Source organism: Cylindrospermopsis raciborskii Cr2010, assembly GCF_003367075.2.
Taxonomy (GTDB): domain Bacteria; phylum Cyanobacteriota; class Cyanobacteriia; order Cyanobacteriales; family Nostocaceae; genus Raphidiopsis; species Raphidiopsis raciborskii.
In genome coordinates this window covers 634,386-690,655 of record NZ_CP065936.1, presented here as the reverse complement: position 1 = coordinate 690,655, position 56,270 = coordinate 634,386, and the positions used below count along the sequence as shown (strand labels likewise).

The window sequence follows — 56,270 nt, the reverse complement described above, 5'->3', positions numbered from 1 at the left end:
AACAAAAAGAAAAAAATAAAGAGTTAGCTTCCGAACGAATTTTTGTTGAACATTTAATTCGTGTAGTGAAAATATTCAGAGTGGCACAAGAAAGATTTCGATTAAATTCAAGTAAGTATGAACAGGTAATCATGACTATTTGTGGACTTGTTCGTTTCCGAATGGGAACCTACTTATTTTAGTTATCAAGATTTGGACTTGGCTAAAAATAAATTATCTCAGATAGGTGTTATCTTTTGGTTAATTCCCAACAAGAGGCATCTCTAACGCTTATTTTAACATACCAGCTAGCTACTTTTGTATTGGGGTGTCTCACCTTAAAAAGTAGTATTGGTAACGCTTTGGCTATTTCCGGAGATGTCTAATTCATCATTTACCTGTTTCATTACATGAAATCTATCTGCTGTTATATTAGCATTGGGCATTAATTCTTCTACCAAACTTTTGTAAGGAGACCACATATCAATACTCACTTCTTGTATTTGCTCCAGTGCCTCTAATCCCCACCCTGTAAGGACTTCACGTATATCTTCTATCCTTCTTGTTTTCACTATTTCGATAGGTTTTCGAGTATCTAAATCTACCAATACTGCTAAATAGTTTCCTTGTCCTTTGACCAAGGCTATTTCATCTATCCCTAACCTTTTCACTCCTCTTAAATTTATCTTCTGTATTTGTGCTACTTGCCTTTTTAAGATTGATTCTACTTCTTCATCACTGAGGTCGTTTCTTTTGGCGACACTATAAATGTTACTATTCAATACTTGTTCCACTATGTTAGTAGCTAATCTTTTTGTATATCCTTTACTTTTGTCCACAAAGTCTAGTTTTTCACTAAACACTTTTTTACACTTATGACACTTAAATTGACGACGATTTATTTTTAAAAACACTGGCTTTTCACTCCACGGTAAATCATGTATCATTCGCCAGTGGTTTTGGTGTATACTATGGGTAATATGTCCACAATTAGGGCAGGTACAGTGGTTGACTGCTTTCTCAATTGTAATGATTATTCCTGCGCCTTCTATTTCTTGGCAATCTAATATTTTCATTTCTGGTAGATTGAGGATTTGCTCTATAGGAAATTTCATAACTACCTCCGTCAATTCTTGATTTGTACATCTCTAATTATATAATTATATCACTTCCGGTATTTAGACATACATAAAAATCTGTAAACTTTTGTGTCTATTGTATTTCAGCCCTCGATTCTAAAAATTGTCAACTATTAATTTCTGTTAATTTACTTTCTATCCATAAAATCTACGCAAGAGCCGACTAATTTTACCCAACTGATTCGTCCTAGGTCAGGTTGAGGAAGGGTACATTTACTACCTAACCCCGATCACAATTCTCTACACTACTGATGATAGTATTTCTTCCTCAATTTCTAATAAATCACTGAAAAATCGATTGGTTTCTGCTAAACAACTATTCAAATAATTTTCATCGGAAGGTAGTCCTTCATAGGTAGAAAGTTTTCTAATTTCTCCACTATCTGTTAGCTCATATACAATTGAATCTTCTGGAAATATGGAAGAATTCAAAGGAACAATATTTTTGAGTTTAGTTTTTAAAAACTCTCCCTTCGGTAAATTATCAAAAGTTTGTAAAATTTGCTGTGCTTTAATTGCTAAGGTAAGATAGTCAATAATGTAAGGACTATGAGTGGTCATAATTAGTGTGTTACCAGCTGTAATATTGACGAATTCCAATAACTTATACAATATATCTCTTTGTGATGTAGGAAATAAATTTTGTTCAAGTTCTTCCACAATATTAAGAAAACATTCATTTCTATACTTGGAAGATAATAACTCTAAAGCAGCTTTTTTAACTTCTTTAGACAAATTTTCATCATTGATAATTGCTTGTATTTCAGTAGTGAGTCTTTTTTGTTCTTCTGCACTTAGTTCGCTTTGAGAAGAACCTTGATTTTGATTAATAGACAAGGCGATATTCCTAGAGACTAAAAACGCTGGAACCAAGGATTGAAAACCACTAGAAGCCTCAGAAATATTCAATTTATAGTTATCGCCTCTAAGAATTAAATTTTGACTAGTTTGATCAAACTCCAGCTTCACATTTCCTACTGGCAAGTCTAAAGTTTCTGATAACTCCTGTTGAGACCTTTCCAATTCTTTGAAAAAGTCAAGCAGCATGAGAGGTAAACCTTTTACTTTTTCCGCTTTCTTGATTACACTGAAAAAATTCCTCTCCGCTGGAATATACATAATTTTAGGTAACACATATTTCCTAGGAGTATTATCACTGCGATTAATAGTTAATTTACTATCAGCATAAGTCATTGTATAAGCACTACCGCGATATTCTATTTCAGTTCCAGATCTAAAGTATTTCTTTAAGTTGTTATAGTTACAATATATATTCACAAGTCGGTTGCGAGATATTACATCTTTCTCGTCTAAACTACCTCGGTATAATTGTTTTTCCAGCCAACTAAACATGGAAATCAATTTTGCAATACTACTTTTTCCTGTCCCTTGATTACCAATAAAAACAGTAATTTTACGAATATCCACCAAGCCATCATTTTCCACAAGTCCTGATTTAATAGGTCCGAAGTTTTGAACTTTTATTTGAGCCATAGATTACTCCTTTTGGCGTTGCATATTTGCGGGATGAACTAGCATTCGAAATCATTGAAAAATCCCTCTTGGGTTGAGGAACTAAACCCAACCCATGGCTAAACTAGTTGTTTTAAAACCAACTTAAACTTTCCGCTAGGGAATTCATTCCCTGGACTCCTGGGAAAGCGTTTTAATAATTGGAGTCAGTAACCAACTAAAACCCACCTTTAACTGATGTTCTAAAGTCGGTAATCTATACAAATAGACTAAGCGCCGCACAAGATAACCTAAATAACCATCTAATGTAATCCCTAAAGCTGTAAGAGTAGCATTGTCTACCCCCAAAGCCATAACTTCCCCTAGTGCTTGATAGCGGAAAGGAAGTAGGGGGCGATCGGTTAAAGATGCCCAAATATTCCATGCTGCATAATCTGCTTGCTGAAAAGCTACCTGAGCAGTACCGGGTAGTTGTTGTTCTTCTATGTCCTTACAGTCTGCCAAGTCTCCCAGGGCAAAAATTTCTGGATGCTCTATAACTTGTAGGGTGGGAGTGCAGGTTATTTGTCCCCTTTGGTTATGTGCTAGGGGAAGATTTTGCACCAAAGACGAAATTCTCGTTCCTACGGTCCAAATGACTAAATCCACGGGAATTTCATCTATTTGATTTTTATACTCTAAGGATATCGTATTTTCCCCTATAGATACCACTTTGGTCTCTAAGTCTATAAACACACTTTTCTGTTCTAATGCTTTTTTAGCCTGTTGGCGATTAAACTCTGAAGAAGTGCGCAGAATTTCATCTCCGGTTTCTATTAACCGCAATCTACCTTTCTCTCCCAGTCTATCTGCTAGTTTACAAGCCAATTCTACTCCGCTGTAACCTGCACCCACTATGGCTATACGAATTTTTTCCGGGTCGGTAGCTGTCAAAATTCTCAGTCTTTCTTCCAACCGATGCACATCATAAATAGTACGAAATGGGTAGGCATGCTTAACAGCACCAGGAACCAGATCCAAATTGGTTTCACTCCCCAATGCCAAAACTAACCTGTGGTATGGGAATATTTTTCCATCACATAATTTTACCTGTTGATTATCTGTGTCAATTTCACTAACCTTGGCTTGATGGAAATGTACTCCGGTATTTTCTAATATCTCCTGATATGAGGGTGCTATCTCCCAAGTTTGCAGTTCATTGGTCAGTAGTTCATACAATAGGGGTGAAAAAATAAAGCGATCGCCTTGATCTACTAAAACAATTTCTGGCTTTTCTGTATTTCCCCAATCTAGCTGGCTTAAACGTAAAGCGGTGTAAAGTCCGCCAAAACCGCCACCTAGGATGCAGATTGTTTTAGGTGTTTGTATATGTACTTGTGTAGATATTTCTGTAAGTGTTTGATTCATAGTCTTAAAAGTAAGCCAAAAGATATTAATATGATAACGAGTTGAAAGAAAAATCTTCAATTTTGGGAATGGGTGGCAAGTAAATTCGAGGTAAAAGCTATGGTAGGTGATCTAGAGTCTAAGCCAAATCCACAAGTGCTAAGATCATTAGTTATCCTAGGAACTGCCATAATTATGGGAGTTGGTGGGTTGCAGCTGTACAAGATTTTGCTAACCCAACATTCTAAAGCTAATCAAACACCAACGAGTGAAAGTACCATACCACCAATTCATACTGTCACTGCTTTAGGAAGACTTGAACCGAGAGGAAAAGTGATTAAACTTTCTGCATCCACCTTAACTCAGGGAAGTAGGGTTGAGAGACTGTTGGTAAAAGAGGGAGATATGGTAAAGGTTGGACAAATAATAGCAATTTTAGACAACAAACCTCGATTACAAGCAGCATACGAAGAAGCAGAAGCAATAGATAATACTAGCAGAAAGCAAATTGAAGAGGCAAAAACTGCTCTAAATCGAATCCGTTCTACAGGTGGGGAGCAAATTATCTCAGCCAAAGCTATTTTGAATAAAATTGCGGAAGTACGTCCTATAGATATAGCAGCAGCGAGGGCGGAACTAAATCGTGCCAAAGCAGCAGCACAGCAAGCAAAGGTCAATTTGGATCAAGCCTATATTAAATCTCCTCAAAAGGGAGTAGTATTTGAGATCCATACCCGCGCTGGAGAGCTAGTGGGGAATGAGGGGATAGTAGAAATTGGCGAAACTAGTCAGATGTACGCAGTAGCGGAAGTCTACCAGAGTGACATTAGTAAAATCCTTCCTCAGCAGCAGGTGAAAATATCTAGTAGTTCTCTTGAGGGAGAATTGCAGGGATCAGTAGAGAGAATTGGCTGGGAAGTGAAAAGACAAAACGTGATTAATTCTGATCCTAGTGAAAATATTGATGCAAGAGTTGTGGAAGTTTACATTAGACCTGTTGGGAAATAGTGATTAAAATACCAGAAATCCTTATGGAGTCCATCTTTGAGGGATTTCACGGTATAATTCCCGAAATCCTTGTCGGAAAAGCCTTTCAGGAATATTCTGGATTATTACCCAACAAATCTATTTATGCTTGACAAGTCTAAAAGATTTACAAGCTTTATTAATTTATTTTCAATAAACTTCTTGCATATTTAGTCAAGTAGTTTTATATTTAAAGGTAAGGTGATCGAGGCCTTCCTCCAAGAAATCCGGATCACCTTACACCCCTTTTAGAGGTAATCAAATTATGGCACAGACTAGGAATTTTACTGGCAATGTTAATGACACTACTGTAGTTGGCATCGTGGTAGTTCCAGAATGCGATCGCAGGGAACCATTAAAGCGATTAGACATCTCCGGAAATAGCCAAAGCGTTACCAATACTACTTTTTAAGGTGAGACACCCCAATACAAAAGTAGCTGACTGGTATGCTAAAATAAGCGTTAGAGATGCCTCTTGTTGGGAATTAACCAAAAGATAACACCTATGTGTACACTGCAGAAGCTATCGACAAAAACAAAAAGTGGTGATCGTCAGCAATTCTAAATTTAACTTGACTTTTGATGCACCTATTGTTATGATTACCCTATGTTAAGTGTGGGGAATTCTTGGTTCTTGTCCTGGTTTAAAGGGGGAAAAACATGCTTACTAGTTTTGATGTAGCACGTTATTTCATTCACCTGGCAAACGAAACTGGTTCATATATTAGCAACCTCAAATTACAAAAGCTGGTTTACTATGCTCAGGCCTGGCATTTAGCGCTCTACGATACTGCTCTGTTTGAAGAAGAATTTGAGGCCTGGGTTCATGGGCCGGTCATTCCTGTGCTGTATCAGCAATATAAGGGTTTTGGATGGCGTCCCATCCAACAAGAAGTAGAGGAGCCTAACTTGCCTGAAAATATCAGAAGTTTTTTGGATGAGGTTGTGGAAGTGTACTTCCAGTGCGATGCTTACGAATTAGAACGCATGACCCACCAAGAAACCCCTTGGATTGAAGCAAGAGCAAGGGGTTCCCTACCTATGGATGCTCCCTGTAATGAAATTATTACCAAGGAATCTATCAGGGAGTATTACAAAGTACGTGCCGAAGAAGAATAAGATTAAGAAGACTGAACTTCAAAATCAGTCTCCTTCTAAAATAAAGCCCACTGTCACAGAGAATTGGTCAAAAGGAATAAGCTTCTCATACAAGTACTTTCAGAGTGACCACAGGGATTTTTCAGTTGTGGGTAGGAACTCCGATTACTTGCTTGGTCTTCTTGAAAGACTTAGAGATATTTCTAGTTGGACGGCTCAGGAACTTATCAGCAACCGTAGTAAAGCGTTACGCTGCCATCCAATTACTTGGGAGGATACAACTGAATCGGGCTTTGGTATCCCTGGAGAAGAACAGATAGTGGATACACCTTATCAATTTTCTATTTGTTCCAATGAACATGGCAGGGTGCACGGCTTCTTTATTGAAGAAATCTTTTACATTGTGTGGCTAGATCCAGACCATCTACTTTACCGACGGTAGATTACACTGGGCGATCGCATCAACAGTTGGCTAGACGAAGACAGCAGTAAGACGTTTGCCACGGTGAACAATTTTCCGTGTATCGTAGGCCTTGTTTTTATTAAAATTGAATACAATTATATGTCCCTCGTTCAACCTGTACGAATCTAGGTAGCTACAAAGCTGATCAAGTCCATCCTGGAGCCGCTTTTCACCGTACCAGATTTTCAGTTCGATCACATAACGCTGGTTGTTGTAGGTAACCACCAAATCCATCCTACGGTCTTCCGCAGTCACATTCTCCTTAAATAGGTATCCCTTACCATTGATGATCGGGCGAAAGAAAGACATGAGCAACATACGCCCGTTGGACTCCAGAAAATCGTTGTCTTTAGATGAATGATGCTCCTGCATGAACCACTGGAATCTCTCCAAGATTAGCTCAATATTGAGTCTTCCACCAGATATGAATCCGCTGTCTCGGTATCGGTCAAGGAGGCCATGGTCAGTTTCCTGCTTAGAAAGTAGGTAGTCAAGAATTCGGTATTCATAGATTTTATTGCTGATATCGCAGAGACCCTGCTCGTTTCCCCTTAGTATTCCATAGACTTTGCCCTTGGCAATAACTGGATTGCTGACATTGAACTTCAATGCCATACCATTGATCACAATATCTTTGACCAGGTGGAAAAGATCTTCGTTGTTTTCCAGGTTTTTGTCAATATCATCAAAGTGGGTCGTGGTATAAGCTCCATCCACTAGGTATGTGTAGGCTGCGTCGATGTCCTCAGATGCCCAAGGTCGCTTATTTTCACGCATATAAACTTCATCAATGACCTGGCACATCTTGCTAATAAGGAAAGGATTACCATTGGTATAGTAAAACAGAAGCTGAGCCAATAAATGAGAGTCTATGGTGAGTATATGCTCACGGGCATATTCCACGAGCATGGGTTCAATTTCCTGCTGGGTGAAGGTGAATTCGATATCCAAGTCTACAGCAATGTTCCAAGGACTGTTCAGCTTGCGCTCCTCACCCGTGGTAAGCTTTAACTTCAAGGTCTTCACATCATGGATACCAATCAGTACTACGGAATGAAAGGTGGCATCTCGACCTTGTGCTGCTGCTAGGTATTTGTCCCGTAACAAGGACAAGAAATTGATGAACACCTGGTTGTTGCTGGCTTTGTCAATTTCGTCCAGCAGCAAAACAATTTTTAGCCCAGACTTACTAACCCAATCGCTGATAAATCTTGAAAGTTGTTGGAAGTTTTCTATTTTCCTGGCTTCACCTTCAAGCCAGTCCGCTAGTTCCGGGTGGTTGAAGAACAATCCTTTGGCAAAAACCACAGGTATCATGCCCGCCAGATTTTTCTCACTTTCAAATGGTAGGTCGCCAATCCCCTCGAAACTGGTGCTGATTACCAGATATGTTTCCACCTTCTCAAAGCTTTTTGCCAGCAGATTCTGCATGGTGGTCTTCCCATGTTGGCGGGGGAAATTGATGGCAAAATATTTGCCACTTTCTATCAGTTGACTACATCTATTGAATTTTGCTGTCACATCGCACATGTAGTGCTTTTCTATCTGACAAATGCCGACTGTGTTGAACTCTTTCATATAAAATCTAAGGCCATATAGAAAATTAAGTAGATAAGTGTATCCTATATGGCAAGGTTAAAATGGCATAACTATTACAGCAGTTTTCTTTATTGACCACAATTTACAGTGTAAACCATCCTTGTGGTTCCGAGGGGATTGCGTGAGTCCAAATTTCTTATATTTTTCACTTATGCTTGACAAGTCTAAAAGATTTACAAATTTTATTAATTTTTTTCAATAAACCTATTGCATATTTATTCAAGTAGTTTTATACTTAAAGGTAAGGTGATCGAGGCTTTCCTCCAAGAAATCCGGATCACCTTACACCCCTTTTAGAGGTAATCAAATTATGGCACAGACTAGGAATTTTATCGGCAATGTTAATGACACCACAGTAGTTGGCAGTGTAGTGGTTCCAGAATGCGATCGCCTTGTGTTTCAATATCTATAACTTAGTCATATTCTTTTTTATGAATTATAATATGGGGGCGCCCAACAATAAATTTGAGTGCTTTTTGTGAGCGCAAAGCCCTTTTTTGATAAAAAATTCTTGAGGTATGGAGAATCTTAACCTGGTAATTGATCTTCACAAGGATCAACAAAGACAAGGACCTGGGGGAAACAGAGAAACTAAACTTGCTATAGAACTCTCAGGAATCAAGAACCATTCCGGACTTAAAATTGCTGATATTGGTTGTGGCACAGGCGCATCAGCACTTATTTTAGCAAAAGAGTTGCAAGCATCTATAATAGCAGTAGACATAGCTACTGAGTTCCTAGATAAACTTCACAAGAAAGCAATTGAACATGGAGTCAGTGACAGAATAATTACAATGACCTCACCAATGGAGGAATTACCTTTTGTGGAAAACCAGTTGGATGTCATCTGGGGAGAAGGTTCAATTTACAATATGGGGTTTGAGAATGGTATCAAGTATTGGAAGAACTTTCTCAAGGAAGATGGCATTTTGGCAATATCTGAAATCACTTGGTTGACTGATGAACGTCCACAAGAAATTGAGGACTACTGGAACACTCAATACGGCGAAATCAATACGGCCTCACGGAAGATGATGGTTCTTGAAAAAAACGGTTTCTCACCAATAGGATACTTTCCGCTTCCAGATTACTGCTGGAAGGAAAATTACTACAATCCATTGGTGTCAAGTTTTGATGACTTCATTCGGCGACATACTGATATTGTAGCAGCAGCAGAAATCGTGAAACAAGAAAGAAGTGAAATTGAACTCTACCACAAGTTCAACAAGTACTTTGGGTATGGTTTTTACATTGCCAGAAAGTAGTGTTATAATCCCAATAGTCAAAACGGGATAAAATTATGACTACCATGACCGAAAAAATCCTACAAGAAGAACCCACGCAATCGCTTCAAGAAGGCCAAGACCCTAACCCATTACCAAACCTTTAGTCGCTAACCACTCAGGATTAAATATACGCGACTGATAACGAGACCCACTATCACATAAAATAGTCACAATAGTGTGTCCTGGACCCAACTCCCTAGCTAAAGCTACAGCTGCACCAACATTAATCCCCGTTGAACCACCCATCAATAAACCGTCTCTTCTTAACAACTGATACACTACTCTCAAAGCTTCCTGATCATTAATTTGAATCGCATCATCAATGGGAACATCCTCCATATTCGCTGTAATCCTACTATTACCAATTCCCTCGGTGATGGAATTACCCTCTATACTTATCTTACCAGTTTTAATATAACTATATAAACCACTACCCAAGGGATCAGCAACCACACATTTAATATTAGAATTCTTTTCTTTTAAGCACATTGCCACCCCAGCATAAGTTCCCCCTGTTCCAGTTGCTGCTACCCACCCATCTATTTTACCACCTGTCTGTTGCCAAATTTCCTCCCCCGTGGTCTCGTAATGAGCACAACGATTGGCTAAATTATCAAATTGATTCGCCCAAATGGCATTAGACATTTCCTGAGCTATTCTACCAGACAGTCGGACGTAGTTGTTAGGATCTTTATAGGGCACTGCTGGTACTGGACGAACTTCCGCCCCTAATGTTGTCAGCGCATCTATTTTTTCCTGGGACTGGGTGTTCGGAATAATAATTAAACATTTATAACCTTTAGCATTACATATATGAGCTAAGCCAATCCCTGTATTACCCGCAGTTCCCTCCACTACAGTACCACCAGGTCTTAATAAACCCTTTTTTTCCGCATCTTCAATTATGTAAAGTGCAGCACGATCCTTCACGGATCCTCCAGGATTGAGGAATTCCGCTTTACCTAAAATTTCACAACCAGTTTCTTCACTAAAGCTGTTCAGTCTGATTAGTGGAGTGTTGCCAATTGTGCCAATAAATCCTCTTTTAATATCCATACTAATTAGATTAAGTCACTGCTTATAGGTTTGAGTAATTATATTTTTATTCATTATATGCTGGGCGCGCTAGCAAGAGCTTGGCACGCCATGTGTTTGGATCTAACCTCTACTTATTGGGTTGGGGGGTGAACCGTAAATAGGGTTTGATTTCTTGATAACCCTTGGGAAATTTCTCTTTCAGAACTTCTGGGTCTTTTAGGGATGGTACAATTACGCAATCTTCACCGTCTTTCCAGTCTGCTGGAGTCGCTACACTGTAGTTATCAGTTAATTGCAGGGAATCAATAACCCGCAATAACTCATCAAAGTTACGTCCGGTGCTGGGAGGATAGGTGAAGGAAAGACGAAGTTTTTTGTTGGGATCAATGACAAATACGGAGCGCACTGTAATATTGGCTGCCGCATTTGGGTGAATCATATCATATAGCTCGGAAACCTTTTTGTCTGGATCTGCTATAATTGGGTAGTTTAGTGTGGTGCTTTGGGTTTCTTCAATATCCCCTACCCATCCTTGGTGGGATTCTACATCGTCCACACTCAATGCGATCGCCTTGACGTTACGTTTGTCAAATTCGGGTTTTAATTTAGCAACTGTGCCTAATTCTGTGGTACAAACAGGTGTGTAATCAGCAGGGTGGGAAAACAGCACTACCCAGCTGTCACTCGCCCACTCATAGAAGTTGATTTCACCGTGTGTTGATGCTTGTGTAAAGTTTGGTACTGTATCACCAAGATGGAGAGCCATACTAGATTCCCTGTAATTAGAAAAGATAATTATTTACCGCCCCACTATAACATAGATGGATCTTTATCCTAAACTGACTTTGCTAGTTGCAACAAATTTTTACAAACTCCTTACATACCCTATCTCTTTGTGTGGGATTTAGTGCTTGCAAGCTACCTATAGAGGAGAAAATGGGTACAAACAAAGACACACCTATTATAATCCTAGTCTAATTCCTCTTGCCATCATTGAAGCAAAAAGGGGAATTAGGCTAAATCCCACAAGCTCTAGACGAATAATAGTTTTGAGCAGATTGATTTTTTCGGGACTGACTTCTGGGGAATTCTGATTACGGAGATTTTTAATCCACATCAAAAATGAAAAGGTGGGATACAAGGACAATAACCCAACCAGGATAAATATGGATATTTTCAACCAGAAAACCGGTTGATGAGTATAGTATGCAGCTCCTTTCTCTAAGTACAAAACTCGGAGAACACCTGTGATTAGGACGGTAACCCCTGCAATTCCGTAGGCGCTATCAGCTATAAGAACTCGCCATCCTTCTTTATTGGTTAGGTCTGGTTTAAGGGTAAATAGTTCTGTACATAAGGAACCAAAGATAATTGCTAAGCTCAAATAGTGTAAATAGGCGACTATCGCATTAACTAACATAAATTCATCCTAAATTAAAAAGCTCATAAATTGCTATACCTCAATTATTGAGGATACTCCCAGGAAACAAAAGGGACTGGCACAATTTCTCCTTGAGTTTCTCCCACTTCTACAGTTAAACCCACGCCTCCTGCTTTCGCACGAATATAACCTAACCCAAAGTGTCCTTCAGGAGTTTCTATGTAGCTGGTAAGTTTACCAACTTTTTCTTCTGATATGGTAATTATAGTTCCCGGTTGTGCACAATTTTTTAGCTTAATTCCCCATAAATGTTGTTTTACCCCTTTGTAAGTATTTAGTCTGGCAATGGTCTCTTGACCAATGTAACAACCCTTATTAAACGAAACTGTCTGCCAAAGACCAACTTCTAAGGGATTATAATCATCCGTTAGCTCTGCATCGGGAGCGGGACGACCTTGGGAAATCCGCAGCATTTCCCAATGGCGATCGCTCAATTTGACTGCTCCCCAATCTAGGAGTTGCTGCCAAATTTGCTGTTTTTCTGCTCTGGGGAGAATTAGGGTATAGCCAGGTATAGTTAATCCTGTACCAACAGCAAAAATGATGCCATTGATTGAAATGTGATGACCATCAGGTTGACTCAGAAGTGATGCTGCACCTAGTTTACTGATTATGGTATCACTTTCTGGACCCAGGAGTGTGAATGTTGCTGTTTGCTCGGTTATATCTGTCAGGGTCACCTGGTCTGCGAAAAATATATAACGGTCTAACCAGGAGAGTAAAAATTCCCGCCGATTGGGTGAGACTAGTAATAATACTCTGTCTTCTAAGACATATCCAGTCACTAAATCTATGGTTCTAGCTGTGGAAGTGACCATCACAGTGTCACATCCACTACCTGGTTGTAAAGATTGAAGGTTATTAGTGCTTTGATTGTGTAAAAAACGCAATCTATCTTCACCAGTAACTTCAATTCTTCCCCAATGGGAGCGATCGCAAACAGCAGTTTTTGTTTTAGCTGCATAAACAGCTGCTCTGTCTTCGCTATCAATTAAAGATGTTAACATAATCATCCACCTATTTAGTTTTATCCGCAACTACTTTCTTTCTGTATTACTACCATCAGTATTGCCACCAGGTCTATTTTCTTCTACTTTTATCTTTGATGGCTGCTGATTTTGCAATATCTGATTTTGACGGGCTTTAAAGGCTGCTGCTGCATCCTCTAACTGCTGATTTTGCTGATTAGGGTCCCAGTTCAATGGGCCAAAGTTCAACCGATGAATTATATTGAACATATCAAGTCCCGAATCATTTACCAAAGGATTTGTGTTGTCCGGACTATTCAAAGGTTGACTTGTAATAGCGGTATTAGCAAAGCTTGGTTGTGGTGCAAATAAACCAATAAGACCTATTCCTGCACCACAAACCAGCAAAAGTTTACCCTTCAAAAAATATTTGTTCATGATTTCCCCTCCGTTTTGTCTGTTTTAACAAGGTTAGGCTAAGGTTTTGCGTAATTGGGATTGAATGCTTAATAAAGCCACTATTGCAAATCCCAATAATACTAACAAGGATCCTCCAAAGCTAACATTACCCCAAAACACCTCCATCACCACATCATTTAGTTCCCAATCACTATTGAGATATAAATGCCTAATTGGTTCTATGGCATAGCTCAAAGGGTTGAGAGCAACTACGATTTTTAACCACTCTGGCATGAAAGATAATGGAGCTAAGGCTGTACTAGCAAATAATAGAGGTAAATTACTTACAAAAATTACTGCTATTAGTTCTATGTGTCCAGGCAAAGCAAAGGCCAAACCCAGGGAAATAGCTGTAACTCCCAATGCCAGTAAAAATACGATCAAGGCGATCGCCACTAGTCCATTAATATCTGGTAGTCCTGCTCCTAGCATTGCTGCTGCACCGACTATCACTGCTGCTTGAAGTAAACTTTGGCTAATGATGAAAATAGCAGAAGCAAACACAATAGAAAACCGAGAAGCTAAAGGTGCTACCAGTAACCGGTTTAAAAAGCCAAATTCCCGATCAAACATAACCGGTAAACCGGCATTTAAAGCCCCAGCAAAAGCGGTAAATACTATCACACCAGCAGCTAAAAATTGTCCGTAATTGGCAGTGGAACCAAATAAACCCTGGGGGGCATTTTGGAACAATGCGCCGAATAACACTAACCACATTACTGGTTGAATAATACCAGCTATGAGGGTAGAAGGACGACGCTGTAGTTGAATAAATAGACGACGGGTTAGAGCTAAGGTTTCTTGAGTGATTTCTCCTATAAAACTAGATCCAGTTTCAGAGACCATAAGGGAGGGAGAAGTAACTGATGGTAAATTGATATCTGTCTTCATAATGATTTAGATTGGGCGAAGTTATTGATGAATATATGAGGATTCTTAGGTCCCTTGACCAACTGGTTAGGATTGTATATTGCCAACCTATCTCATATTTTGCTTTTTCTCAGCTTTAGGATCACGATTAGCTACCGCTGCTAACTCCGCATCCATTAATGTCTTACCAGTAGCAGCCAAGTAAACATCATCTAAACTGGGACGGGATTGGGCAATACCAAAAATTGGTAGACCTACATTACTTAAAGTCTGCTGAATAGTAATTAGGGCATCATTTTGCGGGGTAACAACTAAATTCAAAGAATTTCCCTGGGCGGAATTAATGATTATTTCCTGCACAAAAGGTAGAGTCGCCAATAAGTTCTTGGCCTTTTCTGCTTCCTCCTGATGTGAAAACTCCCGGATGCGCAAAGTAATGCGATCGCCTCCCACTTGATCTTTTAATTGAGCAGGTGTACCAGCAGCAATTACCAGACCCTTATCTATGATTGCCACTTTATCTGCCAAAGCATCAATCTCTTCTAAATAGTGACTAGTGATGACTACAGTAGTACCAGCTGCTCGTAATTTGCGCAAGAAATCCCAGACTACAATTCGACTTTCTATGTCCAATCCTACCGTTGGTTCATCCAAAACTAACACATCTGGGGAATGTAACAACCCAGCTGCTAGATCTAGACGTTTACGTAAACCACCAGAATAGGTTCCAGTTTTTTGATCTGCATATTCCTGTAAACCAAGCAACTCCAAAACCTTAGCAATTCGCTCCTTGATTGCTGCACCGGGTAGATGGTAAAGAGCTGCTTGCAGTTGTAATAGTTCTCTACCTGTTAATATCTTATCTATGGCTACCTCCTGAGCGACATAACCCAACCTTTGTCGTGCCAATTTGGGATGGTCCACAACAGATATACCCGAAACTTGAACTTTTCCAGCATCTGGGGTAGTCAGAGTACAAAGAGCGCGGAGAGTAGTAGTTTTACCTGCACCATTGGGACCAAGTAAACCAAAGATTTCTCCCGATTGTACCTCAAAAGACACATCTTTGACTGCGACGACCTTACCGTAGCTTTTCCTTAGATGTTCGATTAAAACGGCTGAAGCCATAGTGCTATACGTTTCCCAACAATTTATCTCCCATTTTACCCAAAAAATCAGTTTTGCGCTTTGCCATTTAACGTAGGTTGGTTTGACTGAGGTGGTGATTGCTAATCTTCATCCAATCTTAGGAAACCCGATATTACATCTTACATCTAAAATTATCCTTTACTTAACTATTACTTAACCAACCGCTGTTAATCTAGGGTCAAACTAGACCATGAATCAACAACAACCACAGTGAGTATTACGATTAACAATGTTTCCAAGAGTTTTAAAGGCAAAGTGGCACTAAAACAAGTGTCATGTAGCATATATGAGGGGGACATGGTAGCCCTAATTGGTGCATCCGGTTCAGGAAAGTCCACACTCTTGCGGCACATTAATGGCTTACAAACTGCTGATGCTGGTGAGGTCACCGTATATGGTACCACCTTGCAAAGTCAGGGAAAACTACATTCGAAAGTCAGACTGTTACGCAGTCGCATTGGTTGTATTTTCCAGCAGTTTAATCTAGTAAATCGGTTGACAGTAATTGAGAATGTTTTGGTTGGTAACCTGGCCAGAGTCTCTCCCTTTCGTTCAACATTACATTTGTTTACTAAAGAAGAAAAGATTCAAGCCCTAGCTGCGCTGGAACAGGTCGGAATTCTTGAGCATGCTTACAAGCGAGCCTCTACAATTTCGGGAGGACAACAGCAAAGGGTAGCCATTGCTCGTTGTTTAGTTCAGAGGGCAAAGATTATATTAGCGGATGAACCCATTGCTTCATTAGACCCAGAGTCAGCACGTAAAGTAATGGAGTTGCTGGTGCAACTTAACCGAGATAATGGAATTAGTGTAGTAGCCTCTTTACATCAAATTCAAATGGTAAGAAACTACTTTAGTAGGGTAATTGCCTTGAAGGATGGAGAAGTAAAATTCGATGGCGCAACCGTAGAATTGGATGATAGGAAACTAAACCAAATTTATGGTGCAGCTGTGGAAGAATTGGTAATGCGAGGACATGGTGAAGTGCTGCTATGATTTCTAAACTCGAGTTTTTTCCGCACTTAAATCTTGCGCACCAGAAGAAAATATCACTTATAAAACATCATTGAGGAATAGCCATGAAACGCAGATCATTCATTGAAAGCTCCGCTTTATTTGGTGCGTCTTTACTAGGTACTCAAGTCATTGCCACCATTGGTAACAAGGGTATTGAGCCAGTACAAGCCCAACAAATAAAAGAACTGAACTTCGGTATCATTTCCACGGAATCCCAAGCCAATCAAAGACCCCTTTGGGAACCATTTATTGCGGCGTTATCAACTTCCATAGGCATTCCTGTGCGAGCTTTTTATGCTACCCAATATGCGGGGGTAATTGAAGCCATGCGTTTTGGTCAGGTGCAAATAGCTTGGTATGGAGGTAAATCCTATATTGAAGCTGCTAAAATTGCCAATGCAGAAGCCTTTGCCCAAACTGTTTCTAGCGATGGAAAAAAAGGTTACTATGCCCATCTAATTGCCAATAAGAGTAGTCCAATTACAGCAGCAGCAAAGAAACAGGGTGGGGATAAATATGTGATCCGAAATGCGAGTAAATTAACTTTTGCGTTTAACGACCCTAACTCTACCTCTGGGTTTTTAGTACCTAGTTACTATGTATTTGGTAAAAATAAAGTTGACCCCAAGAAAGTTTTTAAACGCTTAATTTTCTCAGGTAGTCATGAAGCTACAGCTTTAGCAGTCGCCAATAACCAGGTGGATGTAGCCACTAATAATAATGAGTCTCTAGAAAGACTGGAAAAAACTAGGCCCTCAGCCAGACAGAACATTGAGATCATCTGGACATCACCAATTATCCCTAGTGATCCCATAGCTTATCGTAAAGATTTACCAGCTGATGTGAAGAAAAAACTGCAGAATTTCTTCTACAATTTCAAAGACAAAAAAATCTTAGAACCTTTGCAGTGGTCAGCGTTAATACCGGCTAATGATAAAACCTGGAACCCTATTCGAGAATTGGATCTTGCTAAACAGGTTTTGGACTTGGAGGCTAAAACTGATCTAACCCCTGCGGATAAACAAAAATTAAACAACTTGAATAGCCAACTACGAAAACTGCAAGGACGTTAATACCACTTAATTGCCAGTAATTATCAGCTGTTGATTTTTAAAAACTAAGTTAGAGATCAACAGCTACCTGAAAACAGAGAAGGTCTACTCTCAATAGATAACTCCACCAAGTATAATAGTATTAAATCTAGGCGTATACGAGCATGTCCCCGAAATTAGAAACCCCAGTTTCTTCTCCTAATGTCTTGGCAATGTTAGAGAAAGAAGCCAAACTTGTCACTACCAAAAAAGTTCTGTTAGTTTTAGCAATTGCTGTGGCCCTTATTGCCTCCTATCTACAAAGTGAATTAAATTTCTTAGTGCTTTTGCAACGTGGAGACAATATGGTGGAGTATGTTAAATCATATTTTCTACCAGACTTTTCCGACTGGGGATATTACTTTTCTGAAACTGTAATTACAATTTCTATGGGACTCTGGGGAACCCTAATGGCGGCGATCGTTTCTGTTCCCTTATCCATCCTAGCATCCAATAATATGTGCCCAATATGGATTGTGCAACCAACAAGGCGAGTATTAGATGCTATGCGTGCTATTAATGAAATAGTGTTTGCATTGATATTTGTAGTGGCAGTGGGGTTAGGTCCCTTTGCAGGGGTATTGGCCTTATTTGTACACACCACTGGAGTATTGGGTAAATTGTTCTCTGAAGCAGTAGAATCTATTGAACCGGGTCCAGTGGATGGGATTAGAGCTACTGGTGCTAGTCATATTCAAGAGGTCATTTATGGTGTGATTCCCCAGGTTATGCCTTTGTGGACTTCTTTTACGCTTTATAGATTTGAATCTAATGTCCGCTCCGCTTCTGTTCTGGGCATAGTGGGAGCTGGTGGCATAGGTGTTTCACTTTATCAAAGCTTTGGCGCTTTCCAATATCAAAAAGTCTGTGCGATTTTAATTGTTCTAGTAGCAGCTACTGCTATAATTGATTTGTTATCTGCTAAGATAAGAAGTTGGTTGGTTTAGTGTGACGAGGGCGATCGCACTGCAATCCAAGCAATTCAATATCCCTGTCTAATTGTTGAGGTTTTATCTCCCAGTACGGCCAGTTATGACCGAGGGGATAAATTTAGATTGTATCGTCGCAATCCTAGTTTGCAAGATTATCTTTTAGTTGATGCTGAGAAAATAGCGATTGATTTATACCGCAAAAATGATCGGGGTAATTGGGAGATTTTTAATTATCAGTCGGGGGATAATATCGAGCTACAAAGTATTGATTTAAGTTTTCCCATTCAGTCGGTTTATGAGGATATTGTTTTTGAGGAATTAGCTTGATAACAGTTACAAATTAAAATCATCGACTCAGTTTTAGCACTTTGGTTTTGGTTTTTAAAAATATCTGTGGTCTTATTTAGGAGTATATAGAAATCACAGGCGATCGCGAAGCACTCCCTATGGGAGCTCGCGTGGCAAACATATTATCACAAGTCCACACAAGAGTTTAAAATTAAAATGGAGTGGATTATCCAAGCTATTCGCCGCTCCCTAGTTCTTTATAAACACTATAACTTGGAGGTCTATATTGTCAGCTATAGACAATTTAATCATCAGGTTAAAAGCCTCATTTACCAGTTTTAAACCGCAGTGGGGGAGATTTGGCAATTAATTCCCCTTTGCTTAACCTTTAGGGGCTTTGCCGTGTGTTTGCGGGAAAGTTGACCGCCTTCAGCTGGGCCCTAAAGAAGGGAAAATAGGTATCAGTACCGAACTGGTTACCAGCTGCAAATTCTAGTCCCGAATTGCGCAAATATTCCTTGACTAAAATAGTCGTGCGATCGCCTCTCTAAACACTTCACCAATCTTGTAGCTTGAGTTTAATAAGAAACTCAACTATCCGGGATGATTATAATTAAATGTATAAAAAAAATCTGATCTACATACATATAAAATACCTACAGTAGTCGAAAATCCTTACTACATATAGCAAAATCCCTAATTGGCAAAATTATTAAAAATTTTTGTAAAAACCCCTTTACAAAACTAAACATCTGTCTTAATATAAGTTCATAAGGTAGAAACACCTACCTGAACATACATAAACCTTCGGTTAAACCGCATTTATAAAAACATGACCACCACCATTCAACAGCGCCAAAGCGCCAACGTATGGGATCGCTTCTGTGAATTTATCACCAGCACCAACAACCGCCTTTATATTGGCTGGTTCGGCGTGTTAATGATCCCCACCCTACTTGCAGCTACCACTTGCTTCATCATTGCTTTCATTGCTGCTCCCCCCGTTGACATCGACGGTATCCGCGAACCCGTAGCTGGTTCCTTAATGTACGGTAACAACATCATCTCTGGTGCTGTTGTTCCCTCCTCCAACGCTATTGGTTTGCACTTCTACCCAATTTGGGAAGCTGCATCCTTAGATGAATGGTTATACAACGGTGGTCCTTACCAACTAGTAATTTTCCACTTCTTGATTGGTGTAGCCTGCTACCTAGGTCGTGAATGGGAACTATCCTTCCGTTTAGGCATGCGCCCTTGGATTTGCGTAGCATTCTCCGCTCCTTTGGCAGCAGCTACCGCAGTATTCTTAATCTACCCCATCGGACAAGGTTCCTTCTCTGATGGTATGCCTTTAGGCATCTCTGGAACCTTCAACTTCATGATTGTGTTCCAAGCAGAGCATAACATCCTCATGCACCCCTTCCACATGCTAGGAGTAGCAGGTGTATTCGGTGGTAGCTTGTTCAGCGCTATGCACGGTTCCTTGGTAACATCTTCCTTAGTAAGAGAAACAACCGAAACCGAGTCTCAGAACTATGGTTACAAGTTCGGACAAGAGGAAGAAACCTACAACATCGTAGCAGCACACGGTTACTTCGGACGATTGATATTCCAATATGCTTCATTCAACAACAGCCGTTCACTACACTTCTTCTTGGCAGCATGGCCAGTAGTAGGAATCTGGTTTACAGCACTGGGTGTAAGCACCATGGCATTCAACCTGAATGGATTCAACTTCAACCAATCCATCATTGATTCTCAAGGACGGGTAATCGGTACATGGGCTGACGTAATCAACCGCGCTAACCTAGGTATGGAAGTAATGCACGAGCGTAATGCGCACAACTTCCCCTTAGACCTAGCTGCTGGTGAAGTAGCACCTGTAGCATTAACCGCTCCCGCAATCAACGGTTAATAATTTAATAACCAATACTGGTAAATGAAAAGCTCCTCACCTGGTGGGGGGCTTTTTTTATGGCGTATTATTTGAGTAATGCCATGAGTTGAGGGTGTTGGGTGCTGGTTTCAATGAAGATCCCTTATGAGCTGGTCTATAGAGGTTCTAGAATAAAATCGGTAAGGTTATTTTTAAAAACTCCTTCTCACCATGCCCAAACACTTTAATACTGCTGGTCCTTGCCAATCTGATATCCACTATATGCTCTCCCCAACGGTTCGACTACCGGATTTGAAAGCACTAATTGATGGTCGCAATTACTTTATCATTCATGCGCCGCGACAAGTAGGCAAAACCACCGCTATGATAGCTCTAGCTCAAGAATTGACTGATAGTGGGGAATACACCGCCGTCATGCTCTCTGTGGAAGTAGGATCGGGATTTTCCCATAATCCCCAGCAAGCGGAGCAGGTTATTTTACAAGAATGGAAACAGGCAATTAAGTTTTACTTACCCAAAGAACTACAACCATCCTATTGGCCAGAGGGTGAAACAGACTCAGGAATAGGCAAAACTTTAAGTGAGTGGTCTACCCAATCTCCAAGACCTCTTGTAATCTTTTTAGATGAAATAGATTCCCTGACAGATGAAGCTTTAATCTTTATTTTAAGACAATTACGTTCGGGTTTTCCCCGTCGTCCCCGGGCGTTTCCCCATTCGGTGGGGTTGATTGGTATGCGGGATGTGCGGGACTATAAGGTTAAATCCGGTGGAAGTAAAAGACTTAATACTTCCAGTCCTTTCAATATCAAGGCTGAGTCTTTAACCCTCAGTAATTTTACTTTATCAGAAGTAGAAGAACTTTACTTACAACATACGCAAGCTACGGGACAGGTGTTTACCCCGGAAGCCATCCATCAGGCATTTTATTTGACCGATGGACAACCGTGGTTAGTTAACGCCCTAGCTCGTCAAGCTACTCAGGTTTTAGTGAAAGATATCACCCAACCCATTACTGCTGAAGTGATTAACCAAGCCAAGGAAATTCTGATTCGACGCCAGGATACCCATTTAGATAGCTTGGCAGAAAGATTACGGGAAGATAGGGTCAGGGACATTATTCAACCTATGTTAGCTGGTGAAGACTTAGCTGATACGCCAGAAGATAACTTACGATACGTGTTAGATCTGGGTTTATGCCGTCGCGATCGCGGGGGTGGACTGGAAATTGCTAACCCTATTTATCGAGAGATTTTACCTAAAGCTTTAGCCTCCGTGGCGATCGCCTCTTTAACTTCGGTGGAACCCAACTGGTTAAACCCTGATGGCACACTCAACCCTCAAATCCTATTAGACTCTTTTTTGGAATTTTGGCGACAACATGGGGAACCACTGCTCAAAAGTGCGCCCTACCATGAGATTGCTCCTCACTTGGTGTTAATGGCATTTTTGCATCGGGTAGTGAATGGTGGTGGTACGTTAGAACGAGAATATGCCATTGGTTCTGGGAGGATGGATATTTGTTTGCGCTATGGCAAAGTGGTGATGGGCATAGAGTTAAAGGTGCGGAAAGAAAAGTTAGATCCGCTAACCCAGGGTTTGATCCAATTGGATAAATATCTGGATGGTTTAGGATTGGATACAGGTTGGTTAGTGATTTTCGATCGCCGTGCGGGGTTACCACCCATGGGAGAGAGAATTAGTACGGAGCAAGCTATTAGTCCAGGGGGACGCACTATTACCGTTATTCGCAGTTAGGGCGATTGCGAAGCACTCCCTATGGGAGATCGCCAGAGGACTTGTAGGTTGGGTTTCGTTGCTCAACCCAACAAACCCACGGGATATAAACACTCCCCATGGTAGCAATTACCCGTTATTCTTTTGGATGTGATACCTTGACAACGGGTCAAGAACCGTCCTAAATTCACTAATTCAAAATTTTCATTACCAATACTCTCTAATAAAGTCGAAATTGATATAATTCCTGATATATTTCATCGCAGCGTTTACAAATATCGACAAGACATAGCGGCAACGACTCATTTTTATTCTGATACGAGCGAAAATGGGTAGAACTTGCTACGGTGCTGTACCAAGGGGCTAGTTTTTCGTTGGTACGCTTCCCTCTGGGAAGTAGAATTAATGGAAACCTCTATGAAATGCGATCGCACGATGAGTTCACAGTCACTAAAATTACACTTAGATTAAAATTTCTAACCAGCGATCGCAGCAGATCTAGCAATCGAGCTTGAACTGACACATCCAGTCCACCCGTTGGCTCATCCATAAGAATCAAATCCATAAGAATCAACAATTCTTAGTTTTACCGCATCTGGAGCAAAAGGTAAACGAATAAACTCCTCTTTTGACCCTTTTTCGTCGAACAAACGACAAACCTCCTCAATAGTAAAATTCATAGTTTTTTCAGAGGATAATAGACAACTTCTTTTCCCAACACATAAACAGATACAATAGCACAGAGCACAGGTAAATCCGGTGATATTAAGAGGAAATCAGCATCCAGACCCGGAGCAACTTGTCCCTTACGATCGCCAATACCAGCAGCAGCAGCAGGTTTACTAGAAACCAACGACCATGCTTCTTCAAAACACATTAGTCCCTCTTCTGCTATTTTGAAGGGACTATAAAATAATGAGGGATAGTGATAGTCCGAGCAAAGACAATCAATAACTTGAGATTTTATCCCCGTCCCCACACTCATTAAACCAAGGTGAGAACCTCCACGCACTAAATTAGGTGCCCCCATGAGTACAGAAGCTCCATAAGCTTGACACTGAGCCGCCAAATCCACACTCGCCGGAAATTCCGCAATTGCCACCCCCCTTTTTTGACTAAGAGCCACCTTTTCTGGTGTATCATCATCATGGGAAGCCAGAGGAATATTCCGCCCCTGGGCGATTTTGATGAGAGTTTCTATTTGCTCATCAGCTTGGTCTCTTGTTTCCCTCACCTGCATAACCAGTTGAGTTATTTCCTCCAGAGATAAAGAAGTTCTTTGTTTAATACTATTTAGGTATCTATACCATCTCTTTTCTTCTGGAGTAGATGGTAGATGGTCATTTATCGATAAAATATCTATACGACCCGTCTCCAACCATTCACACAACTCATCATGTCCCAAAACATTAGCTTCCTCATGTCTAATATGAATCCGGTGATTAGTTTTTAAAAACTCCTTACCCGTGCCTAAAATAAATTCCATAATATGACCAGCCGTTTCGCGACTGCGTAAACCAGGTTCATAGGAATCGGTAATAGAGCAGTAAAAAGTCGTGATACCCCATGCCAAAAGATTTCGGTCGTTTTCAACCATAGCCATAGACAGGGGAATATTTATTCCAGGCCTGGGACAAATCATTCTTTCAAAAGCATCCCCATGCAGGTCAATAATCCCGGGTAACATTTGTAAACCCTGTCCATTCACTATCTCAAATCCATGGGGAACCTCACATTGGTTAACACTGGTAAATATCCCATCCTCTATCAAAACCGTGCCGTCTTCTACCCATCCTCTAGAAGTCAGGATTTTAACTCCTTGAATGGCAACTTTGCTGGTTGTCACTGATTCTCCTGCTATTTTTCTAATATGTTTGTTGAAAACCTATTAACTATTAATCAGTTCCGATCTAAGTAGGTGGGTGGAATTAAATATAAGATGAACCTAGTAGGTTGGGTTGAAGTATGAAACCCAACACCCCCATAGGTTACCCTACTGCTAACCCATCCTGTTTAATATCTGGTTGAACTACACAGTTAAAGCTCCAACCATGTTGTTCAAATCCTAATGACTGATAAAACCTATGAGCATTATCACGCTTTAAGTTGGAAGATAAAGTAACCTTATAACAACCTGCTGCTACACTCTGCTCCAGGGCAAATCTAACCATTTCTGTGCCAATCCCCTGACCTCTAAGAGAGGAGATAACTGTGACTGCATCCAATATGGCAAATCTATGATAACCAGGATGCATCATTGTCGGTACATACAGAAGACTAAATGTCCCCACTGGTTCATAGTCTAATTCCGCAAGGTAGATATGGTAATTGGGAATCTGACTAATTTCTGTGAAAATCTCTTGCACTCGATGGTCAGCTAGGGGAGCTTTTTGATCCATATCAGCATATAACTGATTTAATATTGACCAATCCTGAGAATCAGTTAGGCGAATTTTCAGTTTCATGAGTGTTTTGCAGTTCTGGGTAGTCCCATTACGGAATCTTCTGTAAATAGAAAAACATCTATTCCCAGAGGATAAAGCGGATAATTCTGTTCCCAGAATTCCCAAAAAGTGCTAGTAATGCTAGGTGCTATGGTTTTAGGTGATAAATTTCCTGGACCTGTTAAGGTGATAGATTTTCCGCCATTAAAACTTGCTATCTGTATCAGCAAGGTTGTGGAATCTTCCGGTTTTTCCGCTGTTCCTGGGTTAAAAACAGATAATTCCGCCATAGATGCCAAGTCTTGAATTAAGGCAAAGTCCGCTTGCTGTGGGTCTGGTGTTAGTTGACACCCAGTGTGAAACAACAACCAATTTCTCACTGAGGAAGAGAATGTGGGTTGTATCCACAGTTTGACATCTAAATCCAACAGAGTCAGACAAGCTGCACCGCAAGCTGGCGTTAACCCCTGAGGGACTTTAATCTGGACATGGATTTTTTCAGGTTTTCCTGGTTGTGCATCAGCACATAGCAAAGCGCGAAATGTTTGCTGGGCATCATGGACAGGATCAGAAAACCCCGGTATTTGAGTAAGTATGTTTGACATTCATGACAAGATTGTGTTTTAAACTATTTTTAACCTATCTAGACATCTAGACAAAAGATAAATTAACAGATTTTTGAGTAAATAGCAATAGGATAGATATAAAATATGAGAGAAATTATTCCCATTTACAATCAGATTGCCCATCAACTGCGGGAAAAGATTTTACAAGGGGTTTTTAGTGCAGGGGAACAACTACCTACCGAAACAAACTTAGCACAACAGTTTAGAGTAAATCGGCATACTATTAGACAAGCCATTGGTTTATTAAAAAATGAAGGATGGATAAGAGTAGAGAGGGGGAGAGGAACCTTTGTAGCTGCTAGGACAATTCGTTATCCTATTGGTAAGAGAGTGCGTTACACTCAAACTCTTAAAGCCCAGGGTTGGCAAGCTCAGTTTGAGTTATTACGTATTTTAGAGATATCAGCAGATATAGCAATATCCAAAGGGTTAGAAATTGGTTTTGGGGAGAGAGTAGCCCTCGTTGAACGTTTAGGTTTTGCTAATGACCAACCCATTAGTGTATGTAGTGGATATTTTCCATTAAAAAGGTTCCCAGACTTTTTTGAACCCAGCCATCTTCAGATTTTAGAGACAGAGAAATCCATATCAAGGTTTTTGTATCAGGTGTATGGATGTGACCATATTCGACGCAGTACAGCTGTTTCTGCTCGGTTAGTGCAACCGCAAGATGCCATTTTGTTGCAACTCTCCGATAATCAACCTATTCTGTTGGCTGAGTCTGTGAATGTGGATCAAAGTGGTAATGTAATTGAATATGGGGTAACTCGATTCCGGGGCGATCGCATGGAGTTATTTTTTCAAAATGATTTAACTCAATATCATTAGAAAAATGGGATACCTGAAAACCGTATAATGTAGATCTTCAGACATCTATTGCTACCGATGTAAAAAAAGAATAAACTAAGCGGCAAATATCCGGAGCATGAGTATTAACAAAGTCATGTTCAGCATCTGGGATAACATAAAAAGCGGTTTGGGGAATGGTTTTCGCATAGGTTTCACTGTGCCATTGGGGAATAGTAGTATCATTTTCCGCAGCAATAACTATTGTTGGTGTCGAAATTTGATGGATATGTTTTTCCACCGTATCCACAGCATCCGTTGGTTTTAATCTGCTCTTTAACATAGCAGCAGCAGCAGGTTGAGTCACCAGCGCATGACGTGCTTGGGCAATTTTTTGGTAACCATCCCTGTTTCCGCTAAAGTAGGCAAAAGGCTTATATAGGGCGATCGCCAAATCCACAAGTTTTGTCTGCCAAAGTAGTGGTTTAAGGTGGTCATAACGTCCAACAAAACTATCATCACGAATACCTGCGGGCGCAATTAAACCTAAACCATGTAAATTAAATGGGTAATGAATAGCATAGGCTGAAGCGACCCATGCACCGTAGGAATAACCAGCTAAATAAAACTTTTGCAGTTGGAGATTATCTACAAATTGCTTGAGAAAGGCAACTTGATCCTGAATTAAATAATTAATTTTGGGTTTGGAAGAGTCACCAAATCCTAATAGCTCTAAGCTGAAACATTGAAATTGAGATTGTAATTGCTCTACCAGACAATTTAGGGTTGACCCATTACCGAAAAAACCATGTAATAAAACTAATGGTTCACCTTTTCCCTGAACAATATAGGCGGCCTCATAGTCACCAATTTGAATGAATTGTTTCACAGTTATAACCTCTTGTGAAATGGAATAAGATTTGAAATAAGATTAATTGCTATGTCAGGGTTATGACCCACCCCCTGGTGGGTGACTAGACCACAGGTTGTTTAGTCAAGATAGCTTGTTCAATAATGGCGATCGCCTGATTAATACCTCCAGAATGGTTAATTTCCTGTTGAAATTGTTGGGCGCAATCTCGATAGCTGGGGACCTCTAAAACCCGTTTTACCTTTTCACGTAACTTCTGCACTGTTAATTGTTTTAATTCGAGGAATTCGCCGCAACCAGACCATTGAATTCTAGCTGCGACACCTGGTTGATCATTAGTAATAGGAATAGCCACCAGGGGAACACCATGAGTCAAAGATTCAATAGTGGTATTCATACCTCCATGAGTAATTGTTAAACTCGCTCGCTGGAGTAGTTCAATTTGAGGAGCATAACGAACAACCAGGGGATGACCCGGTAGGGGTGGTAGATCTTCAGGATTAGCAGAACCACCCAGAGAAATCACTAATTGAATATCCAAATTCTCACAAGCTGCAGCAATGGTTTGAAAGGTATTTTTCAGGCGATTTTGCAATGTTCCCATGGAGGCATAAATTAGGGGTTTATCAGATAATTTTTCCCAGGGAAAATCAACAAATTTGCGGCTTGTTGTGGTATGAAATGGTCCAGTAAAATGAAAGTTATCAGGCAAGGTTTTTCGGGGATATTCCAGAGATTTTGGTTGATGACAGATAATTGCCAGGGAAGAATCAAAAGTTGTTGGTATGGGCAACTGATTATTTTTTAAAAACTGGTTTGCTGGTTCGTGGATAATTTTTCCTATCAAAGAACCTACATAATTAGTCAATTGATTTCTCAATTTGAAAAACCATGAGTCACCATATTGCCATGTTGTAAAAACAGGTGGAATTCCAACTTCTTGGTTAAATGGTAAAGCACTACAGACTGTAACATAGGGAATATTCAAAATTTTGGCGATCGCCACTGCTTCGGTACTGGTTTGATCAATGACCATTCCATCCAGCTTGAGATCTTTACAGGCGATCGCCCCATCTTGGAGAACCATATATGAAACGTGTCGAAAGATTCCTATGGTGTAAAGTAGAGCGGATAGACCTTCTCTTTTACCCAAGGTTTCAAAGATTTTCTCTATACTCCCTTGGGGAAAGGATTCCATAGCCACTGGAAAAAAATGAATACCAAGTGCTTCAACTCTTGCTTGAGCATCGGGTATACCTACAAAGGTTACCCTGTGACCTTTTAGGAGTAAGGCTTCACCAATCGGTAACATGGTATTTAGATGGCCTGTTTCAACCGGGCAATATAAACCAATATGCATAACTAATATATCTGTCCCCAGTTTACCTTTTCCCGTTCACTTGGGAAACCGAGATAATTTTATAAGTACCAGATGTGGATTCAGGAATACCCTTGGGAATAGGTTTAACTATTTGGAGCTGGGCTTTTCCCATGCATGGCTTATTGCGCTTACAGATACTAATAATTTTTTTACCCACAGGGGATTGGGTTTCAAAGAAATAAACTAGTGTGTCTCCACTTTCTTTACCAAAATAAAAAACATGGGAGTGGGTTTTACCAATCTGGAGATTCCCGTTAAATTCTCCTGCAAATTTCTCCTGAGCGAACAACTCTCCTGCGTTTAGCGCAATTAGGGTTGTTGGCAATAATGCCCAAAGTATTTTCATCACCAATATACCAGTAAAATTTACTTCAACAACAGTACCACGGTTCCATCCTACAATTGCCAATTTTCTCAAACAGGTCTGAAAACCAATAAAATTGTGGTGACATCAATGGGGTATTAAGGACCTGCATACAATATTGTCACAACTAGACTTTTAATTTAAAATAAGTTTTGTGAATACACATGCGATCGCACTTCCTGTGTACAATAACGAAATAGGTTAGAATGGAAGATATTTTTACCTAAGGTTATAGACTTATGAGTAGCGAAAACATTACACTTGCGGATATTTTTGCCCTATTTAAAGAAAGCGAAAGACAACGAGAAGTAGAACAACTTCTATATCAAGAACGTCAACGGGAATATGAACAACGTCAACGAGAATATGAACAACGCCAAAGAAAACATGAAGAAGAGATGGATCAATTCCGTATATCTATGGAAGAAACTAGGAAGATGGTGGCTGAAACTAATAAGTATATGGGATCCATCACTAGTAGATGGGGTGAGTTTGTAGAAAACTTAGTTAGACCTGCTGCGGTACGATTATTTAAAGAACAGGGTATTGATGTCCACTATACCTCCCTTCAGGTAAAAGCTCATGATTATGCAGGTTCCATAGAAATTGATATTTGGGCAGAAAATGATGGTCAAATTGTAGCTATTGAAGTTAAGTCTCACTTAAAGGTACGAGATATTAAACGATTTATAAAAGTACTTGATCGGTTCAAGGATGTATTTCCTAAATATAAAAAATATAAGCTTTATGGAGCAGTGGCGGGTATTAAAGTGGATGAAAAAGCAGATCAATACGCCTTAGAACAAGGTCTATTTCTAATCCGTCCAGCGGGAGATTCGGTAGCTATTGACGTGAAAAAGGATTTTCAAGCCAAGGTGTGGTAGGTCACAATCATTACCAACTTGGCACGTCTACCCAGGTTCTGGAATGAGATGATTGATGACACAGATCCATCAACAGTTGGGAATAAACTCCCTGTTTCAATGACGGAACAATCTCCTTTTGGGTTTCTATTCCATTCACCCATTGGTCTACAACTCGCAAAAATGCACTAATCCTACCATCAGTGTAGTCTTGGGGAAATAATAATTGTTTAGGAATCTCCAATTCGGTGAAACTTCCCCCAATTTCACAACCCCAAACTCTAAACCCATAAATATAATCCTTTTGATTCTCACTCGCTATAATTAATGTCCCTTTGTCTCCATACACTTCGATAGCATGAGTTCTCTTGGCTTGCACTACTGCACTAATACAAACTTGACAAGGTATTCCTTCCTCTAGCTCTAATGAAATTAAACAATTATCATCACTGTTCACTACCTTTAACTCTCCATCCACTGGATCTCTTCTTTGGGTAATTGCTGTGGTTAAGTAAGCATTAAGTCTTGTCACCTCTCCAAATAACCAGTTAATATAATCAAACGCATGGGAACCTAAGGAACCTAAAACTCCACCACCCTGCTCTTGTTGGGAGTACCAATTCCAAGGACGATCTGTGTTAGCACGAGATGACCCTAACCAATCAATTTTAATTAGTCTAATATTTCCTACATAGTTGTCATTTAATAACTGATGTAAATATTGCCATGCTGGAACAAAACGAAATTCAAAATCTACCGTGGCAATAATGTTTTTTTCCTTTGCTAGTTGATATAGTTCCTTAGCTTGAGTTACATTTAGGGTGGTCGGTTTTTCTAATAAGAGGTGTTTACCCGCTGCTAATACTTGTTTACCCATGGGGTAATGTAAAAACGGTGGTGTGGATATACTCACCGCTTGCACTTCTGGTAATGCCAAAATTTCTTCTAGATTGTCGCTATGGTGGGGGATATCATAAGCTCTCGCTAAAGAATGGGCTTGCTTGATATCTCTGTGATAAATACTGAATATTTTAGTTTTGTGATGGGAACTAAATGCAGGAATATGTACCTTTTGTCCGAATCCACTCCCAACTATTGCTACACCAATCATAATTTTAGTTTTTAGAATTGTTTTAACAAATTTTATTATTCCCCATTCCCACTCTAATAATTAATTAACTAATTATTAACTAATTAACTACTTGTCCACCATGACTACGAGGATCGTCTTGATTAGTTGAAGCTGGAGCAGAAAACCCAGAAGCTCTGCCATTCATTTGAGCGTATGGAAGGGGAGAACCTTTGATTAATGCGTCCAGGTTACTATCCATAATGGTACGAGGTGTATCACCAATCGCTTCGGCTATAGTTTCCCCCTGGTTACCTAAAAAGACGAAGTGGGGTATGCCATCCACTCGATATTTAAGCATTTCTGGCAACCATTTGCTATTATCCACATTCAACATGACAAAATTCATCTTGTCACCATATTTATCTTTCAATTTTGCTATGTCCGGTGCCATCTTTTGGCAAACTGTACACCAGTCAGCGTAAAATTCTACTAGACTGGGTCGATTGTTGGTTATGGCCATCTCTAAAGGGGTAGATGCTTGGTCTAGTTCCTGAAGGGAAACCGCACTGGTTTGGTTTCTCAGTCCTAAAAATAAGAGTCCAGTGAGGGCGATCGCTACAATTACTATGAGGAAGTTTCTGACCCGATTTCCCAGGGTTGACTGGGTGGGGGTGTTGGGATCAAGGGGTGCATCTGGAATCATGGTTTATTTATTAATAATTATTATTAGGCAATTAGGCATTTTCCAGATCTAGTTTATCAAATTTAGCCAAATGTGGTTTTTTCTATGAAGAAACGAGTGACCCTGACCTTTCCTAAACGTGCAATTCAGATCCCTGTTACTTACCGACTGGCGAGGGATTTTAACGTAGCTGCTAACATTATCCGCGCTCAGGTTGCTCCTAATCAAATTGGTAAACTGGTGGTGGAATTATCAGGTGATATTGACCAGTTAGATGCAGCTATTGACTGGATGCGATCGCAACATATTGCTGTTTCTCATAATTTGGGTGAAATAGTTATTGATGATCAACTATGTGTTGACTGTGGACTGTGTACAGGGGTTTGTCCTACGGAAGCATTATCTTTGAACCGAGAAACATACAAATTAACATTTACGCGATCGCGGTGTATTGTCTGTGAGCAGTGTATTTCTTCGTGTCCATTACAAGCTATTTCGACTAATTTATGAAACTAATCACCACATCTGTGACAAAATTATCAGCAACAAGCTTAGGATACTTGGCACATCAAGCATTGACGAAAATCGCTGAGAAAACCCTTGAATATGAAAAATCGGTCAAGAAAGACAAGGATCCTAGAGCATTACACCAAATGCGAGTAGGAATGCGTCGTTTACGTACTGCCGTTACTAGTTTTAGTTCTTTTTTAGATCTACCTTCATCCGTGAATGATCAAAGTATTGGTAAAATTGCCAGAACTTTAGGAAAGCTCAGGGATTTAGATGTGTTAAAAGAAATTCTGGAGCGGGACTATGAACCATACCTATCACCCCATCAACAAAGTTCTTTAGAAAGGGCTTTTTCTGCCATATCTCAAGAGCGAGAATCAGTCTGTTTATCGGTGCAGAAAATCTTCAAATCGGAACTATATAAATCCTTTAAACAGGACTTGCTGGAGTGGCTAAAAAACCCCATATACAATCCTTTAGCACAGTTACAAATCCAGCAAGCAGTACCAGAACTCCTCCTACCACAAATCAGTAGATTTCTATTACATCCAGGATGGATAATTGGTACGAGAACCCTAGATACAGCTGGGATTACATCAATAAAATGGACTCCTGAAGAGCTAGAAAAAAGCCTAAAAATCCAGGGAGAAACTCTCCATGACCTGCGAAAACAGGCCAAAAGAGTCCGCTATCAAATAGATTTATTTGACGACCTATACCAACAATCATTCACACAACAGCTTGGGCAAATTAAACAAGTTCAAGAAATTTTGGGTAATCTGCAAGATAGCATGGTTTTAAACAAGTGGTTGTTAGATATCTATAAATCAGAAGGCGAATCCAGTTTAACTGAAATGATGACCATCCTAGCTACCAATCGCTATCAATTATGGCAGCAATGGCAACCCTTACAAATGGAATTTTTAAAAACAGAAACCAGAAAGAATTTATACCTAACAGTATTACAAATACAGTAATTTACATCGGAATATCTCCCGAGATTTACCACGTGGGAAGCTAGTAGGGGTCACGATCAAATTTACCCCGTTTCACACTTCTGAAATAATACCCGGTGGATGGTGGATGCTTTAAATTAAAGGTTTCACCTCGAATCAAACGCCAAATTTTATACTCATGGTAAGTCAGCGGTTGACCGGGTTGACAGACTTGGGGGGGATGATCTCCTAGCACGAAATAGACTGCACCCCTTCCCGCTACTTTGGCCATACCATTTTTGTCTACTAATAAAGATGTTTGCTCACTAATAGCTATACCTAAAGCATCTTTAGATATACCATCTTGTATTTGTCGTGCAATAAAGACCATAATTCTCCCCATACGTTTACGTTCATCAAAATGAGTGTCAATTACAGTCCTTTTTAAATACTTCCATTGGAAAAAGTTATAAGTAAAGGTGATATTCCTGTAGGGATCACTAAGTGCTTCCCAAGTTTCAATACTCTCCTCGCAAGCACAAGAATCATAAACAAACTCGCTTTGAATCATTGCTCCTGCACTTGTTCCACCCACCGCTCCTCCCTTATCATAAACTGATTTGATTGCAGCTTCCAATTTGGTATTTTTCCAGTGACGTATATATTCACATTGATCCCCACCTGCAAAGAAAATTACTCCAGCATTTCTGACCTGATCAAAAATATCATTTCTATTAGCCTCTTGTCGGTTTTTAACAATTAGGGTTTTTACATAATTTACTCCTCGCATGCGATAAATTAGTTCGTTGTAGTTATCATTTCCACTAGCACGAACAACCAAAACATTCACTTTTTGGTCAGAGTTGTCACCACCTCTAACTTGATTGATCATCCATTGAATTCCATCGTCCACATCCACACCACCACCCCCTAAATTATGTACTGGTCCAGCTAGCTGGGATTGAGCACACTTATTGTAAGGATATGATTTTCCCGCAGAAGGAGTAACATCCCTGTCTATTTTCTCCAGGTAGCGCTTGAAGTTAGCTTTTAAGTGGGATAGGAGGGAGGTTCCCATCTTCAACAAGATATCAATTGCTGTTTTCAACCATTTGGCCATACTCAGAAGTTGCAAACACCTATTATTTCTAATTATCTCCAATTATCTTTAAATCTTGCACTTCTCCACAGAAATTCCCACCGTAAGGTATTAGTGTTCTTTTGACCTTTTAGTTGGTATCCTACCAATCAACTTGCGATCGCTCTTTTAACACTTTCTCATAAACTGTAACGGTTTTTTGGGCCAATTCTGTCCAGCAAAAACGGCGCTCCAACTCTTGATATGCATTATCTACTAACCATTTTCCATAACCGGGATTTTTCAAAACTTCTAAGATTCCCCGTGCTAATGAGCGGGGATTATTTACCTGAGTGATAATTCCTGTTTTTGTGTGTTCAATGACTTCTGGAAAACCACCAGTGTCTGATACTATCACTGGTACCCTCGCAGCAAAACTCTCTAAGGCCACAATCCCAAAGGGTTCATATAAACTAGGAAAAACCGCACAATCAGCTAGGGTTTGAAATTTATCTAAATAATCATCAGAAAGGAAACCTGTGAAATAACATTTGTCCCAAATTCCTAAATCCCAAGCTTGTTGTTTTAAATGATCCGTATTCCCACCACCAATAATCACAAATTTAACATAACCACCCATTTCCCAGAGAATTTGAGGAGCAGCGTTGAGTAATACCGGTATGCCCTTTTCATGGGTTATTCTCCCAACATAATACACTATTTTTTCGTGATCAGCTGCAAATTGCCGACGAAAATTTTGGGCATGAAAATCCCGATGATGACGTTTTTTCTCCGGACGAATGCCATTATAAATTATGTCTATTTTATCTGGGGGACTCTGCAAGGCTCTGGTCACTTCTTTTTGCATATATTTGGTGCAAACAATAATCCGCCACGCATTATACGCCAATTCATTTTCTTTACTATGCACATAGTTTTGGATATCATTATGAATCCCATTACATCTTCCATATTCTGTCGCATGAATGGTAGCAACTAAAGGAATTTTGAAATTGTGTTTTAGGGCGATCGCCGCGTCTCCTACTAACCAATCATGGGCATGAATAATATCAAAATATCCTTCTTTAATTAATTTACCACCATAATGACCCATACTCTGATTTAAATTGACTACCCAGTGAAAAAAATCATGGCTATGGGCTACTGGTAATCGGTGCACATAAATACCTTCCACCACTTCATAAGGGGATGCTTGTTTCACATCGGGTGTAATTAGGTGAATTTCATGTCCTAACTTCACCAATTCTGGGTACAGCTCTCCCACGTGACGAGCAATACCTCCAACTATCCTTGGTGGAAATTCCCAACTTAGTACCAGTATCTTCATTCTTTTGACTCCCCGATACTTTACAAAAATTTAAATAACTAACAGGAATTCGAGACTTTATTTTCTTATCAACCTTCAACCTTTGATGTGGTTTTTAGTTTTCTAGGTCTCACAAAACGCTACACCAATAATATAGCTTTAGCCATAACACCTAGGATGGGTTTTGATTTTCCTCATGGTTTATAGTTTTTATCCAATTTCCAGGTAGGTGAGTGGAGTTAGGAATTTCTGGGGGGGTTTTGCTCCCCCTTCCTTGGGTAACTTTTTGATGCTTGATACACACCCCAATTGATCCTATATTGACTAGCTTTGATCTAACTTTAACACAGCCATAAAAGCTTCTTGAGGTACATCCACTGTCCCTACAGCTTTCATCCGTTTTTTACCCTTAGCTTGTTTTTGCAAAAGCTTTTTCTTACGACTAATATCACCACCATAGCACTTAGCCAAAACATCTTTTCTCAAAGCAGGGATATGTTCACTGGCAATTACTTTAGTGCCTATAGAAGCTTGGATAGGAACTTTAAACTGATGACGTGGAATTAATTCCTTCAACTTTTCAGCCATGGATCTACCCACATTGTAGGCTTTATCTCGGTGAACGATCATTGCCAAGGAGTCTACCGGGTCACCATTGATCATAATATCCAATTTTACTAGAGGATTTTCACGGTAGCCAATTAGATGATATTCCATACTAGCATACCCACGGGATCGGGACTTCATCTGATCAAAAAAGTCCGTCACTACTTCAGCTAGGGGAAGTTCGTATGTAAGAGTGGTTCTACCTTGGGTAAGGTATTTCATATCCTTAAACACACCCCGACGATTTTGTGATAACTCCATTAGGGTTCCTACAAAGGTTTCTGGAGTAATCATTTCTACTTGTACGTAGGGTTCTTCTATTCTTTCTCGATCGTTAGGTGCTGGTAGGTGGCTTGGATTGTCAATATAGAGTTCCTCACCCTTGATAGTAATCACCTTATAAACCACGGAAGGAGCAGTAATAATCAAATCCAGATTATATTCCCGCTCTAACCGCTCCTGGACAATTTCCATGTGCAGCAAACCTAAAAACCCACAACGGAATCCAAATCCCATAGCACTGGAAGTTTCTGGTTCGTATTGCAAAGCAGCATCATTCAATCTTAGCTTTTCTAAAGCCTCCCGTAAGTCTTCAAATTGGTCTGCATCTATAGGAAACATACCACAAAAAACCATGGGATTAGCTTCAGTATAACCTGGTAAAGCTTCACTAGCTTTAGCCTTTGCTAATGTAATAGTATCACCCACTCGTGCATCAGCTACCGCCTTAATCGCCGCAGCCAGATAACCCACCTCCCCCGCGTGCAATTCTTCTACCTGAGTCTGGTTGGGACAAAGAACTCCTAACTCGTCAATCTCATATTCCTTGTCGGAGGCCATCAAATAAATGCGATCGCCTTTTTTGACTGTGCCATCCATTACCCGGAAATAAACTATTACTCCCCGGTAGCTATCATAATAGCTATCAAAGATCAAGGCCCTTAATCGTTGACTGACAGTATCAGCTGCTGGGGGTACGCGCTCGACTATAGCCTCTAAAATTTCTGGAATACCTATTCCTTCCTTAGCGGAGGCTAAAATTGCCCCGCTACAATCTAGTCCAATAATCTCCTCAATTTCTCCAATGACCCGATCTGGTTCTGCTCCTGGTAAATCAATTTTATTTAACACGGGGATAATTTCCAGGTCATGTTCCAAGGCCAGGTACACATTGGCCAAGGTTTGGGCCTCTACCCCCTGGGAAGCATCAACTACCAATAAAGCACCTTCACAAGCAGCTAAAGAGCGTGAAACTTCATAGGAAAAGTCCACATGACCAGGAGTGTCAATTAAGTTCAACACATACCGCTGTCCATCCTTAGCGGTGTAATTCATGCGGGCTGCTTGCAGCTTAATTGTGATGCCACGCTCCCGTTCTAGATCCATATTATCTAGGAACTGCTCTTTCATTTGTCGGTCTTCTACCGTCCCAGTGGCCTGCAGTAAACGATCAGCCAGGGTGGACTTCCCATGATCTATATGAGCGATAATACAGAAGTTGCGAATGCGAATGGCGGGAACCTCAGTCATATACCATCTTTGCTTGATTAGCAGTCAAAATTTAAAAGTATTCACTTCATGTATTTTAATGCTTTATTGGGCAATGGGTAATACATGATTGGCAATTCCCCCTCTTCCCCACTAAATCGGTAAATTGATTTTCAGGATATGATGTCACTGGATATAAAAACTGCCAGTTACAAATTGGTTATCTGGGGTTGGGCAATGTTGGGCAATTTTTTTGGGAATATAAACCTATGAATATGGAAAAGAATCACAATAAAGCGGATAATACAAACGCTGAAAAAATAGAAATAGCACTACGTCTGGACTCGGAATTAATCGCTCAGATTCAACATCTCACCAATGACCCCAGTAAGGTCGTAGAGGTTGCCATTCGTCAGTGGTTACGGGGAGATTTTCCCAGGGATGATGAACTGACTCGTACTCCCATGCGCACCCCTGTCCCCCCACGGGGTGAATGGAATGATTGAGTCTTTCAACTACCCTACGAAAAATCGGGTAAGCTTAAAGCTATCCCCTACTAAACAGGTATCAAAACTATGGAACTAACTCTTGAAAACGTTGAAACTGTACTAGATGAAATGCGACCCTACCTAATATCTGATGGGGGTAATGTGGAAGTGGTAGAATTGGATGGACCAATTGTGAAACTACGCTTACAAGGGGCTTGCGGTTCTTGTCCTAGTTCTACTATGACCCTGAGAATGGGCATTGAACGCCGTCTCAAAGAAATGATTCCCGAAATTGGTGAAGTAGAACAGGTCATTTAATAGCTAAGGTAGAATTCCAATAGGCACAAGGGATGTATTGGTAAGCTAATGCCCATCATCCCCCGCCTGTTGGTGGATCACATTCTAGTGCCTTTTTTTGCATGGTCCTGAAGATGTTGTAAAAACCATTGGCGCGGGAAGGTGTGAGACTAACGTTTAATCCCGTTTCTTGGATAAATTCCGGGGTTAGTTGTATAATTTCTTTAGGAGTTAATCCATTTAGCCCTTCTATTAACAGTGCTAATAACCCCTTGGTTAGCTGAGAATCTGAATCTCCTGCAAACATTACCTTGCTGTCATTAAGTCTAGCTGTAACATATACCTGAGAAACACAACCAGGAACTTTGTTTTCTGGTACCTTGTTTGCTTCGGCAAACTCAGGTAGTTTCTGTGCATACCAAATTAGCTGTTCATAGCGACGCTTGGGATCGGAAGCACGTTGAAATCTTTGAACGATCTTCCCCAGCGCTGGTGGTAAGGAATCAGGACTCAAGGACATAGTAAATTGAGAAAGTGAGTGAAACCATGGGCAGTTGATCATATAATCTTACTGGATTTATGATAATGTCAGCTCTTATTATCTGCTCACATCACCCAAGGAGAATATCTAGTGTTAACTTCCGCCCTGCTCGCTGTTACCGCAACTGCTCCCCTAACCTGGAGCCCCACCGTTGGCATTATTATGTTGGTGGCTAATATTTTTGCTGCTGGTTTCGGTAAATTTACTATTGAGTACCCCAGCGCGCCTCCCTCCACACCATCTCCTAATTTCTTTGGCGGGTTCGGTTTACCAGCAGTTCTGGCAACCACTGCTTTTGGTCATATCCTCGGCGCAGGTGTGATATTAGGACTTCACAGCATCGGTAAAATTTAAGTTCTAGTACTCTCCCAAACATTGATAGTAGCTCAACAATACCTTAATAATGGTCTTGCCCTAGCCACTATCAAGCTTGGGGCTGACTACTGAGCAATAGCCCACTTGGAAGTTTATTAGGGTGGTTCTAGGACATGGATTGGATTATATAGTCAAAGTATGGTTGGGTAGCTGCTGCATCTTCTCCACTTAATAGGTCTAAAGACGCTTGTTTGAGGCAACTAATCGCTTCTACCATACCCGGTACTGGCACACCCAGGGAATTGTACATTTCCCGCACACCAATTAGACCAATCTTTTCAATGGGCTCTTTGTCCCCCGCTAAAACTCCATAAGTGATTAGACGTAAGTACCATCCAAAATCACGGATACATAGAGAACGCTGTTTATCACCGTAGGCATTGCCACCAGGAGAAATAAAGTCAGGGCGCTTCTGCCAAAGTTTTTTGGTGGCTTCCTGAACAATCTTTTTTTCGTTTTCCGCTAGGGTAGCAGCGATTCTTGTTCGCTGAACTCCTGTTTGAAAAAAATCTTTGATGCTTTTGAGTTCGCCACTGCTAGGATAACGCAGCTCATCATCAGCTTGGAGAATAACTTGGCTAATTACAGTCATGATTATGTAGTCACGGAAAATATATTATTTCCTATTTTAACCATTTTCGGGTACAGAATTAAGCTTCTCCGGTCTAAAGACACGGAGATTTCTGAAGAGTCCATAAACGAACTTTCTGAGGCTGGCTTAAACAGCCTCTACTGATTCTGCTAAAATTAATTCTTAGCATCACCGCTACTTTAAGTTTATTTCGAAAGTATAGCTCAGATAAGACTTACTTGTCAATAGCAGCCACAAAATAACATAAAGACAACACTGGAATATTGAAGAACCGCATCACGGTTAAATATCAAGGCGAATAAATTCGTCGTTGGCACTTCCTGTCTAAAGCCAAGTGGCTTCCGTGCCTTTCGGCGATTTTCTTGTGAACGGTATAGTTGGTATTATTAAGTAAAATGTAGTAATGAATAATGAATAATAATGATATAGTTTGGCAACAGGGAAAAATTATAGAGCTGGAAATTTCCGATCTCAACGACAATGGGGAAGGAGTGGGAAGGTTTGAAGGTAGGGTTGTTTTTGTACCCGATACTGTGGTGGGCGATCGCCTGTTGGTTCGTTTACTCAGGGTGAAGAATAAATATGCCCATGGCGCTGTCACAGCTATTTTCCAACCTTCTTTGCAAAGAACTCGTCCCCAATGTATTGTTGCTGATAAATGTGGTGGTTGTCAATGGCAACACATAAATTATGAATACCAGTTACAGGTTAAGCAAAACCAGGTAATTCAGGCTTTAGAAAGAATTGGCAATTTTGTTAACCCACCAGTAGCATCAGTGTTAACCACAAAATCACCCCTGGGTTATCGCAACAAAGCTACTTATCCTATAAAAACCTCATCTACAGGACAAGTTCAAGCTGGTTACTATCAAAAAGGCAGTCATTTACTAATCAATTTAAATCAGTGTCCAGTACAAGACCCTCGATTAAATCCTCTATTGACGGAAATTAAACAGGATATTCAAAAGCAAGGTTGGTCAGTATATGATGAGAACCGTCATCAAGGGGAAATTCGCCATCTGGGTTTACGGATTGGTCGTTATACGGGGGAAATTCTGTTGACCTTAGTAGTCAAAAATGGTCAGTTACCAGGAATTGAAACCCAAGCACAGCAATGGTTACACCGTTACCCTCAACTGGTGGGAATTTGTTTGAATCATAACGGCGATCGCACGAATGCCATATTTGGAAAGGTAACAACTTGTATTGCAGGAGTCCCCTATCTCAGGGAACGATTTGCTGGACTGGAATTTAAGGTGCGACCAGACACCTTTTTTCAAGTTTACACTGAAACAGCAGAAGCACTTTTGGAAGTGATTCAATCACAACTTAATTTACAGGGTGATGAAATTCTTGTTGATGCTTATTGTGGTATTGGTACTTTAACTCTACCACTAGCAAAACAAGCACGTCAGACCATTGGCTTAGAAATACAACCAGCAGCAGTAGAGCAAGCTATATACAATGCTCAACATAACGGGATCACTAATGCTAAATTCCAAATAGGAGCAGTAGAGGATATTTTACCCAAATTAGATACACTGCCAGACATTGTCCTTCTTGATCCACCACGTAAGGGATGTGAACCTATTGTACTACAATCTCTGCTGAAACTAAAACCTAAAAAAATAGCTTACATAAGTTGTAAAGCATCCACATTAGCTCGTGACTTGAGTTTGTTATGTGCCAGTGGAGAGTATAAGCTAAAGAAAGTGCAACCAGCGGACTTTTTCCCTCAGACACCCCACGTGGAGACAGTGGCCTTTCTAGAAAGTTAAGCTTCTCCGGTCTAAAGACACGGAGATTTCTGAAGAGTCCATAAACGAACTTTCTGAGGCTGGCTTAAACAGCCTCTACTGATTCTGCTAAAATTAATTCTTAGCATCACCGCTTTCTTGTGAACCAACAAAAAAACTTTCAAAAACCACTAGCCTATTGAGTAATAGTAATGCTAAAATCAAACTAAGGTAAGAAGAATACATCTGGTTACCTTGGGTCGGCCCGCCCTATTCACTAGTAAGTGTTCCCAGACTCTTTTGCCAGCTGGAGAGTGCAGTTTTGATTTGCCTGGTCACAGTCCATATTGGAAAGTATTTTCATGTTTTTATTAGAATTAAAAGTGTAGTTAAGGTAATCGTCGCACCAGCGCGTATTGGAACAGCGAATTAATGTCTAGCTAACCAGATGCTACGGGGTTTCTCTTGTGATTACCATTTCTCTTAAACCGTGCTCGTGGGGTACTATTAGTTTTGCCTCAACCCTTTATTTGTGTCCCATACTAGATCTACTATTAGCAGATATTCCCAAAAATCTACAGCCAGAAATTAGGCTAGGACTACAAGAAGCCCTAGTGAATGCAGCCAAGCATGGAAATAATCTGGATCCTGGTAAACTGGTGGTGGTACGTTTTTCCTTCACAGATAATCAATATTGGTGGATCATATCAGACCAGGGGAATGGATTTACACCCTGTTGTGGCAAACTAGGCGATCCCGGCGATTATTTGCCACCAGAGGAATCAGAGAGCGGGAGGGGTATGAGCTTATTACATCAAATATTTGATCAGGTAGAGTGGAACCATAAAGGAACAGAACTAAAACTGTGCAAGCAGGTAGAAATTAGGAGGTTTTGGCATGCAAACCTGGTTCCGGTTTTGGGTTATAAGTGATGACTGGGACAAGGGGGAGCAGATACGGACTTATCCAACCAACCCAAAGCCTGATTTAACCTAGCCTGAGCTTCCAAAGGTTCATTTTTGACCAAAAACACCATTGCCGCAGCCACAAGCTCGCTAGCCCGAGCATTGCGGTGTGATTTGAGACGATGCCAATCCTCGGGGGAGATGCTTAGTTTTGCCATCAAAGCTTGAGCTAATTCCAGGGTGCTATAATTATTTAACTCACTGTTTAAAGACATAATACTTAAAACCTAATATACAAAAGTACAAGAGTTATGATACTTGGCTATTATAGCGAATAATCCAACACCAGTCCATAACCAATGACTAACCTAAAGGAAAACTATCAACGAGAGATTGAGCAACAACTAGAGCAGTTAGAAAGCGAACTGATGCTGTTAAAACAAAGATATACTCAAATAGAAAGGGATCAACAACAAAAAGCCGAATGGCAACAAAAAGCCAAAGAGATGCGATTGGAGTTGAAGCGTATAGAAAAAGAGATAGAGCTAATAGAAATTAACTTAGAAAGTAAATTAATTTCTTGGAGAAGTCTAAACAAACCCTTTTGGCAAGTTATTCGATTTGGTGGTCTAGGCATTCTTATAGGTTGGTGGTTAAAATCATGGATGTGAGCCATTGGTAGCAAGCTCTAATGCGCACAGCAAAGCTATACAAAAGAACCCAGTTGTAGAAAATGATTGAACATCGAATTGCCACAATACTAAGAAGTAGTCAACCTGAAGAAACGCTAGTAGTACAGGGTTGGGTAAGAACTAAACGAGAATTGAAGGGATTTACCTTTTTAGAAATCAATGATGGTTCATGTTTAGCCAACTTACAGATAGTTATTAATCAGGACTTACCCCACTACCAGACAATCATAAAACAAATAAATACGGGTGCTTCAGTGGAAGTCGGGGGAGTCTTAGTTGCATCCCAAGGGAAAGGACAGAGAATAGAGCTAAAAGCGGAAGCTGTAAAAGTTTACGGAGATGCGGATCCAGAGACTTATCCTTTACAAAAGAAACGTCATTCCTTTGAGTTTTTGAGAAGCATTGCCCACCTGCGTAGTAGAACCAACTCCTTTGGGGCGGTATTTCGGGTGAGAAATGCTTGTGCGACTGCCATACATCAGTTTTTCCAACAGAGGGGTTTTATGTGGGTCCACACCCCCATTTTAACTGCTAGTGATTGTGAGGGAGCAGGAGAATTATTTAGCGTCACCAGTTTGAATTTGCAAGATATTCCCCGGAAAGAGAACCAAGATGTAGATTACAGTCAAGATTTTTTTGGCAAACCCACCTATTTAACGGTGAGTGGGCAATTAGAAGCAGAAATTATGGCCATGGCATTTACCAACGTTTATACCTTTGGACCAACATTTAGAGCAGAAAATTCTCACACTTCTAGACATTTGGCAGAGTTTTGGATGGTAGAGCCAGAAATGGCCTTTTGCGACTTAGAAGGTGATATGAACTTAGCAGAAGAATTTCTTAAACATATTTTCCGATATGTGATGGAAAACTGTGAACAAGATATGGAGTTTTTCAATCAAAGAATTGACAACACCGTATTGGAGACAGCGGAAAATATTGTTAACAACCAGTTTGAGAGATTGAGCTATACAGATGCCATCCAAATTTTAGAGAAAGCAGAAGTCAAATTTGATTACCCGGTAGAATGGGGCTTAGATTTGCAGTCAGAACACGAGCGTTACCTAGCAGAGCAGCTTTTTAAAAAGCCAGTAATTGTTACGGATTATCCTGCACAAATCAAGGCATTTTATATGAAATTAAATAATGATGGGAAAACCGTACGTGCCATGGATATTTTAGCTCCTAAAATAGGCGAAATTATTGGTGGTTCCCAAAGGGAAGAAAGACTGGATATTTTAGAGAGAAGAATTTTAGCCCAGGGGATGAAACCAGAAGATTTATGGTGGTACTTGGATCTACGTCGTTACGGAACCGTACCCCATGCGGGGTTTGGTCTAGGATTTGAAAGGTTAGTGCAATTTATGACGGGTATAGGAAACATTAGAGATGTCATTCCCTTTCCTCGTACACCACAGAGTGCAGACTTTTAATAGAGTTTTAATTTGGATACAACTTAATTAGGGTAAGTTAATTAGGGCGTGGGATAACCCCACACCTTCCATTTTACCCTAAATACTACTTAATCTTGCTGATATATCAAAAGCGGATTCTATGTAATCCCAGAGTATAAACTCGTATTCTTGAGTAGACAAGCTAGCCAATGCTTTTGGTTGAATTACCTGCTTTTTAGGGATAGACTTTTTATAAAAAACACTAGCTACGTCAAAACGACAAGAGTAGTCTGCTTTGTCTGGATGCTTGGCTAAAAACATTTCGGCCGCGATCAGGATTTTCCTTTGTTTGTTCGTGGTAACCGAGTCTTTCCCTCCCGCGTCCCAATTACCAGCGCTACGGGTTTTCACTTCTACAAAGGCGAGAAGGGGTGTTTTGCAATTAACACTTGTTGGTACAAGAGTTTTATTGTCATACTGGGCAATAATATCTACCTCACCCCAACGACAAGAAAAACGACTATGGAGAATTTGCCAACCCTTGGATTTTAACCATTTGGTCACTAGATCTTCTCCTGTGAGACCAATTTTGCCATAATTAGATGAAGGAAGTTTAGACATCAATTACAATTCAGGTGATTACTAATCCATTCTTATGAATATTAAACGAGTTTTTAAAAATCAGATTTTTCTAGTGATCCTCAGTTTATCGTTGTTGGTAATCATACCCCTAACTTGTTTAGTAGGTATAACATCAACAGCTTTAGCACTAGAATACAACAAAGAAATTTTGATCGGAGCAAATTTTTCCCAAAGGGACTTAAGAGATTCTAGTTTTACCAAAGCCAATCTTCGTCAAAGTGATTTTAGTGGTTCTAATCTCAGCGGGGTCAGTTTCTTTGCTGCTAATCTGGAATCAGCAAATTTCACTGGTGCTGATTTAACCAATGCCACTTTAGATTCTGCACGTTTTATTAGAGCTAATTTGACTAATGCTATTTTAGAAGGTGCATTTGCAGCTAGTGCTAAATTTGATGGTGCAATTATTGTAGGTGCGGACTTTACTGATGTGTTGTTACGTCGTGATGAACAAAATAAACTATGTGAAGTAGCAAAGGGAATTAACCCCACTACAGGTAGAGATACAAGAGAGACTCTACTTTGTCGGTAGTGTACCACTCAAAATAAACTTGGAATTATCTGTATGTTGTGATATAGTGTTCTGGGACTTGCCTAACAATATATTCATTTAGAGTGTAACTAGGGGCTAAAAGCTCAAAGGAAATGCGAGAAACAAACGTTGAAACATCTAAATAGGTGCTCCCAACCTTGCACTTTCGTTAGCGATCGCCAGATAAAATTGAGAAACTAGGTTTTAAATTTTATGAAGCAACTACAAACAAGACTAGTATTTGTCATATTTAGTATTTTTTTCACCGGATGGTTGATCTGTGGACTATCAACATGGTCCCTGGAATTTAATAAAGCCAAAAAAGATATCCTTCGCACTGCGGTAATCCTTTTAGATACAGCAGCAGCAATTAGGGATTATACGTCTAATCAGGTTAAACCCCAATTTGACCTGATTGAAACATCATTAAAAGCTCCTGCTGCTGATCAGGCTATCCAAGGCGGTAATAATCAAGCCCAAGGCTACCAACAAACAGAAACGGAAGTAGCTGGGTTTAATAGAGTTACTGTTCCTTCCTATGCTGCTCAGCAGGTGTTAAACCAATTGGAGAAAAATAAGAACGGATATAGCTATCGTGAGACTGCCATAAACCCAACTAATCGCAAAGATTTAGCAGCACCTTGGGAACTGGAAATTATTAATTACTTTGCTGAAAATCCCAAAGCACCACAAAAAATGGGCGAAAGGTTTGACACTTTGACTAAGCAAAAAACCTATTATATTGCCAAGCCAATTCAAATCACTAAAGAAAGCTGTTTGGTATGTCACAGTACACCTGAAAGGGCACCTGCTTCCCTAATCAAGGCCTATGGTAGTGAAAATGGTTTTGGGTGGAAGTTAAATGAGGTGGTGGGAGCTAGAATAATCTCTGTCCCCTCTATTGTTCAGTACAACGAAGCTCACACATCTATTGGCTCTTATTTGTTGGCGATTGCCAGTATATTTCTAGTCGCATACACAGCAGTAATCATAATTATATATCGTTGGGTAACCAAACCACTAGATTTTATCACCCACCTCTTAGAAGAAGTTAGCCTACATCAAGCGGAAGGGGCACAATTACCAGAGGATAAATCTAACCCCCTAAATCATCTAAACCGATCCATTAATCGTCTTTTGATCAGCCTTAATAAGGCTTTAAAATCACCACAACAACAGTAACAATGTTTTTGTTCAATAATTACTAATTGGTGGAGGACATGAAAAATTTTCTTCTGCTTTTTCAAGCTGGATTGACTGGATGTCTTTTGTTCTCTTATGTTTTCGTATTGAGTAACCCCGAACAGATTTTGCCAGTAATCATCGAAATACTCAAGATTGTTGTTTTAATTAGCATTACTGTGGTGTTTGTTAACACACTTTCTTTTTTAATCATTGATTTTTGGTTCACCCACAAGCAAGGAAAACAGCCATCTAAGTTATTGAAGTTTACAGTTTCCGTCGTTCTTTATGGCATAGCTGCTGCTGTAGTTTTACAAGTTTTAGGAAAAGACACAACTCAATTCTTTACTACATCTGCCTTATTCGCAGCAGTGGTTGGGTTTGCCATGCAAGAACCCTTAGGTAATTTGCTCTCGGGTGTTTTTCTGCAAATAAACCAACCTTTTCAAATTGGTGATTGGATTGAATTTCAAGCACTAGATGGCATGATGGTAGAAGGGGTTGTAGAATCAGTTGATTGGGATTCTACAGATATTCGCCAAAAATCCGGTGAAATTACTTATATTCCTAACGGGTCAATAGCTAAAAACCTAGTAAAAATGGCAGCTGCGGGTAACGTCTATCGTATGGTGGACTTCACCGTTCCTCCCAATATTCCCCCCAACCAGGTTATGGATATTGCCTGCAAAGCCTTAATTAATCAACCTCCAGCAAATGTTAATCTGGATAAGCCTTTATTTGCTAGAATGTGGTCCTATGGTTTGGAGGAAATAAACTACAAACTCTTCTACTATCCGAAAAACTACAGTGAGGCGGAAACCCATACAGATCCGGAAATTCGTTGTCGACTTTGGTACGCTCTCAATCGTGCTGGTTTAACTACTGAATATCAGCAGTCGGAAAAACAACATCTATTGCAACTGGTTAATGCTGTTGAGTTTTTTAGAGATTTAAGTCTGGAAGCTAAAAGCTTAATCATTGAGGAATCTAAAACTTTGTTGTTTGACAGAGAGGAGTTATTGGATAATCAACAACTATTTTCCGGGGGCATGTTTCTGGTAGGAAGCGGCTCTATTTTGGTACAAAATGAATTAATTCATACTTCAGAGGGTAATATTACTATTCCCCTAAATCGAAACCCACAAAATGATTATCGCGCCAGTCTTGCTCTCAAACCACCAGTGATTGAGCAAGTATCCGTACAACTAGCTAAGTACATAGGCCCAGTGGCCTTTTCCCTAACTAAAGAAGCAGCTAAAACAGCTCCCTCTCTATATAATCTTTATTTAACCCTCTCCACTGAGATTCACAATCCACAACAAAGAGAAGAGTTTCTCCTGCACCAACCACTAGCTCCCACGGAGGAATTGATAGCAGGAGATTTCTTTGGGGAGATGAGTCTTTTCCTTGGACAACCTTTACCCAAGATCAAAATCACTACCATAGAGGAAAGCCAAATTTTGGGTATCACTCCCAATGCACTTTTGAGCGCCCTAGACCGGGATGGTATAGCTATTAGTGTCATCGCTGAACAAGTTAGCCAATATTACCATACTTATTTAAGTGGTTCTCTCCAAGAACTACCAGCGGATATGTTAGACAAAAAGGGTATTGTTGAACAAATACAGCAATATTTTGAGTCACGTATGGCACTGAATTTGAGATCTTGATTTTAGAATTGCTTAGACTTATTACCATTCCCCCAGCTTTAGCTCTGGGGGATACTAAGTCTGTCAAGACCCATAACCCAATAAAGATTCAAATTCTGCCTGCAAGGCTTTTATATCTGCTAGTCTAGCTACTAACAAGTTATCCCTACCCGCATCTTTCAATCTAGTTTTCCAATATTGAATAGTATCCGGATTATGCAACCAAAACTCAATGACGGTGTTGACCACCTCATTCAAATTCCAACTCTTGGTGTTGACCACGGATTCTGCGGATTGGAGAAATTCATCCAGGGTACAAATTTGAGTTCCCAAATATTCAACCCGTTGGTTTCGTGGTTTAGTTAGGTTTCTATCTAAACTTTGCTGTTGATGATTGAAAAAGTACAGTACTGGAGACACCCCTATAATATCAAAAGTGTACCTCATTCCCATCCTCCAATTTAGCTGTTCAGTTATTAAGTTGACAGACTTCACATTTAACTATAAATTAACTATAACTGGAAAAATAGACGGTTTTTACCTCAATAAATGATTTTTAAAATTTCTTAAAAACTTAGCAATTAGAAGTGGAGAGTGCTAATTTCTATCTTAAATTATCCCTTTTCCAATTCTTGGAGAATTTTGCGATATAGATGTTCCACCTGCTGTCTTTGCTTTTCCCCCAGGGAAGCATAATGAGTCAACCCAGGAGCGCTGTTAACCTCCAAGAGGGTGTAGTCTACTAGTGGTTGGGTAATATTTTGAGTGAGAATATCCACACCTGCTAATCTTAAACCCATATCCTTAGTAATATTAATCGCCAGTTGTTGAAAATCAGGATGGATGTTGTCAGTCATATCTACTGCTTGACCACCTGCGGAGAGATTGGCATTATCTAACAGATAAACTATCATCCCTTGGGGAACTATACTCTCAAAAGTGAGATTTTGTTTTTGGAGGTTTTTAAAAATTCGGAAGTCAGCTAGATCAATTGATATCTTTTCAACTTTTTTGACCAATTCTTCCTGTTTTATTGTGAGTAGTTCTAAAATGGTGGACTTGCCATTCCCAATTATGGATAGGGGAATTCTCTGATAAGCAGCCATAACTTCATTATCTAGGACTAAAATTCTAAAATCATTACCAAGATAAAATCTTTCCACAATTAGGACTGATTGTACATTAAATATTTTTTTTGCCACTTCATAATATTCGTTTTTATTATATACCTTAGTGACTAGAATTCCTGAACTGAGATTCAAAGGTTTCACAATAACAGGTAGACCTAATTTCTCCGCGTATTGCCAACCTTCATCTATGTTTCTGGGATTAGCTACCTTTTGACACATTTTATCGCTGAAAAATGTCTTGCCTTCTGTTACTTTATAACCAAGAGTACCCAAAAAGTAATTAGAAAAGGCCTTATCTTGGGCTAAATTAGCTGAGCCAAATCCATTAATATTAAATCTTGTATTACGAAAGACTGTTCTCTTACCATTGCGAAAGGTTATGTGGCCTATTAGTTCATATTCCGGTTCTATCAAAATCTTTGCACCTATTTCTGTGGCTATCTTCTGCAAAACCGATGCTGTAAATCTCATAGTTTCTTTAATATGGTTATTAATATTACCGTTTAGCTGTATTATAAATATACAGTTGCACTAAGTGTTGACAATTAAAAAATTATATAATAACAAAGTGGCATCGTCAATCAATTAAAGGCGCTAGTGTTTCCCCCCTAAGAGATACACTAACGCCGATCAAATTCATAGGGATAGTATAATTATGCCACAAGATACCGGATACAAAAACACAAAACTAGAAAAAAAGGCGATTTCTTATAAAAATCGCCTCAATGGTTGGACTGTAGCTCGTGTAGCAGAAGATGATCAGCGTGTTGTTGTTGCCCGCTTTCGCAGTAAGTCAGATGCGGATGGCTATATTCAGCATCTGCGTCAACTTGTGCCTGATGGTTATTTTGAAATGTTTTTTGATTCTCAAGTACTAATAGCTTCAATGTGAATATGAAATTATTCTTTAATCAGCGTTCTAGCTAAAGTCATACCTCAGAGACTTATTGCTGCCAAGTTGCTAAACACCTAGCCAACTTTTCTAATTGTTTTAATCCCCGCAATGAACCGCTAATTAAGTGACTAGCAGCTATGGGTTGTTGAGTTAAAGCTATAAGCAAGGGTAAAATTTCTAGTGAACCATTGGGGTTGATAGTTTTAGACAAGTCTGGTATGTTATGGGTGGAGTCGTCACTGACAACTCTCAGTATGGCGGTGGATATCCCTGTTCCCTGGAAAAACTCCAGGAATCCAAATCCTTCCATATCCACCACATCAACCCCAAATTTTCGATGCAGACCCCCCTTTTCCACAGATTTGGAAACTACGGTGTCACTCGTTATTCCCTTAACTCCCCTTACTAAAAATGCCTGATCTCTAAGATGCTTATATATATCCTTGGTTAGATTTACATCGCAATTTATCTGGTTTACTTGATTTGTTTCATATATACAAGTTTCATATAGTACAATATTGCCAACTCCATAATCTGGGTGTAAACTACCACATAACCCCATTAATAAAACCTGTCGGTTTAGGTATGGATTCCAGTGTGGGTAATTGTTTTTGAGAAACGGTTTGAGTGATGATATTCCTATAGGAATGCCAATAACCTGTATTTTGGCATTGTGGGCTCCATTTATTCCCTTACAAACTACTTGGTGTTCTGCTCCCTGGGGAACTAAAATTATATTGATCATAATTTCGATATCTTACACGTAAGACTCCATAACTGCCCATTTATCCGCAGGAGCTATGGAGTCCGTGGAATCAACTTTATCCCGGATACAACCAGCTGATTTTAGCGTCTACCGCGATAGGGAACAGCACTCAAATAGTCAATATCAAAAGAAGAGATTCTTTGAGCATAATTGCCCTTACCAGACACAGAAGCTGCCATAGCTGCAAATCTGCCTGGATCGCCTTCTTTGAGACGTTTTGCTTTGGCTTTCTCGCTGTAGAAGTTTGCCAAAACAAAGCGCCAATCTGTTCTGACCGTGCCCGCAGTTTCTTGGAAGTCCTCACCATAACGAGGTGTGACTAAATTATAGGGACGACCTTCCATCCGTTTGCGCTGGTAAGGTACTGTATTGTCACCAAAACTTGAAGTATATTCTTCACTATCAACTAAAGCATCAACAAAACCACTAAATCCCTTGGTACCAATGACAATTGACCAAGCTATCTCCTCTTCTTTGTTGTAAGCGGAACGACCTAGTAGGCGTCTGAGGGTAATATCTACTAAACGATAGTTGTTATTAACCGAAACAACTAGACGATAAAAAGCTTCAGACTTGGCTAACCCACGAATAAAATCCCTAACGGACAAAGAACCTGTCTTGAGTTGAGACTCTAAAGTGATTTGGCGGTTAAATTTTAAAATCTCGTGTTCGCTGAAAACCTGACGATAGGATGCCCAGATAATAGATTGAATGTCAGTATAAGAACTTACATCCTCCAAACGGTAGATGTAAGGTGTATCCTCATTTTGATCGGCAACACCGAAACTGCTAACACGGTGGTTTTGAGTAGTAGGTTTGTATTGAAGTAATGGCAGTACCATGCTGTATTCCTCTGATTGATAAATTTGACTTTAATTATTTTCCCCCATTAGGTTACACACCTAGGGGATTTATTTGACGGGGAAGTTAGCACTGGGGCTAATAGACACAGGTATGCCTGTAGGTACTGTTTCCCTGGTGGTCTTAGGAATTGCAATGTTAGCTGTGTTCACAGGTGTATAAGTGACAGTTCTGATACTCACGGAAGCAGCCATTTTCATAAAGTCACTAATGCTACCAGGCTTGTAACGTCCTGCTTCTATCTTATCGCGCCAGTAGTTGGCGTAACGAGGTGTAACTAAATTAAAGGGTCTATCTTTGTAGCGCCGTCTTTGGTAAGGAATAATGTTTTCACCGAAACTGTTTTGATATTCCTCTGAATCTACCAGAGCATCTACAAAACCATCCCAACCGTTGGTGGCAATTTTAATCGACCAAGCGATTTCTTCCTCTTTGTTATAAGGAGCACGACCTAATAACCGTTTCAGTGCAATTTCTACCAACCGATAATTGGAATTGGTCTTAATGACTAAATCGTCAAAAGCTTGGGATTTGGCCAAACCCCGAACGAAGTCCCGCACGGTGATGGCTTTGTTTTTTAACTGGGATTCTAAATTGCCTTGACGGTAGAATTTGAGAATTACATGTTCGCTAAACAATTGTCTATAAGCTGCCCAAATTAACTCTTCCACCTCACCAGTAAAAGCATAATCTTCTATACGGTAAATTCTGGGGGTGTCTTCATTAGGTACTTCGTAACCAGCTACTCTTTGATTTTGAGAACTGGGTTTGTATTGGAGTGGGGGTATGGCCATATTAGGGGGTTGTTTTTGTTGGTTAACTAATGACTAATTTTTGGAGATGGGTGGGATATAGCTGTAGGGTAAAGATACTGCTACTGGTTTAATAGTCACCTCTGGGGTGGAAACTTCCCTAGATGTATCCGGAATTTCCAGGGATCCAATTTGGGTAGTAACTGAAGCAATTGTTCTTTGGTAATTACGCTCGGGAGTAATGATTTTTCCCGCCATGGCAAAGAAGTTAGCTGGAATCGATTTCCGAATATCCTCGGAGGTGGCGGTACCATAAGTGCGAGCACTGTAGAAGGAACGATAATCTAGGACACGCATACTTTGGGTATCTCGCCAATAGGAGCTATAGCGAGGATTTACCAGATTAAAAGGACGTGACCCAAATCTTCTCCGTTGATAGGGTACTATATCATCACCAAAGTTGTTTATGTACTCTTCAGATTCCAATAGGGCATCAATAAATCCATGTACGCCTTTAGTGCCAATTACTATAGACCAGGCTATCTCTTCTTCCCTATTGTAGGCTTTTCTACCTAAAAATCTCTGCAGGATAATATCTACTAACCGATAGTTAGAGTTAACTTCTGCTATTTGAGTACGAAAAACTTCGGATTTTCCTAAACCTCTAATGAAGTCCCTAACATTAATTGCCCGATTCCGCAGTTGAGATTCTAAAAACTTTTGCCGATAGCTGGTTAAAATCAGATGCTCGCTGAAAACTTGTCTGTATGATGCCCAAATAATCTCATCAATTTCTTGATCTGATGTGGCATAATTTAGCTTGTACACCGTGGGTGTGTCTTCATTTGCAACTTCATACCCTTCTACACGCTGATTTTGTGATGAAGGTGAGTATTCTAACAATGGTATTGACATCTTTTTACCTTTTTAATCATCGTTAATTATCTCTAGTTACCTTACTGGTCGCCAATTGAATCCGAATCCTGATACTTTTTTCTTCCTCATTAGCTATCATTTCTCGGAATTTGTTCAAGATTGTCTCCCTTCTGGTTTTTCCTAGGTATTCCAGTCCCACAATGGCTGCATACCGAATTGACCAGTCTGTATCCTGGTAAATTAACAATAGTGCCTCCAAAGCTCGTTCTATAGCTAAATCACGTTCATTATCCCCCAATTGGGACCAGTTTAAGTTTCCTAGCCCTTTGGCTGCAGCACGACGCACACTGGGCGCAAAATCTGTCACCCCAGCAGTGATCAATACATCTAAAGCACGGGGATCTGCGATCGCAGCTAGAGTGCGAATCGAATAAGCCCGTGCGCCATAGTTATAATCATCTATTTGTGCGAGCAGGCTAGGGACTGCTACTGTTCCTAAGTCGGTAAGTGCGGCTAGGGCCACTCCTGCTGCTGGTGGGTTATTATAGCCAAAGACGGCAATTAGGGTGGCAATAGCAGCGGGACTTTTGGCAGCAGCTAGGTTTCTGACTGCTGTTACCATTTCAAGTGGTGTTTCAGCCTGATTAACCGCATCAATTAACTGATTTAATTGCTCCACCCCACCCAATGCACCAATTAATTCCTGGGTCATTATGCTAGGTAATTTTTCAAAGGTCAATAAGAACTAAGTGGGTGAGTGGAATTAAACATGAACGTAGGTTGGGTTGAGGAGTGCGAAACCCAACGCCCCCACGAGTTACCCTACCACTAACCAATCCTACAAATAATTATGCCTCCCTACTTAGTGACTATAAAAGTGAGTCCATAAGATTCATGACCAGAATTGCTGACTCAGAAATACCTTGTGACACATCTTTTAAATGATGTTCCAACAATCCCTTTAATGCCATGAGTTTAAAGCTATTTTCCGCCTTGCCTTGGAAAATCGCTTCCGCAGCACCTATATAGCCAATTGCCCCCAAATCACCCAAAATCACCCTTTGCAATTTCAGGTCGCTGTTTCGTAGCATTTCCACCAAGTATTCCCCATATTGGGAATCTTGGGTGAGTTGATACATGGCCCTAGCAGCGGCACATTTTACTCGGGGAACGGAATGCTCTAAAAAGGGTTCAACTAGACCAATGGCCTCAGTCGCACCAAGAGAACCCAAAGCCTCTAATACTGCTTCATAGGGTTGAACTAGATGGGGACGACCTGGCACTTGCACAGCTTGGGCCAAACCCCCACCTAGCATTTTTATCAGTTCCGGTACTGCGGTTTTGGCGTTAAGCATGGCTAAAGACTCAGCTGCTGCTTCTCGCACATAAAAGTCTTCACAGTTTAAGGAACTAATCAATCCCTCTATAGCCTGGGAACTCCCTAATTTACCTAAAGCTCTGGCTGCATTGCGTCGGAGTGGATACCCCCCCAACTCCGTTCTATCAGCTTCATCTGTTAAGGCTTTGATTAGCGCCTCTATAGCTTCTGGCTGATTAATACGGAACTTACCCAACCACCAGGCGGCATAATAGCGGAGACTTAAATCCGATGATTGCAGATTAGCTATGGCTTGCTCTGGTGTCAACTGTGCCCCACTTTCCGGAGATACTTCGGATATACTGGGTTCTATCATCACCAGGTATTTAGGATTCTGCTGCTGTCAGGGCTTCAATTTTGACGATTTTGCCACCCAGTCGGTTGATCCGCTGCATTTCTTCTGTCATCCGACTGTAGGGCACTGTAATAAACACACTACCACTGCGTCTGATGCTGAATTTGTTCTTGTCCGTTTCTTGGTTTTGTTTCAACCCTACAACTTCGTAACGAAATACACGACTTGCAGATGAAGAAACGCTACTAGCACCTAGTGTTGTTTGACCAAACATTACCTCTCTATCTCCTCTTCATGGGTAATATCAACTACTTACCTTACGTGGCTGTAATACTGACGATTTTTCCACCTTGTTTGTGAATTTGCTGAATCTTGTCAGAAAGACGCTCGTAAGGTACTATGAATGCTGTGCTGCTGCGGCGCACGCTGGGGTATCCTGGACTGCGAATGCCTGCTACTTCAATTCGGTAAACGCGATCAGATTGCCCCACAGCATTACCCAAATTCTGTTTGGGAGCATTGTCTGCTGATGGACGGAATGACCAGTTGTCATTACTTCCTGATGGACCAACTATGGAAGATGCTTTCTTACCAGCAAGTTCCCTGGCTAATCTGGATTTGCTTCCCTCTACCTGGGCTGTGTCGCTGTTGGCATATCCACGGTATAATCTGAACATCCGTGTAAATCCCACACTGGTTTGCCCTGGTTGAAAATCAAACCCCCGATAGTAGGGAACTATATTTTCTCCAAAGTTGTTTTGATACTCCACTGAATCTATGTAAGAGTCGATTTCTGCATCGTACCCTTTGTTGTTATATAAGTCTAAGTGGTATACCACTTCTGACTCATCCAATGGAGCCCTACCCAACAGGTGTTTATAGTTCAGCTCTATCAGTCTGGTCTGAAAGCTGTTATAGAAGAACTT

General features: G+C 40.2%; 61 protein-coding genes and 3 pseudogenes (2 of these 64 cut by a window edge). 26 read left to right on the top strand and 38 right to left on the bottom strand.

The window, feature by feature from the left end:
• Nucleotides 1-182, top strand: partial view of a transposase family protein gene (locus C6N34_RS03215; RefSeq protein ID WP_057178093.1) — the end only. Its footprint begins 712 nt before the window's first position; the window shows 182 of its 894 coding nt (coding positions 713-894); its start codon lies beyond the left edge, outside the window; the stop codon is at nucleotides 180-182.
• A gap of 177 nt (nucleotides 183-359) precedes the next feature.
• Here the strand turns inward: C6N34_RS03215 and C6N34_RS03210 are convergent.
• The 3 genes and pseudogenes from C6N34_RS03210 to C6N34_RS03200 all read right to left on the bottom strand — a co-directional run.
• Nucleotides 360-1,094 (bottom strand): annotated as a pseudogene (locus C6N34_RS03210) (ISL3 family transposase); the annotation flags it as partial.
• A gap of 264 nt (nucleotides 1,095-1,358) precedes the next feature.
• A complete protein-coding gene (locus C6N34_RS03205; protein WP_057178468.1) occupies nucleotides 1,359-2,612 on the bottom strand; it encodes an AAA family ATPase in 1,254 nt (417 codons plus the stop codon).
• Between the two features lie 144 nt (nucleotides 2,613-2,756).
• Complete coding sequence (locus C6N34_RS03200; RefSeq protein ID WP_115539007.1) at nucleotides 2,757-3,998, bottom strand: NAD(P)/FAD-dependent oxidoreductase; 1,242 nt, start codon at nucleotides 3,996-3,998, stop codon at nucleotides 2,757-2,759.
• Nucleotides 3,999-4,097: 99 nt separating this feature from the next.
• On the opposite strand from C6N34_RS03200, the gene C6N34_RS03195 reads away from it, so the two are divergent.
• The 3 genes from C6N34_RS03195 (at nucleotide 4,098) to C6N34_RS03185 (ending at nucleotide 6,122) form a co-directional block, all read left to right on the top strand.
• Nucleotides 4,098-4,985, top strand: a complete 888-nt coding sequence (locus C6N34_RS03195) for an efflux RND transporter periplasmic adaptor subunit (RefSeq protein WP_115539006.1) — start codon at nucleotides 4,098-4,100, stop codon at nucleotides 4,983-4,985.
• A gap of 283 nt (nucleotides 4,986-5,268) precedes the next feature.
• The gene (locus C6N34_RS03190) at nucleotides 5,269-5,415 is read left to right on the top strand and encodes a hypothetical protein (protein ID WP_161489525.1); all 147 of its coding nucleotides are present in this window, start codon (nucleotides 5,269-5,271) and stop codon (nucleotides 5,413-5,415) included.
• A 248-nt stretch (nucleotides 5,416-5,663) separates the two neighbouring features.
• Nucleotides 5,664-6,122, top strand: coding sequence for a Panacea domain-containing protein (locus C6N34_RS03185; protein ID WP_115539005.1), 459 nt, complete (start codon nucleotides 5,664-5,666; stop codon nucleotides 6,120-6,122).
• Between the two features lie 451 nt (nucleotides 6,123-6,573).
• Here the strand turns inward: C6N34_RS03185 and C6N34_RS03180 are convergent, their stop codons facing one another.
• On the bottom strand, nucleotides 6,574-8,142 hold the full coding sequence (locus tag C6N34_RS03180) for an AAA-like domain-containing protein (RefSeq protein ID WP_115539004.1): 1,569 nt from the start codon (nucleotides 8,140-8,142) through the stop codon (nucleotides 6,574-6,576).
• 539 nt (nucleotides 8,143-8,681) lie between these two features.
• Here C6N34_RS03180 and C6N34_RS03175 point away from each other — a divergent pair.
• Nucleotides 8,682-9,428, top strand: a complete 747-nt coding sequence (locus tag C6N34_RS03175) for an SAM-dependent methyltransferase (RefSeq protein WP_115539003.1) — start codon at nucleotides 8,682-8,684, stop codon at nucleotides 9,426-9,428.
• Between the two features lie 102 nt (nucleotides 9,429-9,530).
• Here C6N34_RS03175 and C6N34_RS03170 read toward each other — a convergent pair whose 3' ends face one another.
• The 7 genes from C6N34_RS03170 to C6N34_RS03140 all read right to left on the bottom strand — a co-directional run bounded on the left by C6N34_RS03170 (nucleotide 9,531) and on the right by C6N34_RS03140 (nucleotide 15,353).
• Nucleotides 9,531-10,505, bottom strand: coding sequence for a cysteine synthase A (locus tag C6N34_RS03170; RefSeq protein ID WP_115539002.1), 975 nt, complete (start codon nucleotides 10,503-10,505; stop codon nucleotides 9,531-9,533).
• A gap of 109 nt (nucleotides 10,506-10,614) precedes the next feature.
• Nucleotides 10,615-11,253 carry a peroxiredoxin gene (locus tag C6N34_RS03165; RefSeq protein ID WP_115539001.1) on the bottom strand — a complete coding sequence of 213 codons (639 nt, stop codon included), beginning with the start codon at nucleotides 11,251-11,253 and terminating at the stop codon, nucleotides 10,615-10,617.
• A gap of 195 nt (nucleotides 11,254-11,448) precedes the next feature.
• The gene (locus tag C6N34_RS03160) at nucleotides 11,449-11,907 is read right to left on the bottom strand and encodes a DUF2214 family protein (RefSeq protein ID WP_006275945.1); all 459 of its coding nucleotides are present in this window, start codon (nucleotides 11,905-11,907) and stop codon (nucleotides 11,449-11,451) included.
• A gap of 44 nt (nucleotides 11,908-11,951) precedes the next feature.
• Nucleotides 11,952-12,935, bottom strand: coding sequence for a CAF17-like 4Fe-4S cluster assembly/insertion protein YgfZ (gene ygfZ, locus C6N34_RS03155; protein WP_115539000.1), 984 nt, complete (start codon nucleotides 12,933-12,935; stop codon nucleotides 11,952-11,954).
• A gap of 30 nt (nucleotides 12,936-12,965) precedes the next feature.
• A complete protein-coding gene (locus C6N34_RS03150; RefSeq protein WP_057178671.1) occupies nucleotides 12,966-13,334 on the bottom strand; it encodes a hypothetical protein in 369 nt (122 codons plus the stop codon).
• A 33-nt stretch (nucleotides 13,335-13,367) separates the two neighbouring features.
• Nucleotides 13,368-14,246, bottom strand: a complete 879-nt coding sequence (locus C6N34_RS03145; protein WP_115538999.1) for an ABC transporter permease — start codon at nucleotides 14,244-14,246, stop codon at nucleotides 13,368-13,370.
• An 87-nt stretch (nucleotides 14,247-14,333) separates the two neighbouring features.
• Nucleotides 14,334-15,353, bottom strand: a complete 1,020-nt coding sequence (locus C6N34_RS03140; protein WP_115538998.1) for an ABC transporter ATP-binding protein — start codon at nucleotides 15,351-15,353, stop codon at nucleotides 14,334-14,336.
• A 276-nt stretch (nucleotides 15,354-15,629) separates the two neighbouring features.
• Between C6N34_RS03140 and phnC the strand changes: the two genes are divergently transcribed.
• The 6 genes and pseudogenes from phnC to C6N34_RS03110 all read left to right on the top strand — a co-directional run bounded on the left by phnC (nucleotide 15,630) and on the right by C6N34_RS03110 (nucleotide 22,357).
• Nucleotides 15,630-16,370 (top strand): phosphonate ABC transporter ATP-binding protein, encoded by a 741-nt coding sequence (gene phnC, locus C6N34_RS03135; protein ID WP_236107375.1) that lies wholly within the window; start codon nucleotides 15,630-15,632, stop codon nucleotides 16,368-16,370.
• A gap of 83 nt (nucleotides 16,371-16,453) precedes the next feature.
• Complete coding sequence (phnD, locus tag C6N34_RS03130; protein WP_115538996.1) at nucleotides 16,454-17,464, top strand: phosphonate ABC transporter substrate-binding protein; 1,011 nt, start codon at nucleotides 16,454-16,456, stop codon at nucleotides 17,462-17,464.
• A gap of 143 nt (nucleotides 17,465-17,607) precedes the next feature.
• A complete protein-coding gene (gene phnE, locus C6N34_RS03125; RefSeq protein ID WP_181407024.1) occupies nucleotides 17,608-18,429 on the top strand; it encodes a phosphonate ABC transporter, permease protein PhnE in 822 nt (273 codons plus the stop codon).
• Nucleotides 18,430-18,741 (top strand): annotated as a pseudogene (locus tag C6N34_RS03120) (Uma2 family endonuclease); the annotation flags it as partial. It lies immediately after the preceding gene.
• 793 nt (nucleotides 18,742-19,534) lie between these two features.
• Entirely contained in the window at nucleotides 19,535-20,617 is a 1,083-nt protein-coding gene (psbA, locus tag C6N34_RS03115; RefSeq protein WP_006277566.1) for a photosystem II q(b) protein, read from the top strand.
• Nucleotides 20,618-20,809: 192 nt separating this feature from the next.
• A complete protein-coding gene (locus C6N34_RS03110) occupies nucleotides 20,810-22,357 on the top strand; it encodes an AAA family ATPase (protein WP_236107373.1) in 1,548 nt (515 codons plus the stop codon).
• A gap of 424 nt (nucleotides 22,358-22,781) precedes the next feature.
• Here the strand turns inward: C6N34_RS03110 and phnK are convergent.
• From phnK to phnH, 5 genes and pseudogenes are all read right to left on the bottom strand, one after another.
• Nucleotides 22,782-22,895, bottom strand: a pseudogene (gene phnK, locus C6N34_RS03105) (phosphonate C-P lyase system protein PhnK); the annotation flags it as partial.
• Nucleotides 22,879-23,016 (bottom strand): hypothetical protein, encoded by a 138-nt coding sequence (locus C6N34_RS03100; protein WP_161808606.1) that lies wholly within the window; start codon nucleotides 23,014-23,016, stop codon nucleotides 22,879-22,881. The gene C6N34_RS03100 and the pseudogene phnK, both read right to left, overlap by 17 nt.
• Entirely contained in the window at nucleotides 23,013-24,182 is a 1,170-nt protein-coding gene (locus tag C6N34_RS03095) for an alpha-D-ribose 1-methylphosphonate 5-triphosphate diphosphatase (RefSeq protein ID WP_236107369.1), read from the bottom strand. Before C6N34_RS03095 ends, C6N34_RS03100 begins: the two co-directional genes overlap by 4 nt.
• A 142-nt stretch (nucleotides 24,183-24,324) precedes the next feature.
• Nucleotides 24,325-24,801 (bottom strand): GNAT family N-acetyltransferase, encoded by a 477-nt coding sequence (locus tag C6N34_RS03090; RefSeq protein ID WP_141303630.1) that lies wholly within the window; start codon nucleotides 24,799-24,801, stop codon nucleotides 24,325-24,327.
• On the bottom strand, nucleotides 24,798-25,385 hold the full coding sequence (phnH, locus tag C6N34_RS03085) for a phosphonate C-P lyase system protein PhnH (protein ID WP_115538632.1): 588 nt from the start codon (nucleotides 25,383-25,385) through the stop codon (nucleotides 24,798-24,800). The genes C6N34_RS03090 and phnH overlap by 4 nt, the downstream gene beginning before the upstream one ends.
• 105 nt (nucleotides 25,386-25,490) lie before the next feature.
• Here phnH and phnF point away from each other — a divergent pair, with 105 nt between their 5' ends.
• Nucleotides 25,491-26,234 (top strand): phosphonate metabolism transcriptional regulator PhnF, encoded by a 744-nt coding sequence (gene phnF, locus C6N34_RS03080; RefSeq protein WP_236107367.1) that lies wholly within the window; start codon nucleotides 25,491-25,493, stop codon nucleotides 26,232-26,234.
• Nucleotides 26,235-26,271: 37 nt separating this feature from the next.
• Here the strand turns inward: phnF and C6N34_RS03075 are convergent, their stop codons facing one another.
• The 3 genes from C6N34_RS03075 to C6N34_RS03065 form a co-directional block, all read right to left on the bottom strand.
• Complete coding sequence (locus C6N34_RS03075) at nucleotides 26,272-27,081, bottom strand: alpha/beta fold hydrolase (protein WP_115538475.1); 810 nt, start codon at nucleotides 27,079-27,081, stop codon at nucleotides 26,272-26,274.
• Between the two features lie 85 nt (nucleotides 27,082-27,166).
• Nucleotides 27,167-28,375, bottom strand: a complete 1,209-nt coding sequence (locus C6N34_RS03070) for a glycosyltransferase (RefSeq protein WP_236107365.1) — start codon at nucleotides 28,373-28,375, stop codon at nucleotides 27,167-27,169.
• A gap of 70 nt (nucleotides 28,376-28,445) precedes the next feature.
• The gene (locus C6N34_RS03065; protein WP_057178043.1) at nucleotides 28,446-28,853 is read right to left on the bottom strand and encodes a hypothetical protein; all 408 of its coding nucleotides are present in this window, start codon (nucleotides 28,851-28,853) and stop codon (nucleotides 28,446-28,448) included.
• A 194-nt stretch (nucleotides 28,854-29,047) separates the two neighbouring features.
• Between C6N34_RS03065 and C6N34_RS03060 the strand changes: the two genes are divergently transcribed.
• Complete coding sequence (locus tag C6N34_RS03060; RefSeq protein ID WP_115538473.1) at nucleotides 29,048-29,692, top strand: hypothetical protein; 645 nt, start codon at nucleotides 29,048-29,050, stop codon at nucleotides 29,690-29,692.
• Nucleotides 29,693-29,702: 10 nt separating this feature from the next.
• Here the strand turns inward: C6N34_RS03060 and C6N34_RS03055 are convergent, their stop codons facing one another.
• Complete coding sequence (locus C6N34_RS03055; protein WP_057178042.1) at nucleotides 29,703-30,782, bottom strand: Gfo/Idh/MocA family protein; 1,080 nt, start codon at nucleotides 30,780-30,782, stop codon at nucleotides 29,703-29,705.
• 79 nt (nucleotides 30,783-30,861) lie between these two features.
• Entirely contained in the window at nucleotides 30,862-31,446 is a 585-nt protein-coding gene (locus C6N34_RS03050) for a thioredoxin family protein (RefSeq protein WP_006277703.1), read from the bottom strand.
• Nucleotides 31,447-31,530: 84 nt separating this feature from the next.
• On the opposite strand from C6N34_RS03050, the gene C6N34_RS03045 reads away from it, so the two are divergent.
• Both C6N34_RS03045 and C6N34_RS03040 read left to right on the top strand, forming a co-directional pair.
• Nucleotides 31,531-31,935 (top strand): NIL domain-containing protein, encoded by a 405-nt coding sequence (locus tag C6N34_RS03045; RefSeq protein ID WP_006277702.1) that lies wholly within the window; start codon nucleotides 31,531-31,533, stop codon nucleotides 31,933-31,935.
• Complete coding sequence (locus C6N34_RS03040) at nucleotides 31,932-32,912, top strand: CHAD domain-containing protein (protein WP_115538472.1); 981 nt, start codon at nucleotides 31,932-31,934, stop codon at nucleotides 32,910-32,912. The genes C6N34_RS03045 and C6N34_RS03040 overlap by 4 nt, the downstream gene beginning before the upstream one ends.
• Nucleotides 32,913-32,952: 40 nt before the next feature.
• On the opposite strand, the gene C6N34_RS03035 is transcribed toward C6N34_RS03040, so the two are convergent.
• The 3 genes from C6N34_RS03035 to lepA form a co-directional block, all read right to left on the bottom strand.
• On the bottom strand, nucleotides 32,953-33,990 hold the full coding sequence (locus tag C6N34_RS03035; RefSeq protein WP_181407026.1) for a cyanophycinase: 1,038 nt from the start codon (nucleotides 33,988-33,990) through the stop codon (nucleotides 32,953-32,955).
• Nucleotides 33,991-34,111: 121 nt separating this feature from the next.
• On the bottom strand, nucleotides 34,112-35,296 hold the full coding sequence (locus tag C6N34_RS03030; protein WP_115538471.1) for a glycosyltransferase family 4 protein: 1,185 nt from the start codon (nucleotides 35,294-35,296) through the stop codon (nucleotides 34,112-34,114).
• Between the two features lie 303 nt (nucleotides 35,297-35,599).
• The gene (gene lepA, locus C6N34_RS03025; protein WP_006277691.1) at nucleotides 35,600-37,411 is read right to left on the bottom strand and encodes a translation elongation factor 4; all 1,812 of its coding nucleotides are present in this window, start codon (nucleotides 37,409-37,411) and stop codon (nucleotides 35,600-35,602) included.
• Between the two features lie 227 nt (nucleotides 37,412-37,638).
• Here lepA and C6N34_RS03020 point away from each other — a divergent pair, with 227 nt between their 5' ends.
• Nucleotides 37,639-37,875, top strand: coding sequence for a hypothetical protein (locus C6N34_RS03020; protein WP_006277690.1), 237 nt, complete (start codon nucleotides 37,639-37,641; stop codon nucleotides 37,873-37,875).
• Nucleotides 37,876-37,944: 69 nt separating this feature from the next.
• On the top strand, nucleotides 37,945-38,175 hold the full coding sequence (locus C6N34_RS03015) for a NifU family protein (RefSeq protein WP_006277688.1): 231 nt from the start codon (nucleotides 37,945-37,947) through the stop codon (nucleotides 38,173-38,175).
• 55 nt (nucleotides 38,176-38,230) lie between these two features.
• Here C6N34_RS03015 and C6N34_RS03010 read toward each other — a convergent pair whose 3' ends face one another.
• Complete coding sequence (locus tag C6N34_RS03010) at nucleotides 38,231-38,674, bottom strand: SufE family protein (protein ID WP_006277685.1); 444 nt, start codon at nucleotides 38,672-38,674, stop codon at nucleotides 38,231-38,233.
• A gap of 111 nt (nucleotides 38,675-38,785) precedes the next feature.
• On the opposite strand from C6N34_RS03010, the gene psaK reads away from it, so the two are divergent.
• Nucleotides 38,786-39,049: a photosystem I reaction center subunit PsaK gene (gene psaK, locus C6N34_RS03005; RefSeq protein ID WP_006277683.1), complete on the top strand. Its 264-nt coding sequence runs from the start codon at nucleotides 38,786-38,788 to the stop codon at nucleotides 39,047-39,049.
• A gap of 127 nt (nucleotides 39,050-39,176) precedes the next feature.
• Here psaK and apcD read toward each other — a convergent pair whose 3' ends face one another.
• Complete coding sequence (apcD, locus tag C6N34_RS03000; RefSeq protein ID WP_006277680.1) at nucleotides 39,177-39,662, bottom strand: allophycocyanin subunit alpha-B; 486 nt, start codon at nucleotides 39,660-39,662, stop codon at nucleotides 39,177-39,179.
• A gap of 410 nt (nucleotides 39,663-40,072) precedes the next feature.
• Here apcD and rlmD point away from each other — a divergent pair, with 410 nt between their 5' ends.
• Both rlmD and C6N34_RS02990 read left to right on the top strand, forming a co-directional pair.
• Nucleotides 40,073-41,440: a 23S rRNA (uracil(1939)-C(5))-methyltransferase RlmD gene (gene rlmD / locus C6N34_RS02995; protein ID WP_115538470.1), complete on the top strand. Its 1,368-nt coding sequence runs from the start codon at nucleotides 40,073-40,075 to the stop codon at nucleotides 41,438-41,440.
• A 425-nt stretch (nucleotides 41,441-41,865) separates the two neighbouring features.
• On the top strand, nucleotides 41,866-42,330 hold the full coding sequence (locus tag C6N34_RS02990; RefSeq protein ID WP_057178036.1) for an ATP-binding protein: 465 nt from the start codon (nucleotides 41,866-41,868) through the stop codon (nucleotides 42,328-42,330).
• Here C6N34_RS02990 and C6N34_RS02985 read toward each other — a convergent pair.
• Nucleotides 42,321-42,578: a DUF6439 family protein gene (locus C6N34_RS02985; protein WP_115538469.1), complete on the bottom strand. Its 258-nt coding sequence runs from the start codon at nucleotides 42,576-42,578 to the stop codon at nucleotides 42,321-42,323. The genes C6N34_RS02990 and C6N34_RS02985 overlap by 10 nt on opposite strands.
• Before the next feature lie 84 nt (nucleotides 42,579-42,662).
• Between C6N34_RS02985 and C6N34_RS02980 the strand changes: the two genes are divergently transcribed.
• Entirely contained in the window at nucleotides 42,663-42,974 is a 312-nt protein-coding gene (locus C6N34_RS02980) for a hypothetical protein (RefSeq protein ID WP_006277673.1), read from the top strand.
• Nucleotides 42,975-43,036: 62 nt separating this feature from the next.
• Nucleotides 43,037-44,428, top strand: coding sequence for an asparagine--tRNA ligase (gene asnS, locus C6N34_RS02975; RefSeq protein WP_115538468.1), 1,392 nt, complete (start codon nucleotides 43,037-43,039; stop codon nucleotides 44,426-44,428).
• A gap of 78 nt (nucleotides 44,429-44,506) precedes the next feature.
• Here asnS and C6N34_RS02970 read toward each other — a convergent pair whose 3' ends face one another.
• Nucleotides 44,507-45,010, bottom strand: coding sequence for a YraN family protein (locus tag C6N34_RS02970; RefSeq protein ID WP_115538467.1), 504 nt, complete (start codon nucleotides 45,008-45,010; stop codon nucleotides 44,507-44,509).
• Nucleotides 45,011-45,044: 34 nt separating this feature from the next.
• On the opposite strand from C6N34_RS02970, the gene C6N34_RS02965 reads away from it, so the two are divergent.
• The 3 genes from C6N34_RS02965 (at nucleotide 45,045) to C6N34_RS02955 (ending at nucleotide 48,412) form a co-directional block, all read left to right on the top strand.
• Nucleotides 45,045-45,560, top strand: a complete 516-nt coding sequence (locus C6N34_RS02965; protein ID WP_115538466.1) for a pentapeptide repeat-containing protein — start codon at nucleotides 45,045-45,047, stop codon at nucleotides 45,558-45,560.
• Nucleotides 45,561-45,773: 213 nt separating this feature from the next.
• Nucleotides 45,774-46,742, top strand: coding sequence for a Tll0287-like domain-containing protein (locus tag C6N34_RS02960; protein ID WP_115538465.1), 969 nt, complete (start codon nucleotides 45,774-45,776; stop codon nucleotides 46,740-46,742).
• Between the two features lie 38 nt (nucleotides 46,743-46,780).
• The gene (locus C6N34_RS02955) at nucleotides 46,781-48,412 is read left to right on the top strand and encodes a mechanosensitive ion channel domain-containing protein (RefSeq protein ID WP_115538464.1); all 1,632 of its coding nucleotides are present in this window, start codon (nucleotides 46,781-46,783) and stop codon (nucleotides 48,410-48,412) included.
• A 63-nt stretch (nucleotides 48,413-48,475) separates the two neighbouring features.
• Here the strand turns inward: C6N34_RS02955 and C6N34_RS02950 are convergent, their stop codons facing one another.
• Nucleotides 48,476-48,838 carry a hypothetical protein gene (locus C6N34_RS02950; protein WP_115538463.1) on the bottom strand — a complete coding sequence of 121 codons (363 nt, stop codon included), beginning with the start codon at nucleotides 48,836-48,838 and terminating at the stop codon, nucleotides 48,476-48,478.
• Nucleotides 48,839-49,005: 167 nt separating this feature from the next.
• The gene (locus C6N34_RS02945; RefSeq protein ID WP_057178030.1) at nucleotides 49,006-49,992 is read right to left on the bottom strand and encodes a cyanophycin synthetase; all 987 of its coding nucleotides are present in this window, start codon (nucleotides 49,990-49,992) and stop codon (nucleotides 49,006-49,008) included.
• 184 nt (nucleotides 49,993-50,176) lie between these two features.
• Here C6N34_RS02945 and C6N34_RS02940 point away from each other — a divergent pair, with 184 nt between their 5' ends.
• On the top strand, nucleotides 50,177-50,413 hold the full coding sequence (locus tag C6N34_RS02940) for a hypothetical protein (protein WP_057178029.1): 237 nt from the start codon (nucleotides 50,177-50,179) through the stop codon (nucleotides 50,411-50,413).
• A gap of 52 nt (nucleotides 50,414-50,465) precedes the next feature.
• On the opposite strand, the gene C6N34_RS02935 is transcribed toward C6N34_RS02940, so the two are convergent.
• The 8 genes from C6N34_RS02935 to C6N34_RS02900 form a co-directional block, all read right to left on the bottom strand.
• Nucleotides 50,466-51,161 (bottom strand): 5'-methylthioadenosine/S-adenosylhomocysteine nucleosidase family protein, encoded by a 696-nt coding sequence (locus C6N34_RS02935; RefSeq protein WP_057178028.1) that lies wholly within the window; start codon nucleotides 51,159-51,161, stop codon nucleotides 50,466-50,468.
• Between the two features lie 101 nt (nucleotides 51,162-51,262).
• Entirely contained in the window at nucleotides 51,263-52,024 is a 762-nt protein-coding gene (locus C6N34_RS02930; protein ID WP_057178027.1) for a phycobilisome rod-core linker polypeptide, read from the bottom strand.
• 69 nt (nucleotides 52,025-52,093) lie between these two features.
• Nucleotides 52,094-52,837 (bottom strand): phycobilisome rod-core linker polypeptide, encoded by a 744-nt coding sequence (locus C6N34_RS02925; RefSeq protein ID WP_115538462.1) that lies wholly within the window; start codon nucleotides 52,835-52,837, stop codon nucleotides 52,094-52,096.
• A gap of 33 nt (nucleotides 52,838-52,870) precedes the next feature.
• Nucleotides 52,871-53,710, bottom strand: a complete 840-nt coding sequence (locus C6N34_RS02920; protein WP_057178025.1) for a phycobilisome rod-core linker polypeptide — start codon at nucleotides 53,708-53,710, stop codon at nucleotides 52,871-52,873.
• 22 nt (nucleotides 53,711-53,732) lie between these two features.
• The gene (locus tag C6N34_RS02915; protein ID WP_115538461.1) at nucleotides 53,733-54,383 is read right to left on the bottom strand and encodes a HEAT repeat domain-containing protein; all 651 of its coding nucleotides are present in this window, start codon (nucleotides 54,381-54,383) and stop codon (nucleotides 53,733-53,735) included.
• A 157-nt stretch (nucleotides 54,384-54,540) separates the two neighbouring features.
• Nucleotides 54,541-55,365, bottom strand: coding sequence for a HEAT repeat domain-containing protein (locus C6N34_RS02910; protein ID WP_006277659.1), 825 nt, complete (start codon nucleotides 55,363-55,365; stop codon nucleotides 54,541-54,543).
• Between the two features lie 10 nt (nucleotides 55,366-55,375).
• Nucleotides 55,376-55,618 carry a phycobilisome linker polypeptide gene (locus tag C6N34_RS02905; RefSeq protein WP_006277658.1) on the bottom strand — a complete coding sequence of 81 codons (243 nt, stop codon included), beginning with the start codon at nucleotides 55,616-55,618 and terminating at the stop codon, nucleotides 55,376-55,378.
• Between the two features lie 43 nt (nucleotides 55,619-55,661).
• A protein-coding gene (locus tag C6N34_RS02900; protein ID WP_006277657.1) for a phycobilisome linker polypeptide crosses the window boundary here: on the bottom strand, nucleotides 55,662-56,270 show its 3' portion. 252 nt of this gene lie beyond the right edge of the window; 609 of the gene's 861 nt are visible here — the last part of the coding sequence; the start codon falls outside the window, past its right edge — the gene reads right to left on this strand; the stop codon is at nucleotides 55,662-55,664.

Excerpts from the sequence above, each read along its gene's own strand:
- C6N34_RS03205 (WP_057178468.1), bottom strand. The coding sequence starts at position 2,612 with ATGGCTCAAATAAAAGTTCAAAACTTCGGACCTATTAAATCAGGACTT.
- C6N34_RS03200 (WP_115539007.1), bottom strand. The coding sequence starts at position 3,998 with ATGAATCAAACACTTACAGAAATATCTACACAAGTACATATACAAACA.
- C6N34_RS03195 (WP_115539006.1), top strand. The coding sequence starts at position 4,098 with ATGGTAGGTGATCTAGAGTCTAAGCCAAATCCACAAGTGCTAAGATCA.
- C6N34_RS03190 (WP_161489525.1), top strand. The coding sequence starts at position 5,269 with ATGGCACAGACTAGGAATTTTACTGGCAATGTTAATGACACTACTGTA.
- C6N34_RS03185 (WP_115539005.1), top strand. The coding sequence starts at position 5,664 with ATGCTTACTAGTTTTGATGTAGCACGTTATTTCATTCACCTGGCAAAC.
- C6N34_RS03180 (WP_115539004.1), bottom strand. The coding sequence starts at position 8,142 with ATGAAAGAGTTCAACACAGTCGGCATTTGTCAGATAGAAAAGCACTAC.
- C6N34_RS03175 (WP_115539003.1), top strand. The coding sequence starts at position 8,682 with ATGGAGAATCTTAACCTGGTAATTGATCTTCACAAGGATCAACAAAGA.
- C6N34_RS03170 (WP_115539002.1), bottom strand. The coding sequence starts at position 10,505 with ATGGATATTAAAAGAGGATTTATTGGCACAATTGGCAACACTCCACTA.
- C6N34_RS03165 (WP_115539001.1), bottom strand. The coding sequence starts at position 11,253 with ATGGCTCTCCATCTTGGTGATACAGTACCAAACTTTACACAAGCATCA.
- C6N34_RS03160 (WP_006275945.1), bottom strand. The coding sequence starts at position 11,907 with ATGTTAGTTAATGCGATAGTCGCCTATTTACACTATTTGAGCTTAGCA.
- ygfZ (WP_115539000.1), bottom strand. The coding sequence starts at position 12,935 with ATGTTAACATCTTTAATTGATAGCGAAGACAGAGCAGCTGTTTATGCA.
- C6N34_RS03150 (WP_057178671.1), bottom strand. The coding sequence starts at position 13,334 with ATGAACAAATATTTTTTGAAGGGTAAACTTTTGCTGGTTTGTGGTGCA.
- C6N34_RS03145 (WP_115538999.1), bottom strand. The coding sequence starts at position 14,246 with ATGAAGACAGATATCAATTTACCATCAGTTACTTCTCCCTCCCTTATG.
- C6N34_RS03140 (WP_115538998.1), bottom strand. The coding sequence starts at position 15,353 with ATGGCTTCAGCCGTTTTAATCGAACATCTAAGGAAAAGCTACGGTAAG.
- phnD (WP_115538996.1), top strand. The coding sequence starts at position 16,454 with ATGAAACGCAGATCATTCATTGAAAGCTCCGCTTTATTTGGTGCGTCT.
- phnE (WP_181407024.1), top strand. The coding sequence starts at position 17,608 with ATGTCCCCGAAATTAGAAACCCCAGTTTCTTCTCCTAATGTCTTGGCA.
- psbA (WP_006277566.1), top strand. The coding sequence starts at position 19,535 with ATGACCACCACCATTCAACAGCGCCAAAGCGCCAACGTATGGGATCGC.
- C6N34_RS03110 (WP_236107373.1), top strand. The coding sequence starts at position 20,810 with ATGCCCAAACACTTTAATACTGCTGGTCCTTGCCAATCTGATATCCAC.
- C6N34_RS03100 (WP_161808606.1), bottom strand. The coding sequence starts at position 23,016 with ATGAATTTTACTATTGAGGAGGTTTGTCGTTTGTTCGACGAAAAAGGG.
- C6N34_RS03090 (WP_141303630.1), bottom strand. The coding sequence starts at position 24,801 with ATGAAACTGAAAATTCGCCTAACTGATTCTCAGGATTGGTCAATATTA.
- phnH (WP_115538632.1), bottom strand. The coding sequence starts at position 25,385 with ATGTCAAACATACTTACTCAAATACCGGGGTTTTCTGATCCTGTCCAT.
- phnF (WP_236107367.1), top strand. The coding sequence starts at position 25,491 with ATGAGAGAAATTATTCCCATTTACAATCAGATTGCCCATCAACTGCGG.
- C6N34_RS03070 (WP_236107365.1), bottom strand. The coding sequence starts at position 28,375 with ATGTTACCGATTGGTGAAGCCTTACTCCTAAAAGGTCACAGGGTAACC.
- C6N34_RS03060 (WP_115538473.1), top strand. The coding sequence starts at position 29,048 with ATGAGTAGCGAAAACATTACACTTGCGGATATTTTTGCCCTATTTAAA.
- C6N34_RS03055 (WP_057178042.1), bottom strand. The coding sequence starts at position 30,782 with ATGATTGGTGTAGCAATAGTTGGGAGTGGATTCGGACAAAAGGTACAT.
- C6N34_RS03050 (WP_006277703.1), bottom strand. The coding sequence starts at position 31,446 with ATGATTCCAGATGCACCCCTTGATCCCAACACCCCCACCCAGTCAACC.
- C6N34_RS03045 (WP_006277702.1), top strand. The coding sequence starts at position 31,531 with ATGAAGAAACGAGTGACCCTGACCTTTCCTAAACGTGCAATTCAGATC.
- C6N34_RS03040 (WP_115538472.1), top strand. The coding sequence starts at position 31,932 with ATGAAACTAATCACCACATCTGTGACAAAATTATCAGCAACAAGCTTA.
- C6N34_RS03035 (WP_181407026.1), bottom strand. The coding sequence starts at position 33,990 with ATGGCCAAATGGTTGAAAACAGCAATTGATATCTTGTTGAAGATGGGA.
- C6N34_RS03030 (WP_115538471.1), bottom strand. The coding sequence starts at position 35,296 with ATGAAGATACTGGTACTAAGTTGGGAATTTCCACCAAGGATAGTTGGA.
- lepA (WP_006277691.1), bottom strand. The coding sequence starts at position 37,411 with ATGACTGAGGTTCCCGCCATTCGCATTCGCAACTTCTGTATTATCGCT.
- C6N34_RS03020 (WP_006277690.1), top strand. The coding sequence starts at position 37,639 with ATGAATATGGAAAAGAATCACAATAAAGCGGATAATACAAACGCTGAA.
- C6N34_RS03015 (WP_006277688.1), top strand. The coding sequence starts at position 37,945 with ATGGAACTAACTCTTGAAAACGTTGAAACTGTACTAGATGAAATGCGA.
- C6N34_RS03010 (WP_006277685.1), bottom strand. The coding sequence starts at position 38,674 with ATGTCCTTGAGTCCTGATTCCTTACCACCAGCGCTGGGGAAGATCGTT.
- apcD (WP_006277680.1), bottom strand. The coding sequence starts at position 39,662 with ATGACTGTAATTAGCCAAGTTATTCTCCAAGCTGATGATGAGCTGCGT.
- rlmD (WP_115538470.1), top strand. The coding sequence starts at position 40,073 with ATGAATAATAATGATATAGTTTGGCAACAGGGAAAAATTATAGAGCTG.
- C6N34_RS02985 (WP_115538469.1), bottom strand. The coding sequence starts at position 42,578 with ATGTCTTTAAACAGTGAGTTAAATAATTATAGCACCCTGGAATTAGCT.
- C6N34_RS02980 (WP_006277673.1), top strand. The coding sequence starts at position 42,663 with ATGACTAACCTAAAGGAAAACTATCAACGAGAGATTGAGCAACAACTA.
- asnS (WP_115538468.1), top strand. The coding sequence starts at position 43,037 with ATGATTGAACATCGAATTGCCACAATACTAAGAAGTAGTCAACCTGAA.
- C6N34_RS02970 (WP_115538467.1), bottom strand. The coding sequence starts at position 45,010 with ATGTCTAAACTTCCTTCATCTAATTATGGCAAAATTGGTCTCACAGGA.
- C6N34_RS02965 (WP_115538466.1), top strand. The coding sequence starts at position 45,045 with ATGAATATTAAACGAGTTTTTAAAAATCAGATTTTTCTAGTGATCCTC.
- C6N34_RS02960 (WP_115538465.1), top strand. The coding sequence starts at position 45,774 with ATGAAGCAACTACAAACAAGACTAGTATTTGTCATATTTAGTATTTTT.
- C6N34_RS02955 (WP_115538464.1), top strand. The coding sequence starts at position 46,781 with ATGAAAAATTTTCTTCTGCTTTTTCAAGCTGGATTGACTGGATGTCTT.
- C6N34_RS02950 (WP_115538463.1), bottom strand. The coding sequence starts at position 48,838 with ATGAGGTACACTTTTGATATTATAGGGGTGTCTCCAGTACTGTACTTT.
- C6N34_RS02945 (WP_057178030.1), bottom strand. The coding sequence starts at position 49,992 with ATGAGATTTACAGCATCGGTTTTGCAGAAGATAGCCACAGAAATAGGT.
- C6N34_RS02940 (WP_057178029.1), top strand. The coding sequence starts at position 50,177 with ATGCCACAAGATACCGGATACAAAAACACAAAACTAGAAAAAAAGGCG.
- C6N34_RS02935 (WP_057178028.1), bottom strand. The coding sequence starts at position 51,161 with ATGATCAATATAATTTTAGTTCCCCAGGGAGCAGAACACCAAGTAGTT.
- C6N34_RS02930 (WP_057178027.1), bottom strand. The coding sequence starts at position 52,024 with ATGGTACTGCCATTACTTCAATACAAACCTACTACTCAAAACCACCGT.
- C6N34_RS02925 (WP_115538462.1), bottom strand. The coding sequence starts at position 52,837 with ATGGCCATACCCCCACTCCAATACAAACCCAGTTCTCAAAATCAAAGA.
- C6N34_RS02920 (WP_057178025.1), bottom strand. The coding sequence starts at position 53,710 with ATGTCAATACCATTGTTAGAATACTCACCTTCATCACAAAATCAGCGT.
- C6N34_RS02915 (WP_115538461.1), bottom strand. The coding sequence starts at position 54,383 with ATGACCCAGGAATTAATTGGTGCATTGGGTGGGGTGGAGCAATTAAAT.
- C6N34_RS02910 (WP_006277659.1), bottom strand. The coding sequence starts at position 55,365 with ATGATAGAACCCAGTATATCCGAAGTATCTCCGGAAAGTGGGGCACAG.
- C6N34_RS02905 (WP_006277658.1), bottom strand. The coding sequence starts at position 55,618 with ATGTTTGGTCAAACAACACTAGGTGCTAGTAGCGTTTCTTCATCTGCA.